Below are 57,671 nucleotides of genomic sequence, written 5' to 3'. Positions count from 1 at the left end.
TTGGTTTATCGTGAAGAATCAAAAGTTAAAGACAGCATAAAAGGGGGTGTCCGAGAAGTATTTCTGGGACACTTCCTTTGCGCCGAGGATGGAGACCAGCACGAAGCTAGTCATGAATGCGTTGTTACAGGATGTGACGGTTTTAGCATTCGTTCTTCCCTTCTGACCACCGCAGAAGCACCGCCTATAGCGGATTATTACTACACGAGGTTGGCACTGTCCAAAAAGTTATGACTTTTTGGACAGCCTGTTTGCTTACTGTAAACCATATTTACGATTTAATGTAACGAGACGAGCATCATCATTTTTACGTTCCATGATTAAATCTGCGAGTATTTCTGCACCAAGCATGCTATACACAGTCCCATTACCCCCATAGCCCAGTAAATAATAGTGGTTTTTTTCTTGGGGATGCTGGCCAATGAATGGAAGATTATCATAGGATTCTCCAAAAGAGGCACAGTAGCTATACGGCGCATGGAATTGTTCGTTTGGGATGAGTTCATGCAATTTTTCGAGCAATTTTCGCGCCATGGCCTCAATTTTTTCTTCGCCCTTTGCAGGCTTTGCTCTATTTTCATCAAGCCCACCAATGATCACACGATGGTCAACCGTTGTACGTAAATATAAATAAGGGCGCGCAGTTTCCCAAATAAGTGCCTGCTCGTACCATCCTTCAAAGTGTGGGTTTTCCTCGGTTACAATTGCATAGGAGCGGTTTATGTCCGCGCCCTTTATTTTGCCATAGGGTAGCCGATCATAGCCGGTTGTATAAACAATGCGAGTTGCTTTAAAATTGCCATGCATCGTTTTAACCGTAATATGTGTCCCCTCTCCCTCAATAATATTGCCAAATGTATGCTCAAAAATATGCACACCACTTGCCTTTAGTTGCTCGGCTAATGAGACAACAAATTTAAACGGGTTAATTTCCGCGTCATTCATTGTATAGAGTGCAGCTGGGGCCTCAAATAATAGGCGGTGTTTTACGATAATTTCATTCCAAAACTCTACAGGGAAACCATTCCGAATGAGTATTTCAAATTCAGCTCTAAGCTTTTTCACATCATCTTTTTTACTTGCAAAGCAAATGCTTGGACGGCGAATGAATTCTGCTTTGTCAGGTAAGGTAGCGGCAATTTCCTCAATCTTTTTTAGTGCTGCATAACATAAATGATAAAAGCGTACAGCATCGTGTTCCCCTAATAGTTTTGCTAATTCGTGTAGCATGATGTCATTGGAATATTGCAGCAGCCCTGTGTTTGCAGAAGTGCTGCCTGAGGCGATTTCGTTACGCTCTAAAATAGCAACCTGTAAGCCTTCATCAAAAAGTGCTTTTGCTGTAAGCAGCCCACTCATACCTGCACCGATAATAATGACGTCATAATGTGCTTTTATATGCGGGTTTGTATGATTTGGCTTTACTAAGGTTGTAGGCCAATAGAGCTTTCCGTTGTGTAAGTACATATAAAAATCCCCCTCTAAGCTATTGTTAAGTTTTGCCCATTTTGAAACAAAGTAATCGAGAGTCTATATTTATTGCACGAATAGTTGTAAATTTTATGTAATTATTTTTTACTTAGTACCTTGCAATGAATAGTACCGTTTGATACACTATTGTTTATAGAATAATAGTGAGGTGAAGAAATGAATCCTCAATTTAAAAAAGGTGTGCTGAATTTATGTGTATTAGCGCTTTTAGAAAAGAAAGATATGTATGGCTATGAACTTGTTCAAGCCATCTCTTCTCAAATCGAAATTTCTGAAGGGGCAGTTTATCCATTATTGCGAAGGCTCACAAATGAAGGCTTATTTACAACGTATTTAATGGAATCAACAGAAGGACCGCCGCGCAAATATTATCAAATTACAGAGCAAGGTATTGCACAGTTAAACAGCTTGAGAAAAGAGTGGGATAGCTTTATTGCAGGAGTAAATACATTAATTCAAGGGAGTAATTAAAAATGAATGAACAACAATTTTTAGATTTACTTGAAGGTCATTTACAAAAAATCAATTCACAAGAGCTTGCAGATATTCGCCGTGATTTTGAGGAATACTTCGAAAACGGGCGAGCAGAGGGAAAAACAATCGAAGAAATCATTGAATCATTTGGCAACATGGATGAGTTAGCAAATGAACTACTTGCTTCATATGACGAAGAAGATTTTGTACAAGCCGTTTCGCTTCATAAAAATGACGCGCATATCCCATATAGTAATGTAAAAATGGATATTAATAACGTTACAATATCGATTGTCGCAACGGACGCAAATGAAGCTAGGATCGAAACGAAGGATAAAGACGATTTAACAACTGCTATAATGACAATAGAAGACGGTACACTTGTCGTAAAGGCAACTCGACAGGATAAAGTACGTCGTTTTTGGTTCATTACAATTGTAGGCTCGGTGGGACCAGCGAATGTTATTGTGTATTTACCAAAGAAGCAATATGAGCAAATTAGCATTACGAATCATAACGGCGCAATTAAAATAGCAGATGTGTTTGCAAAACAATTTGAGCTGCATGCTGATAATGGACGGATAATGACTAATACGATTGAAGGTTCGATATTAGAAGCACGGACAAGTAATGGACGTATCATTTTAGAAAACACAGTTGTACAGCAGGTGAAGGCAATTTCGCAAAATGGTCGAATTGAAATGGAAAATAGTAAAGGTCAGCAGTATGATGTTGAATCGTATAATGGGCGTATTGTCGTGAAAAATGTGGAAGCACAAGTTCAAGCGCGTTCATACAATGGTCGTATTGAGGCGGAGTTTGCTACAGTGAAGTATCCTTTACAATTTAGAACGGATAATGGCCGTATTATGTTAGCGACAGCGGAAAAATTAGAAAATGTTGCGATTGAGGGGAGCACCCATTCCGGTGATGTGACAATCTATAGTGAGAAAATGTCGCGCTATGAGCACGGAACAAAAGAACATACCATTCAATTAAAAACAAGTAACGGAAAAATTAGCGTAGAAGAATTGGTAGCGCAGTAAATAAGTATTGTAGAAATTAGAATTCCATTTGTAAAATCCGTATAATAAAGCTAATGATGTTAGAAATGGAGTAATGACAATGAATATATTCAGCTTTAGATTGTTTGGCGGCTATAAAGTGCAATTTGATAAATCTGAAGTAACAATCGATTATGCGGGTGAGAAATTTTTGTTCATCCAAAAAGCAAAGCCACGCACGAAAACACTTGCATACAGTGATATATTACGTGTGGAATACAAAGAATCAGGTATGACATTCGGTTATGTGCGTTTTATTACAAAAGAAAACGAAGAGTTTTTAAGTAGCTCATACGTCGCACAGCATGACGAAAATGCGTTTATGGTGGAAAAAGATGAATTAACGAAATTAAACGATGTATTAGACATCTTAAAAAAATACTGTAAATCAATTGAATTTCTTCATATGAAAGCTTAGCGAATATGCTAGGCTTTTTTCTATGTAACGAACTTTTTAAAGCATAGGTTGGGTGAAATCGCTCATGAAAGGATTGCTGGGTAAAATTATGAAGAGCATTTCGTCTTTTATTAAGATAGCTTCGTTTATGTTATAGAGAGAGGAGGCGAGGGCTTGTGCGGATGGAGTGCGTATTAACTTTAAAATACTTAAAGGAGTTCCCACAATTTAGGGATCTCTTTTTTTACATCCTTTTTTTATTAGCTTAAAAATCCATTCACTTGAAAAGCGATTCATAGCTCAATATGTCGTAATTTGTTTCACGTGAAAAAATGTTTTTTGACATAAAATAAGATATATATTCAAAAAAATTATTAAATATGAATAAATTAACAATTATGCTATAAATTTATAGTTGAAGGGTATATATTTAATAGGGTTATAGAAAGATTATTAAGAAATGTTGTCGAAAAAGAGATCGGGGTAGAGAGATGATTAAAAAAATAGTTTTGCAAATGCTTGTAATCACTATCGTACTTACAAGTGCCGTTACAATTAGCCAGGCGCAAGTTTTTATAGATGTTCCGGACAATTCGAAATTAAGTGAAGAATTAATGGTATTGAGTGATTATGGTGGAATAACTTTGACACCAAATAAAGCCTTTCGAGCAAATGATCCAATTACACGGTATGAAATGGCTGAAATTTTAATGCATACATTACAGTTAGAACCAGAGTTCAATAATATTCCTACCTATTCAGATATTGCTGCAAATGATGAAAGAATGCCAGTAATTGCTGCAATTTTTAATGCCCGCATTATGGTAGGTTATGATGGAAAGTTTAATCCAGATGTCAAGGTAACACGTGCGCAAGCGGTAAAACTTTTAACACAAGTTTATGGATTAACTGGGGAAGCATCACAAGCTTATGCGGATATCCCAAAAAATCATAATGCTTATAATGCTGTGCAAGCCTTCATTGCCAATCAAATTATCATTCCGGCAAAAAATGAAAAATTTAAACCAAATGCAATGATGACACGTGGACAGTTTGCTTCGTATTTAGCCCGAATTATTGAACCTTCTATACGTATAACCGAACCGGAACAGCCTGTATATGAAAGCTGTGCCATAGATACTGGTAAGAAGCGTTATGTAGTCGATGTGGCCGTAACAAACTTATGGCACCAATCGAATCAAGCGCGTGAAGTCGACTATCCTTCAACGAAAAATCCAGTAGAAATGCAAAAGTGGATTTCTTCATTATCATTGGCACAAAAGAAATGGTTAGTAGGAAAAACCGATACACAAGCTTTATATGGCGATGAAGTGTCGCTATTAGAAACTAAAGGAAAGTGGCAACGTATTGCTGCAAAAGACCAATATGTACCGTATTTAAAGGCGGGTTATCCAGGTTGGGTTCCAGTAACGCATGTTGTTGCAACGACAAAAAATTATGATGACTGCTCAAAGGCGATCATTACTGCAAAGAAAACGATGTTATTAGATGAAGATACGAAAAAGAAGTTTTTAGAAATTAGTTATGCCACAATATTACCTGTAATAGAAGAAGATAATACATATTACTATGTAGAAACGCCAAGTGACGGCATTAAGCTCTTAAAGAAAAGTGATGCCAAGTCATATCAAAAGTATAGTGATATTGCAAAACCAACTGCCGATACGATTATTAAAGAAGCAAAGCGTTTTTTAGATTTACCATACTTGTGGGCAGGTACGTCCTCTTGGGGTTATGATTGCTCGGGTATTTTATATGGTGTGTTCCGAACACATGGTATTATGATTCCGCGTGATTCGTTTTATCAGGCAACGGGAGGAAAAGCTGTAGCAAAGAAAGATTTAAAGCCAGGCGACCTCGTATTTTTCGCTTATAACGGAGGAAAAGGGGAGGTATATCATGTAGGGCTCTATGTTGGGGATGGAAAAATGCTGCATGCCCCACACTATGCTTCTAAAGTGAAAATTGAATCAATGAATCAAGGTGCGTATAAAAAGAATTACTCAGGTGCGCGTCGTTATTTATAAGAGGAGGACACCGCCCGATACGTAATTTTGGGACAATGTCTTCAAAAGAATCCACATATGAAAAACATCAACTCGCGCTATTTTCCTGCGAGTTGATGTTTTTTAGTTATGCATTTTTTTGTTCTAGTGCTTGCTGATGTGCAACCTTTGCTTCATCTATAAGTGAAGGGTTTTGTAAAAATGTATAGCCAGTTTGAGCAAGAGCAATGGCACCTGTAATAAGTGCCTGGTAACCATGCTTTGAATTTGCTGCTTCACGGAATTCATTTGTATGTGCGATTAAATCATTTGGTCCAATTTTAATATAGCCGTGAGAAGTAGGGACTTCATAGCTAATATTTCCAGCATCTGTTGAGCCTGGAGAACGGTGACCGCGTGGGTGAACATCTTCTCCAAGTGCTCCTAGCTTTTCGGCTAAAATACGATCCGTTACTTCGTTGACAACAAGGTCTTTTACTTCGTTTTGGAAGCGTTCGATTTTCACTGTAGCCCCAGTTGCAAGTGCCGCACCTTCAGCAATTTTTCGTGTTTTATTTGAAACTTCTTCTGTTTTCGGCCATGATGATGCACGAATGTAAAAGCGAGCTGATGCATATTCTGGTACGATATTCGGTGCGTCACCACCATGCGTAATAATACCATGAATGCGCACATCAGATGGCACATGCTGGCGTAGTGCGTTAATGCCGTTAAATAATTGAATAACGGCATCTAGTGCATTAATTCCCTCTTCGGGTGAAGCTGATGCATGCGCGGCTTGTCCGTAAAAATGAAAATCAAGAGGATCAACGGCTAGCGATTCATTTGTCACACCTGTTTTTCCAGAAGGGTGTAGCATGAATGCTAAATCAACATCCTTTAAGTAACCGTGACGTACAAAGCTGCCTTTAGCACTCCCATTTGGACCGCCTTCTTCTGCAGGTGTACCAAGTACGATCACCTTACCACCAGTAATAGATAGTGTATCGGCTAATGCGATTGCAGCAGCTACACTTGTCACACCGATAATATTATGACCGCAAGCATGACCTAAACCAGGTAAAGCGTCATATTCCGCTAAATAAGCAATTGTCGGACCAGGCTTGCCGCTATCTTTTTGTGCGTAAAAAGAAGTTTCATGACCAGCAACCGCCGTTGTTACATCAAAGTTGGCTTCTTCTAGAAGTGCTACAAGCTGTGCGCTTGCAAACACTTCTTTGTTTCCGATTTCCGGATTCGCGTGAATGGCCTTACTTGTAGAAATATATTTTTCGCTATTTTTTTGTACTGATTTTGCAATAATTGTTTCGTTATCAACTGTAACTGTCATGGAAATACCCCCTTCTTATTTCGATTGTACCTTTAAGTCTTCGAAAGTTGTTTGTAGATCTTCGTCCGTTAAGATTGTCATTAATTGACCGCCATTTGTATCATCTTTAATGGCTTTTTCAATTTCTTCTGTATGGTAAAGCTCGATAATTTTTTGGTACACTTCATTGTCTTTATCTTCTGCACGAGCAGCAATGATGTTGACATATGGATAGACACTTTCATCCTCAGCTAATTCGCGGTAGATAGGATCCTCACCTGGATTTAAGCCTGCTTGACCAGCAATACCGTTATTAATAACTGCGGCTACCACGTCAGGTAATACTTGAGGTGTTTGCTGTGCTGTCATTGGGATAATGTCTAAATTTAATTTATTTGCTGTAATTTTAGTGGGATCACCGAATAATCCAAAGTCCTCAGCTAATTCAATGAAGCCTGCTGACTCAAGTAAGCGTAATGCACGTGCTTGGTTTGATGGATCATCTGGAATGGCAATTTTGTCGCCTTCTTTGATTTCGTTAATGTCTGTAATTTTTTCAGAATATAAACCAAGCGGCGCAAATACTGTAGAGCCAAGCGGAATTAATTCATTGCCACTTTCGTTAACATAGCTTGCAAGGAATGAAATATGTTGGAATGCATTTAAATCAACTTCACCTTGTGCTAATGCGTTGTTTGGTAATGTGTAATCAGCGAACTCTACAAGCTCGATTTCGATGCCTTCTTTTTCTAATTTCTCTTCTAAAATGGGCCATTGTGCACCATCCGCACCGTTTACCCCGATTTTTACTACCTCGTTGTCGTCACCGCAAGCTGCTAAAGTAAAGGCTGATAAAGCTGTAACAGCTGTTAATAAGATTTTTTTCATAAGTTTTGAACTCCTATCGTCTTAAGATTTTTTTTGCTAAAGTATTGCCAAGCCATTGAGCGAGTTGAACTAAAACAATTAATATCACAACTGTGACTATCATGACGCTACCATCAAATCGTTGATAGCCATAAGTTATGGCGATATGACCTAACCCACCGCCGCCAACTGTACCTGCAATAGCTGAGAAATCGATTAAACTAATTGTGACAAATGTTAACCCTAAAATTAGTGGGCCTAATGCTTCTGGTATTAATACCGTAAAGATAATTTGCAGTGGGCTAGCACCCATTGCTTTTGCTGCTTCAATTACGCCTGGATCAATGCTAATTAAATTCGTTTCTACAATACGTGCAATTCCAAATGCAGCGGCAATGGTCATTGGAAAAACGGCCGCGCTTGTACCAATCGTAGTACCCATTACAATACGTGTAAGTGGGGAAATGGCTACCAAGAAAATTAAAAATGGAATTGGTCGCACTATATTGATTAATAGATTGAGTAAGTTGAACGTTAGCTTACTTTCTAAAATATTATTTTCTCGTGTTACGAATAAAAGTATTCCTATAGATATACCAAGGATTGAGCCGAAACCAAGCGTTAGAATAACCATATAAAGCGTTTCGCCTGTTGCTTCAATAATTCTCGGCCAAAATGTACTCCAATCAACTTTCATGTAATTGTACCTCCTCTATTTCAACTTGCTGTGAAAGTTCGTCGATTACTTTATTAACTTGAACATCATTTCCTTGGAACGAAATGAGTAAGTTACCGAATAATTTATTTTGTAACTCGCGTACCGAACCATAAATAATGTTGAATGGTACTTGATGTTTTTGCGTAATTTCGGATAGTAGAGGATTATGCGTGAGCGAGCCTTTAAACAATACTCGGTATAAATGCTGTCCTCCTGATTTTTGCCACTCTTTTAAAATTTGCTCAGAAGGAATGTCCTGATGCACCGACTGAATAAAGCGCTGCGTTGTTGGATGCTGCGGTTGCGTAAAGACATCGTAAACATCGCCTTGTTCGATAACTTGTCCTTGCTCCATTACGGCTACTCGATTACAAATGGATTGAATGACGTTCATTTCATGCGTAATTAATAAAACCGTAATGCCGAATTCTTCATTTACTCTTTTTAATAGCTTTAAAATATCAGCAGTTGTCTCTGGGTCAAGTGCTGAGGTTGCTTCATCACAGATTAGAATATCTGGATTTGTTGCAAGCGCACGAGCAATGCCAACACGCTGCTTTTGCCCACCGGATAGTTGTTCAGGATAGTCACGTGCTTTTTCAGATAAGCCAACAAACCTTAAAAGCTCGGCTGTGCGACGGTCGATTTCTGCTTTTGGTGTGCCCGCTAACTTCAGCGGATAGCTGATATTACCGGCAACCGTTCTTGACGTCATTAAGTTGAAATTTTGAAAGATCATCCCAATGCGACGACGTAATTGTCGTAAGTCTTTTTGAGATAGTGTTGCTAAATCGGTTCCTTGAATTTTTACGGTGCCAGTTGAAGGCGCTTCAAGTAAATTCACCAGGCGTAACAATGTACTTTTACCAGCTCCACTAAAACCGATAATCCCAAAAATATCACCTTGGTCAATGGTTAAATTGACATCGCGTACAGCATGAACTTCTCGATCTTTCGTTTTAAATACTTTTGATATTTTTGAAAATTCAATCATTTTAAAACCCACCTTTACTATAATGCTTGATACGAAGCCTTTTTGAGACAACAAAAAAACTTTCGCATCTAGAAAATAAGATACGAAAGTTGAATAGTTATCATTACTTTTGCTCTTATCTTCCAAGTGTATACTTGCAGGATTTGGCACAACGCTATGTATAGCTGCTGCCGAGACTTCAAAGGGCCTGTCCCTCCATCTCTCTTGATAAGAAAATATGTAGTTGTCATTTGCTATGAATCTTATAATAAATCCAAGTAAAACACTTGTCAATATATAAAATAAAAATTTCCGTTTTTCTGAAAAATACTAATAGCATACAACTCATGAATATGGATAAAAAATTTACTTATCGCTAGTGGGAAACTGGGTATATATAATAAAATAAAGAAAATGAGTAGGAGGCGTTAAGGTGAATAGTTGGCTATTAGCATCGGTAATCCTATTAATACTAGCTGTTGTAATACTAATCGTGTGCATTATTGCAGTCATAATGCCAATAAAAAAAACAATGTCGATTTTGCATGCACATTCGGAAGGTATTCAAAAGCAAATGAACGGCATTCAAACGCAAACAACGCTTTTGGCGGCAACTGCAGAAAAAATGAAATATGATATTGAATACAAAATAGAGACTGTGCAAGGAGTTATACAATCCTTGAAAAATACAGGCGATGTGTTAAATGAAATTAGTGATTCATCACAGGCGTTAACTTCTAAAGTGATGCAAAAAGCGGTGGATGATCCAGTACGTCAAGCACAAGTTGAACAGTGGACAAATACTGCAATGGGTTATTTAAAACGTAATGGATAGGAAAAAGCATACAGGATGAAGCGGTTAGTACCGAACATCCTGTATGCTGTTGTTGTTTATAGACGCCCACTGCAAACTGACAAGTGTCAGGAGAAAGCTAAGTGGGCAATGAGAACTCCCCACCGAGCAAAGTTTCATTTTATATATACACCTAAAATATGAAGCTTTAAAAAAATCGTTTTGAAACGCTTTTCTTCTGTACTACAACAGTAGTTGCTCGCTTGTGGGAATTTTCTCTAATTTGCGTTTTATTCGTTAAAAATCCATGTGTCACAAAGTGTTCAAAGAAAGCGGTTTATTTTTGAACACATTGTGAAAAGCTAAAAATATTGCTTTCCTTTTCTAAAAATCGGAGTAGAATGAGAGTCAAGTAAGGTGTTATACAACAAGTTGCAAATGTCATTGGAGAATGAACAACTTTATTATATAGCTTTATAAAAAAGGAGAAATGAAACATGTGGGTAGTAACAGTATTTAACAATCAAAATGATATTCGTATGTTCGAATTCACAACAAAAAATGAAGCAGCTTTACAATTAGCAAAATATACAAACGCCGTTTTATCATACACAAACTAATTTTTACTTGCTTTTGCGTGGGGTCAAACCCCGGCGGATGTCATAGGTTTTAAGTTGCATTTTTTAATAGGCTTGAAAAAAATCTCGACGCAATTACGCAAAGGCGTAATTGATAAAAAGGAGCGAAAAAACATGTGGGTAGTAACAATTTTCAATAATTCAAACGATATTCGTATGTTCGAATACACAACAAAAAATGAGGCTGCTAAAATGTTAGCGAAGTACTCAAATGCTGTATTATCATTTACAAACTAATCGGTATACAAAAAGCCAAAGTCGGGGAAATCGACTTTGGCTTTTTTTAGGTTAGATAAAGGATAACTTTTCTGATGAACCCACATAAAAAAATTATTTTAGCTGTTCTCAATTATTGAGCAAAAATACACTTAAGCGAGAATCAAATAAAATAGCGGGAGAGTGCAAGCCTCCATCCTCGGCGAAAAGGGATTGTCCCAGAAATACTTCTAGGACAATCCCTTTTCTCATGTTGGGAAAAATGAACTTTGTCATACAAAAATATTATTTTAGACAAAAATACACTAGGTATACAGAAAAATAAAATTGACTTTTTACAAAATAAATACGTTAAGTAGTTTTTTGTGTTCTTTTGACGGAAATTGGTTAAATCTAAATTTGTAGCAAGAATGGTAATAATTGAAGCAGTGATTTTTTATTTCTAGAGCGAATAGGTTGACTAAATTTGGTTAATATAAGATAATCTAAACGGTAATAATAATTATTTTATAATAATTATAATGTTAATCATTTATATACATTCAAGGAGGAAATACACATGGCTTTAATCGGTAAAGAAATCGCACAATTCGCTGCAAAAGCGTTCCAAAAAGGTGAATTCATCGACGTAACTTCAGAAAACTTCAAAGGACAATGGTCAGTAGTTTGCTTCTACCCTGCAGACTTCACTTTCGTTTGCCCAACGGAATTAGGTGACTTACAAAACGAATACGCTACATTAAAATCTTTAGGCGTTGAAGTATACTCAGTATCAACTGACACTCACTTCACACACAAAGCATGGCATGACACTTCTGATGTAATCGGTACAATTGAGTACATCATGATTGGTGACCCATCACACACAATTTCAAAAGCATTTGATGTGTTAAATGAAGAAGATGGCTTAGCAGAGCGCGGTACATTCATCATCGATCCAGATGGCGTTGTTCAAGCAGTAGAAATTAACGCTGGTGGTATCGGCCGTGATGCTTCAACTTTAGTTAATAAAATTAAAGCAGCTCAATACGTACGTAACAATCCAGGTGAAGTTTGCCCAGCTAAATGGCAAGAAGGCGGCGAAACGTTAACACCAAGCTTAGACTTAGTAGGTAAAATCTAACTGTTACTCGTTAATTAATAAAACTTTTATGGCGGCAAAAATTAACCTTAATGGATTGATTTTTGTCGCTCTGTTTTTAATTAGGGAATTAAAATAGGTTGGCTCTCTGTTTATGAAATAATACAGGAAAGAGGTGAATTGTTTGCTGTGAGAGAGTGTATATGCGCTGTTTTTGGTAAAACAATAGTGCGTTATAGTCACAGCAACAAATGCTATGTTAGATAATCAAATTAAAGCGCAATTACAGCAGTATTTAACGATGCTTGAAGGCGATTTACTTATTAAAGTAAGTGTTGCCGACGATAAAACGTCTCAAGATATGTTAAACCTTGTAGAAGAATTAGAAAAAATGTCCCCACGTATTACGGTGCAGCACGCGTTATTAGAACGTACGCCAAGTTTTAGTATTGACAAAGTAGGAGCTGAAGAGTCGGGGATTGTTTTCGCAGGTTTACCACTTGGGCATGAATTTACATCACTTGTGTTAGCGTTATTACAAGTTTCTGGTCGTGCACCGAAAGTAGATGCGGCAGTTGTAAAACGTATTCAAGCGATTAAACAACCAATGAAATTCGAAACATACGTAAGCTTAACATGTCATAACTGTCCAGATGTTGTACAAGCATTAAACATTATGGCCGTGTTAAATCCTAATGTCTCCAATACAATGGTTGAAGGTGGCGCGTTCCAAGATGAAATTAAAGCACGCGACATTATGGCAGTACCAACCGTATTTTTAAACGGTGAAAACTTCGGTGGCGGTCGTATGGAGTTAGAGGAAATTTTAACGAAGCTTGGTGAAGTATCGGATGGTTCAGAGTTTGCTGATGTAGATCCATTTGACGTATTAGTTGTTGGTGGTGGTCCTGCTGGTGCATCGGCTGCGATTTATTCGGCACGTAAAGGCATTCGTACAGGTATCGTAGCAGACCGATTCGGTGGTCAGGTGAATGATACATTATCGATTGAAAACATTATCGGAACGAAGGCTACAGAAGGTCCAGCATTCGTATCAAGCTTAGAGGCGCACGTATTAGATTATGATATTGATGTACTGAAGTCTCAACGTGCAGCAAAAATCGAGAAAAAGGATTTCGTGGAAGTAACATTAGAAAACGGTGCGGTATTAAAAGGGAAAACAGTTATTCTTTCAACAGGGGCACGCTATCGTCAATTAGATGTACCGGGTGAAGAGCAATTTAAAAACAAAGGAGTTGCGTACTGTCCACACTGTGACGGGCCAATCTTCAAAGGCAAAAACGTTGCAGTAATCGGTGGTGGTAACTCTGGTGTTGAAGCGGCAATCGATTTAGCAGGTATCGTCAATCATGTAACGCTAATTCAACGTGGCGCGGAATTAAAGGCGGATAAAGTACTACAAGAGCGTGTGCGTTCATTAAAAAATGTGACCGTTCTTACAAACGCATTAACAAAAGAAATTACAGGTACCGATAAAGTAAATGGTTTAACTTATATCGATAGCGTATCTGGAGAAGAAAAGCATATTGCTTTAGAAGGTGTGTTCATTCAAATTGGTTTATTACCAAATACAGAATTCCTTCAAGGTGCTGTAAACATGAATGGGCACGGTGAAATCATCGTTGATAAGCACGGTGCAACAAATATTCCAGGTGTGTTCGCAGCGGGAGATTGCACAGATACTGCTTACAAACAAATCGTCATTTCTATGGGTTCTGGTGCAACAGCTGCACTCGGCGCGTTTGATTATATGATTCGTAATGTAACCGACAACCATTTAGTAAAAGCATAAACCAACGTCCGTTGTATGAATTTTTCGTACAGCGGATTTTTTAGTCTTTATGAAAGAACGCCAATACAGGAAAAGGCATCATTTCGCTTTTTCCATTCATGTAATGACAAGTAGTCATCGGTCGACAATATATTGTACAATGCGCTACATTGAAAGAAGTAGTCATTTTAAGGAGGGTAAATTATGGTGAACCGCGAACGAACATTGCGCATTTGTCCAAAGGGGCATCGTTATTATAAATGTACAGACTGTGGCACTTGCCCAAAATGTGAGCAGGCAAACAAGCCAACAGAAGGTTTCTTAGCACGACTATCATCGCCTGCTCGTAATGCATTACAACATGAAGGAATTACATCGCTTAAACAGCTTGCCGATTATAGTGAAAAAGAGATTTTAGCATTACATGGTGTAGGTCCTACTACGATGCCGATCTTAAAAATGGCATTAGAGGAAGAAAATTTACAATTTAAACTTTAAAAAGGAGCTGTAGTGAAAAGGGAATTTCTTTTCGTTACAGCTCTTTTATCTTAATTGTTAAGTTTATTTTTACTAGGACTACAGTTGGAATAAAAAAGCAACTAAATAGTAAATGAAAGCCTTAGCTAAAAAGGGGTATGCTTTTCAACCTTCCGATATTGTTCACAGCTATTTTATTTGTCTTCAATTACAATAAAAGTAAAAAAGATTGGAGTAAGATGAAATGAAGTTGAAATTAGTGGCAGTGAGTCTGTTAGCAGTAGCGGTATTAGCAGCATGTGGTGATGAACAACAAACAGAAAGTAAAGCAAATACCGAGCAACCGCAACAGGGCGAGCAGCAAGCTAAAACGACGGTGACACAAGGGCAAACCGATGATATTAAAGGGTTAATTGAAAACTATAGTTCAAATAAAACAACAGACGAAAAAGCATCGATTACGTCACAACAACTAATCGTGACAGATAAAGACGGGAACGAAACACATTATGCATTACCGACGGATGAGTTTTTCGTCTCAATTGCACCGTATATTACAAATACACATCCTTGTAAAGACCACAGCTTAACAGGTTGCCGAGGAGAGCTTGTCGCAAAAGATATTGACGTTTTCATTGAAAATGAAAAAGGTGAGGTTATTGTTGATGAAACAGTAACAACATTAGAAAATGGTTTCATCGATTTATGGTTACCACGCAACGAAGCGTTTGTTATTGAAATGGTGCACGATGGAAAGAAAGTATCGGGTGAGATAACAACGTTTGATGAAGATGGAACATGTGTGACAACATTACAAATGATTTAAAACAAAAGGAATTGGAAGCGTATAAACCTCCAATTCCTTTTTTATTGCGGTAAAATATCACGAATCGAATAGGAGAGCTTCAATGGTTGTAATTTGAACGATTCGTAATATTTTTCAGAGCCTACCCTATCGTTAAAAAATACAGTGTCTGGATGGGATTGAGCTATATTATCGAGCATAAGAATAGATTGAGTATGTTCACTCAGGAATGTGTTGATTGGAAAAAGTTTTTTAGCAAAATTGTACTTTCTCATGATAAGAGTTGTTTCTATTGAAGCATAAAAGAAATTGCTTGCCATATTTTTTTCTGTTTTTGTACAATATTTGTGTAGTGGTAGAGTATGGAATTTTTATTTTATAGATAGTAAATAATAAAGGAGTTGAAGGTTATGTCCAAGCATCCATTAGAAAAATGGGGAATTTTGATGGGCGGGAAAAATACTCGCTGGGTTGTTGTAGCATTATGGATTGTTTTTGCAGCAGTGTTGGCATTTGTTTTCCCGCAAATTAATAGTGTAGAAAACTATGCCGGTGAAGAAATTCCAGAAACGTATACATCGGTTCAAGCTGGAAAAATAATTGAAGAGCAATTTGCTTCAGATAGCGGGATTCCGTTACTGATTACATGGTATAACGAATCAGGCTTAACAGAACAAGACGTTACAAATATTCAAGCGCTCTATAAAGAATTAGCGGAAAACCCATTGCCGGGGCAAGAAACGATGCCGCCATTCCATGAAATGCCTGTGCAGGCGTTAATGGGTACACTATCAGAAAATGGCGCTGCGCTAGTAACACCGATTTTCTTCTCAGCGGACGAAACGACGGAAGTATTAAAAGAAAATTTACAAGTGTTAACTGAAAAAACAGAAGCGCAATTTGGTGATAATCCATACGAAAATAAGTTAGAAGATGAAGGCTTACATGCACGCTTCTCAGGTCCAGTTGGGATTTCGGTAGATGCAACAGACCTTTTTAAATCGGCTGATGTACAGTTAATGATTGCAACAGTCATAATTATTTTAGTCATCTTACTTGTCATCTATCGTTCGCCAATTTTAGCGATCATTCCATTAGTTGTTGTAGGAATTGCCTTTTTAGTCGTAAGTCCATTACTTGGGGTAATGGCTGAAAATGGCTGGATTGATAAGGATGCACAAGCAGTATCGATTATGATTGTACTATTATTCGGTGCTGGGACAGATTATTGTTTATTTTTAATCACGCGTTATCGTGACAAATTGTTAATAGAGGAAAATAAATTTATAGCACTTGCACAGGCAGTTCGTGAATCAACAGGTGCCATTGTTATGAGTGGTTTAACCGTTGTTATCGGTTTGGCTACATTAGGGTTGGCAGATTATGGTGCATTCCAGCGCTTTGCTGTCCCATTTAGTTTTGGGGTACTTATTACCGGTTTTGCAGTTGTGACACTATTACCAGCCATTCTTGGCATTTTAGGGCGCACGGCTTTTTGGCCATTTGTTCCTCGTACAGAGGTAGCAGAAAAGGCACAAGCGGAAAAGAAAAATAAATCGCTAAAAGCCCGAAAAGAAAATCACCGTTTTATGCGTGCAGTAGGGGAAATTGTAACGGCAAAACCGTGGTTAGTTATCGTAGTTGCGGGTGCAATTTTAATCGGATTAGCATTTACCTCAACGAATATAAAATACAATTACGATTTAATTTCATCATTTCCAGAAGATATGCAATCACGTGAAGGCTTTAAAATTATCGAAGAAAATTTCACAGCAGGCGAATTAGCACCGGTTCAGTTATTAGTTGATACACAAGGTACAGAGCTGAATATTCAACAGCAAATAGCAGATTTACCTTACGTTGGATTAGTAAAGGATGTGCGTACAGGTTCAAAAAATGCCGAGATTCAACTATATGAAATTGAATTAAACAAAGATCCGTATTCTAATGCCGCGATGGATGACGTCGAGCAAATGAAAACGGATGTAAAAACGATTTTAGCGGATCATAATTTAACGGGTAGTGAGTTTTGGATTGGTGGCGAAACAAGCGCACAGTTAGACAAAAAGGTTGTACAGCTTGGTGATGAAAAGCTCATTCAACCAGTCATGATTATAATTATTTTCGTTGTATTATTAGTATATTTACGTGCGGTTATTACATCGATTCAATTGATGATTACAGTCGTGATTTCATTCTTCTCGGCACTTGGCGCGGGGTGGTTAATCATTCATTATGGTTTAGGGCATGAGGCGATGGCAAGCGCGATACCGTTATACAGCTTCGTATTTATTATTGCGCTTGGAAATGACTATAATATTTTCATGATTTCAGATATTTGGAAAAATCGGAAGAACGGTGTTGCACATAAAAAAGCAATTAGTGAGGGGATTGCGTCAACAGGTGCAGTGATTACATCGGCAGGATTAATTTTAGCAGGCACGTTTTTAGTATTGGCATCATTACCGATTCAGTTGTTAGTACAGTTTGGTATCGTAACAGCAGTTGGTATCTTACTTGATACATTTGTTGTTCGTCCACTTTTAGTACCAGCACTTATTACAGTGTTTGGGAAATGGTCGTATTGGCCGAATAAAAAGCTACAAAAATAATAAATAGGCGTATGGAGTCTTCATTTGAAGGTTCCATACGCCTTTTGTTTTATGAAGTGAGTGCACCTGATTGTAATCGGTACATTAGCTCATATTTACCACCTAGGGCAACGAGTTCATCGTGGTTTCCTTGTTCAACAATTTCACCACGGTCTAATACTAAAATTTTGTCGGCATTTTTAATTGTTGATAAGCGGTGCGCGATGATGAACGTTGTACGTCCTTTTTTTAATACGTCCATCGCGTGTTGAATAATTTCCTCTGTTTCGGAGTCAATATTCGAAGTTGCTTCATCTAAAATTAAAATTGCTGGGTCAAACGCTAATGCACGTGCAAATGAAATGAGCTGACGCTGCCCTGAAGAAAGCGTACTGCCTTTTTCAATAACAGGCTCATCTATACCTTTTTCAAATTTTGATAATACACGCTCACCACCAACAGCCTCTAACGCTTTTTCCACCATTTCACGTGAGATACGTTCGTCATTTAAGCTAATGTTCGATGCGATTGTTCCTGTAAATAAATATGGATCTTGTAATACGATTCCCATATGCTCACGAATCGCTTGGCGCGGCAGCTTTGTAATGTCCTGCCCATCAATAACGATACGTCCTTTTTGCGGATCATAGAATCGGAATAATAAGTTCATAATCGAACTTTTTCCTGAACCTGTATGACCAACAAGTGCAATCGTTTCACCTTGCTTTGCTTCAAATTGAATGTTTTTTAATACGTACTCATCGTTTTTGTAAGCAAATGATACGTTATCGAATACAACATTTCCTTTATAGCGCTCAATATGTTGTAAGCTTACTGTTTCGCCTTTTTGGTTGAGTAGCTCAAATACACGAGATCCGGCAACAAGTGAACGTTCTAATTGAGAGAACTGGTTGACCATGTTCGTAATCGGATTGAATAAACGTGTGATGTAATCAACGAATGCGTATAGAGTACCGGCTGATACAGCTTCTGGTAAAGTCATAGATTGTGTACCGAAGTAGTAGACAAATACAGCAAACATAGACAGTCGTAAAATATTGACTAAGTTATGACTTGTCGCAGAATCTAAAATTAATAGTTTACGATTGTATTCATAATGTTCGTCATTCATTTCATCGAATTCAACCTTCATTTGATCTTCACGACGGAATGCTTGGATGATTGTCATACCGTTAATCGATTCGTTAATCATTGCGTTAATATCTGCAATTTTTGTACGAATAACGTGATTGTATTGCGATGCATATTTACGATATAAAATCATCCATATATAGACAATTGGAATTAGCAACAGTGCAAATAATGCCATTTTCCAATTTAAAATGAATAATGCAATATATACCCCTGCAATCGTAATAAGGCTATTGGCAAATTGAGAAAGTACGGTTACGTAAAGATTGCGAATCGCCTCGGTATCGTTCGTTACACGAGCAACAACTTTCCCGGCTGGTAAGTTATCGAAGTATTCAATTGGAAGCTTTTGAATATGTCCGAACACATCTTTACGTAGTTGTTGAATGACGTGGTTCGCACCGCGCTGTAAGAAAATATTCATCGCATAGCGGAACATGGCTGTTAAAACAGAAAGTAAGAAGAAAATCGCTAGTAAAATAACGATTGGCTTCGCTTCGATACTTCCTGGTGTCATGTAATGGTCAATAATATACTTGGCTATAAACGGCCCGGCGATATCCGTTGCAACCGCAAGCGTTAGTAAGAATAATCCGATGGAAATCGGCTTTTTAAATTTTAATGCATAGTTGTAAAGTCTTTTTGAAGTGCTCATTGTCCCACCTCCTCAAGCTGCTGGCGGTCGAATTGTTCTTTATACCAACCACCTAATTGAAGAAGCTCTTCATGTGTACCGCGTTCTACAATCAGTCCATCCTCAAGCACGATAATTTCGTCGGCATGTTGAATTCCGGATAAGCGATGTGTTGAAATAATGGTCGTTTTTCCAGCACGCTCTGTTTGAATGTTTTCGATAATTTTTGATTCGGTTTTCGCATCAACCGCAGATAACGAATCATCTAAAATTAAAATTTCTGGGTCTTTAATTAGTGCACGTGCAATGGATACACGCTGCTTTTGCCCACCTGATAATGAAACGCCTTTTTCACCAACAAGTGTTTCCACGCCAAGTGGTAAATTTGTTAAGTCTTTTTCGAAGTCTGCTAAACGAATTGCTTCATCAATATCAGCCCTCGTTGCATCTTCTTTACCGAATAGAATGTTTTCACGAATCGTACGTGAGAATAACACGTGATCTTGTGGCACATAGCCAATCCAGTCTAAAATTTGCTCTTTGTTCATATTTGACAAATCTGTATCGTTAATCACGATGTGCCCGTCACCAAGCGGATATTCACGCAGTAGCTGGCGGATGAATGTCGTTTTTCCAGCACCTGTTTTTCCGACGATTCCAAGCGTTTGCCCTTTTTGTAAATTAAGAGAAATTTGCTGTAAGTTTTTCGCTTGAGATAAAGGATATTGGAATGTGAATTCTGAGAATCCGATTGAGTTTGGTGTTGCGTAAGCTGTTGCAGCTAATGGGTTTTTTACATCTGCCTCGTAATCTAGTGTATCTTGTACACGGTCTAGAGAAGCACTTCCTTGCTGCATTACGTTAATTAATTCCCCAATCGCAAACATTGGCCAAATTGCTAAGCCTAAATAGACATTAAATGATACAAGCTGTCCTACTGTTAATTGGTCATTTGAAACAAGTACAGCACCGTAACCAAGTGCGATAACGTAACAAATCCCAGTACCAATTTTTGTGATTGGCATGAAAAGACCGTTAATGTAAGCAACGCGCATATTTTTCGCAAAAATATTTTCACTCATATCACTGAAGCGCTGTTCGTCTTTTGTTTCTTGAACATAGGCACGAATAACACGTGTACCAGCAACCGATTCTAATACACTATCATTCATTTCACCGAATGCCTCTTGTGCAGTCATATAGCGCTCATGAACAATTTTCCCTAGATATTGAATGATGATTGCCATGATTGGAATTGGTAGCATTGCAAAAAATGTTAGCTTCCATGAAATGAAGAAGCCCATAGCTAAAATAATTAGTGCCATATAGACAGTTGAATCGATTAACGTCATAATCCCAAAACCAGCTGTTAATGTAACGGAATTTAAATCATTTGTTGCTTTGGCCATTAAATCACCAGTACGGTTTTTTTCATAAAACGTTGGAGTCATTTTTAAAAATTGATGCATTAATTTTTTACGTAAAATTCGGTCCAAGGCAATAGAGCCACCAAATAGCTGATATTGCCATACAAAGTTCAGCGAATAGCTCGCCACTGCAGCAATTAGCGTGAACCCTACGTATTTGAATAGTTGTGTATTATCCATTTCACCATTTGTCATCGTGTCGATTGCTTCACCTAAAATCCAAGGTGGCAAGATTTCGACAACACTCGCTATCATTAGTAATGTAATCGCGAGGGTGTATTGCTTGCGGTATTCTTTAAAAAACCATTTCAGTTTGACAAATACATTAAACATGGTCTGTGTACCTTCTTTCTTTGAAGTTTGTTAAGTAGCTACCCATCATCGTAGAGATCCTGTCTTAATAGTTTTCGTTGCATGAAAATCATCATACAAAGCCCTCCTCAAAATTTTCTTCACTAAATTTTTGTCGTTTTTGTCTGTTATACAAACAAAAAAGACACCTATCCGATTTTTCGAAAAGGTGTCAAAACGAAAAAGGGCACAGTATGACCGTACCTGCGCCTTTTATTTACGTACGAATGAACATTTAAAACAAAGGTTTAAGGTAGGCTTGTATGATATTGTGTTATTTGTATGTGGTTTTACAATTGGGTTCATCATAGCCATAGCCTCCTTTACGTGTTTTAAATTATTTAGTGTTCCTTAATATTAGTGTAGTGAATAATAATTGTCAATATTTTTAGAAAATATTTTATTTTCTATCTTGGAATTTAACTGGTAAATATTGTGACAGAAAATGAACATTTATGCCGTGCTTCATTTACGAAATAGGTGAAATATGGTACATTTTTGAGGATTCGAAAGGAGATGAACTTTCATGGGTAAATTAGTTGTTATTACAGGTTTAGATGGAAGTGGTACAAGCACAGTTGGTGATCAATTACACTTTGAAGATTTAGGTTCTTCATTATTAAAATCACCGCCATATCCGTTTTCATCGAATCGTCATGATATTGATGAAAAGCTATTCCATCAGTCACCAACAGCACATTATTTATACTATTTAGCGTCAAACGTTCAATTAACAGAAGTAATCAATGAAAAAATGGCTGAGCATGACAACAATATTTATTGTATTCGCCATTATATCGATACAGTTGTTTCGCATCGAGCAAAAGGTGTAGATGCCAAATATGAATACGAAACAGAACTGTACTCAATTCGCAAGCCAGATTACATTTTCTATTTAGATGTAGAAGAAGGGGAGCGTCAAATGCGTTTAGATGCGCGCGGACGAGGCTTTTTAGATGACCAATTAAATGATGAAGCATTACGTCAACGTTTTGTTGAAGAGTTCAACGCATTAGAAAGTGAGTTTATTCGCATTCAAACTACAGATCGTGAATTAGCAGATATTATTAAAGAAATTCAGAGCTATATAAAATGATAAATGCCCCCTTTATACGTATAAGCGATGAGGGGGTTTTAATTTGAAAATAGAGACTTTATTCGTTATCGTAAAGTAAATAAATCATAAGGAGTGGGAGCGCATGAAAAAGTTAGTTTTTGTACTATTAATGACGGTTGTGTTAGCTGCTTGTGGAACGGATGAAAAAAATCCTACAAATACTGGCCAAGGAAACTTAGAAGAATCAGAAGTAATTGTACTTTATAAAGCGGATAGTAATGCGGAATATACAATGCCATTTGAAGTAACGTTTGCAGGCAATGATGCGGATTTTGTACCGTTTATTTTTGAAAATGTCAATAAGCATGATGTGGAGCTATTAGATTATACCTTTGAGAATGACAATAAAAGCTTGATTTTAAATTTAGGTGATGATGTTTATACCATTCAAGGTTCGGCTGGAGCAGCAATGTTTGTCGAGACATTGGCGAAATCCTATTTTGAAAATTTCTCGGAACTCGAAGAAATTACGTTTATTTATAAAGGCTCATATGAATCCATTTTAGACCATATGAATATTGGAGAGCCGTATACACGACAAGTTTTTGGTATGTAGAATGGGGATATTATAATGAAGCAACTGTGGACAAATGGCGTTATTTACACAATGGAAAATGAGTGGGAAGTTGTGCAGGCCGTACTTGTTGAGAGTGGAAAAATACTTGCAACAGGAACACTAGATAATTTACAGCCGTTAGCAGATGAAATAATCGATTTACAAGGCATGACAATGTATCCAGGCTTTGTAGATAGTCATTTACACATGATAGGGCATGGTGAAAAACTGAAACGCCTAGATTTAACAAAAGCTAAAAGTGGAGAACAGCTTTTGCAATTGATCGGTGAAGCAGTGAATAAGCTAGAACCGGGGCAGTGGCTTATTGGGGACGGCTGGAATGAAAATCAATTTACAGATGGTGCTATTCCTACAATAGAACAATTAGATACAGTTGCGTCTAACCCAGTGTATCTAAACCGCATTTGTCACCATGTTGCGCTCGTGAATTCAGCAGCACTTGAGCAAGCCAATATTTCCGTTACCACGCAAGATCCTAAAGGTGGGAAGTTTGGACGCAAGGAAGATGGGCAATTAGATGGCCTGTTATATGAACAAGCGATGAATGTTGTGTCCGATACATTCCAACAGCAAGGCGAGGCGTACATTGAAAGTCTAGTACATTCACTAGAGCTTGCGATTGCAGATATGCAGCGTTATGGCTTAACAGGTGGTCATACGGAGGAGATGGGCTATTTTGGAGAATATACAAATCCATTAACGGCATATCAGCGAACAGTTGGAGAGCATAAAAACTTCCGTGTGAATTTACTGCGCCATCACTCCGTATTTGAACAGATGAATGAACAACATGCGGCGTTTAACGAACCATTTATTGAGCCAGGTGCGATGAAGTTCTATGCAGATGGCTCATTTGGAGGTTCAACTGCCGCACTTCTTGAACCATATGCAAATGACGCAACAAATAAAGGAATGCTTATTCATACGAATGAACAAATAGAGACGCTTGTTCAATTAGCACGTAAATATAATGAGGCCGTAGCGATTCATTTAATTGGCGATGCTGGTGTTGAGCAAGTGCTTACATATTTAGAGAATTATCCTGTACCACAAGGAAAGCGTGATCGTTTAATTCATTGCTGCTATATTTCGGATAGCCAATTACAGCGTATAAAGAAGCTTCCTGTTATTTTGGATTTGCAGCCGGCATTTGTGACGTCTGATTTTCCGTGGGTGCTTGAAAAGTTAGGGCATCACCGGAAAGGGCATGTCTATGCGTGGAAAACATTCATAGAGGAAGGGTTAATTTGTGCGGCAGGTACAGATGCACCAATTGAAGCGATTAGTCCGTTTGAAACGATTTATGCTGCAGTGGAACGTAAAAAAAACACGGATACACATGATGGATATGCTCCTAAGCAAAAATTAACGCGCTATGAAGCGGTGAAAATGTATACGTTTGGTAGTGCACAAGCGATTTGTAAGGAGCATGAGCGCGGACTGATAAAAGAGGGCTTTGATGCGGATTTTACGATTTTAGATTGTGATTTGTTAACCTGTACGCCAGAGGAAATATTACAAGCAACGGCATTGAAAACCGTAGTAGCTGGGAAAATTGTTTACGAAAAAAGCTCATTTACTAATTGAAGTAAATTTAGAGAGTGTGTGATGAAATGCAACCTATTCAAAATATCTTGTCACCAATAGTTGATGAAAACACGCGTATATTAGTTGTCGGTTCGATGCCGGGTAAGCAATCGCTCGACAAACAGCAATATTATGGCAATGCGCGTAACCACTTTTGGCCTATTATCGGTGAACTTTTTCAAGTTGAAATTCCAGATAACTATGAAGAAAGAATAGCTCTCTTACGTTCAAATAAAATCGGGTTATGGGATTCGATTGCAAGCTGTGAACGAAAAGGCAGCTTAGATGCGACGATTAAAAATGAAACACCGAATGACTTTGCAAAGTTGTTTGAACAATACCCACAAGTTCAACTCGTCTTGTTTAATGGTAGTAAAAGCTTGGATGTATTTAAAAAGCATGTTGGTTTACAGGTACTTGAAAACCGTGCATACAAAAAAATGCCATCAACAAGCCCCATTCCAGGGAAGAATATTAAATCATTCAATGAAAAAGTAGCAATGTGGCAAGTGATGAAAGCGTATATGTAAGCCACTGAAATAGCATAATGCTAGAGAGTTATGTATGATAGTGATAGTTAAACAAAAGGGGGATTTATACATGTATCGTATAGCAGAAGATTTTGTTCAAGAATGGGCAAATGCATCTAAAGGAGCATTAAAAGTAATGCAGGCAATTCCGAATGACAAGATGGAAGTGGCCATTGTGGAAGGCCATAATTCTTTAGGTTGGCTATCATGGCATTTAGTTAAAGTGGCAGGAGCATTTGGTCACTTTGCTGGCTTACAAATTCCAGCTCCTGGTCCAGATATGGATCAACCTGAAACGATGGCTGAAATCGTAGAAATGTATGAAGAAGTGCGCGAAGCTTATAAAAAAGAAGTAGCATCTTTGACAGAAGAGCAGCTTCTTGAAGAAGTACCGGCATTTGGCGGTACAATGAAACGTGGCGCCTTATTACGCGTAGTAATTACACATCAAACGCATCACGTTGGACAAATGACGGTATTATTGCGTCAAGCTGGGTTAAACGTACCACCTGTAATGGGACCAACAAAAGAAATGCAATAAAGTGAAACTTTGCTCGGTGGAGGGGGAGGTTCCTCTGCCCTCACTGAGCATTAGTCTTCACCAATCGGGCTTTTAGAGACATTGGATCGCCCACTTAGCTGTCTCTTAACACTTGCCAGTTTGAAGTGGGCGTCTTACTGTCCCTTAATGCGAGATAATTTACAAAAGCTCCGAAGTTTTTCGGAGTTTTTTTATACCTAAATTGAGGAGAATGGTTGTATGTTTGGAACAATTGTCAATACAGTATTGATTGTTTTAGGAACAATAATAGGTACAGTATTGAAAAAGGGTATTAAAGAGGAGTATCAAGCAGCGTTATTTAATGCAATGGGCTTTGCAGCGGTCGCCTTAGGTGCAAATGCAGTCGTGCAAAATATGCCGAAAAGTACTTATCCTGTATTATTTATTGTTAGCTTGGCAATTGGAGGCTTTGTCGGTGCGGCACTTAATCTAGATGGAAAGTTTAATACGATTGTTGGCCGCTTTGGTAATTCGAATTTAAGTAAAGGGCTTTCAACAGCCATATTATTATTTTGTATTGGTACATTATCAATTTTAGGACCGATTGAAAGTGCACTACATAGTAACCATACCTATCTATTAACAAATGCCACGCTCGATTTTGTAACGTCTATGGCATTGGCAGCAACATACGGCATCGGAATAATGTTTTCAGCGGTTGTCCTGTTTTTCTGGCAAGGCGGCATTTATTTATTAGCAGGTTATTTAGAGCCGTTTTTAACGGAAGGCTTAATGGCGGAAGTATCCATTGTTGGTGGTGTACTTATTTTCGCGTCAGGGTTATCGATTTTAGGGATAAAGGATAGCAAAACATTGAATATGCTACCCGCCCTTTTGGTACCGGTTGTTTGGTATATCATCGTCAGTTTTCTATAAAAAGAGACCGTACAACAAAAAGCATACTTGGAATGAAAAGCAATTTTTTCGTCCATAAAAAAACAATTTTTCTCTGCTGAGAAAAATTGCTTTTTTGTTTTGTCCTAGTCTAATTTAGTATTAAAAGAAAAAATCATACGCATTTTTAGCGAGTAGTGTGAAAGTGACGATGATAAACAGCACGCGTACATAACCACTTCCCTGCCGAATTGCAAAGCGTGAACCAACAATCGCACCCGCAATTTGTGATACCCCCATAATGAGCCCGTACATATAATTGACTTGCCCTAAATACATAAACATCAGCAAGGCCGCAATATTACTTGTGAAATTTAATAATTTGGCATTACCAGCTGCTTTCAAAAAATCATAGCCGACCATTAAAAATGCAAAGATTAAAAATGAACCCGTCCCTGGACCTAAAAAGCCATCATAAAAGCCAATCAGCCCGATAATAATAAAAAATAAAATGTATTTTGGTTTAGATAATGTCTTAACTGAGGTAATACTTCCCCAATCTTTTTTAAAAATCGTATATACCGCAACGACCGCAAGCATAATGAGCATCAATGGCTTCAACACATTCGGATCAAGCAAATGTACAATCCATGCCCCAATCATAGAGAATAAAAATACAATTGGAATATATTTTTTTACTGATTTAATATCTAGTTTACCAGAACGATAAAATGTAATTGTACTTGTTAATGACCCCATCGTACCTGCAAGCTTATTCGTCGCAACAGCTACTGAGGGACTAAGCCCACTAAACATAAGTGCAGGCAACGAAATAAGACCTCCTCCTCCAACAACTGAATCAATAAAAGCCGCTAAAAATCCGAAGCACATTAAAATAAAGACGAGCTGCGGATCAACATTAAAACCCATGAAGGTTACCTTCTTTCTATATTTACACTATAGGCATGTTACACGATTTAACTAAGTTGTGTAAATAGTTAATATTTTGAGGTAACTATGATAAGGTAGAAGAATCAGACGGTACGAAATGGAGTTTTTGAATAATGAAGGATTACCAATTTTTATTTTTTGATTTAGATGATACATTATTAGATTTTAAAGCGGCAGAAAAAATTGCTTTACCAAAATTATTTGCAGCGCATGATTTCCCGCTAACACCAGAAGTAGAACGTTTTTACCATGAGTTAAATAGTGGACTGTGGAACTCTTTAGAGCAAGGACTGGTAACTCGTCAAGAGCTAATGGCAACACGCTTTGGTAAAACATTTGAACATTTTGGACGCACAGCAGACGGGCTTGCACTGGATGCAGAATTCCGCAGCTACTTAGCAGAGAGCAATGTGTTTGTAGAGGGAGCTTTAGAAACGATTCAACTATTAGCACAAAAAAATGAGTTGTATATTACGTCAAACGGGATTTCTGAAACACAATACAAACGTTTACAAGTAACAGGTTTAGCACCATACTTTAAGCAAGTATTTGTCTCTGAAGATACTGGCTATCAAAAGCCGATGAAACCATTTTTTGATTATGTATTTGACCGTATTCCGCATTTTGATCCAACAAAGGCGATGATTATCGGTGATTCATATAGCGCAGATATAATTGGAGGAGCGGGAGCTGGTATCGATACATGCTGGCTAAATCCATTAAAAAAAGCACCTACATCAACTATTCAGCCAACATATACAATTGAGAAATTAGAGCAGCTTGTCGCATTACTTCAACATGATAGTTAGTCACTAAATACATGATGATTAATAGTACTTTTCTGTTATTTTGTTCAATTCATAAAGGGCAATTGTAATAGTAAAAGTAGTCTATAGGTGTATAGAAAAGGCCCACGAGGTTTGTTAAAATGAGTGATAATGAAGCATAATGCAAGGAGTGGGCTCTGTGACGCTACTACTAATAATATTGGTAATTTTTACAGTGGGTTATTTTATGGTGAATATATACCGTCATGATAATTCAACGTTTTACAAATTGACGAGTTATTCCTATTTAGATATGTTAACTAGTAAAAAAATCCGTACACTGTACAAACTTGTGGGTGTGTTAGATCAAGTAAATGGCACACATAAAATTTTGGTGAATGTACAAGTACCAGTAAATGAGGCACTAAAAACAATTGATGCCATGTTATTACATGAGTCGGGTATCTATGTAATGAACATTAGAGCAAAATCAGGTTGGATTAATGGTCGTGAGCGTGATCACGAATGGAAAGAGTTATTACATAAGGGAAAAAGTCGTACATTTAGTAATCCAATTCTTGAAACGAAGCGTCTTATGTTTGCTTTACGAGATCAGCTAGTTGAAGTTGATGAACATGCGTTCCAATCGGTTGTGTTATTTACGGATGATTGCTCATTCCAGCAAATTGAAATTCAATCAGACAATGTAGAAGTGTTAAAAATGAAAGATCTAAAAAAGTGGACGAGCTCTATAAAGGGGAACGTCATTTCCGAATCAGACATTCAAACACTATTCGTTACATTAGAAGGCTCAATGAGTAAAAAGAATGCTATTTTAAAAGCAGATGAGACAGTGTCTGTTTAATATTTAAGGGCTTGTCCAGAAATTACTTTCCGGACAAGTCCTTTTCTTAAGGCTAGCTACTAGCTACGTGTAAGTTTTAGTCACATTCTTAATGAAAAGTAGAATAAACTTTCAAGGAATTTACTATCTAATTGTCGAAATGCTAATTGTAGTAAAAATTTCTGATAAGGGGGTTTTTTCATGAGATTAAAAGACAAAGTAGCGGTTGTAACAGGGGCAGCTTCAGGTATGGGGAAAGCGATTGCCATATTATTTGCAAAGGAAGGCGCAAAAGTAGTCGTTTCAGATTTGACGCTTGAATCTGCAGGAGCAACTGTTTCAGAAATTACTGCATTAGGTGGTACGGCAACTGCTGTCGTATCAAATGTAGCTGTGGAAGCAGATATCCACAAGTTAATTAAAGCTGCTCAAAATAGTTACGGTACACTTGATATTTTAGTAAATAACGCAGGCATTATGGATGATTTCTCTCCAGTAGGTGACGTGAAAGATGAAATGTGGGATCGCGTATTTGATGTGAACGTTAAAGGTGTTATGCGCGGAATTCGTCAAGCGATGCCAGTCTTTTTAGAAAAAGGGACGGGTACAATTATTAACATAGCTTCTGTTGGTGGTCTGTATGGTTCACGTGCTGGTGCGGCATATACAGCGGCAAAGCATGCGGTAGTTGGGCTTACGAAAAATACGGCTTTCCAATATGCAGAAAAAGGGATTAAATGTAATGCAATTGCCCCAGGTGGTGTGAATACAAATATTAGTGCAAGTTTCCAAAGTCCGAATGAGTACGGTCTTTCTCGTGCAATGGCAGGTGCTGGATTTAATCCACGTACGGGTGAACCAGACGACATTGCACGCGTAGCCTTATTTTTAGCATCAGAAGACTCCGATTTTGTAAATGGTGTTGTCATTACAGCTGATGCTGGATGGACAGCCTACTAATATATAACTATTACCTTGCTTCAGCGGGGTTTCAAAACCTGGTTGTATTAATCAACTTAGGCTAAGAGTGCCGCGTCGTGCGGCAAATCCTAAGTGACCAACATCGTGTTGGCCCAATGCCCCTGGCGGATGTCACAGATTTTTAGAGGAGTTTTTCGAGAAGGCTCGAAAAAAATCTGGACACAATCACGCAAAGGCGTAATTGATAGTGCTCGGGAATTTTCAGAGCACTATTTTTTATTATTTATCAACTTTTAATACCCCTCATACGTCTAAATAGATAGAATAGACTGGTGGGGGACAGCATGATGAACAAAAATATATTAATGATTGGTATTTTATTTGGATTAGTGAGTTTACTTATTTTTTGGTGGTTAAAAAGTCCGCTTGGTACAAAAGCGGAGAATATGCATATTAGTGCAACGTATAACGAGCAGCAAGGTTATGAACAATTTGTAAAGCAATTACCACAGCAAAAATGGGATAAAATGAATTGGAACTCGCCTTTTTATATGAATAATGGTGGACTTCCCCGTTATATCCGTGACTGTGAAGCATACATAACAGTTAATGAAATATTGGTGAAACAAGAAGAGCCAAAAGAGGAACCAAAAGAGGAGCCCCAAAAGGAACCGATAGAAAAACCTCAGCAAGAAATACAGCGCAAACGAATTGCACTAACATTTGATGATGGCCCTAATGATAAAAACACAGTACAAATTTTATCTATATTGCAAAAGTATGATGTAAAAGCGACATTTTTTGTAATTGGATTGAATGTAGTGAAGCATCCGGAAATTGTAAAGTTAGCAGCACAACAAGGTCATGAAATTGCTAGCCATACATGGAGCCATAAAAACTTAACAAAATTAACACCTGCTCAAATGCACGACGAAATTGATCGTGCCAGCAATGCGATATTTGAGGCAACAGGACAATATCCAACAACATACCGTCCGCCATATGGAGCGATTAATGCAAACGTGCGTGATGAAATCAAGATGAAATCGATATTGTGGAACATCGATACAATGGATTGGCAACATAAAACACCTGCTAAAACAATTGAAAATGTAAAATTACATGCTAAAGATGGTGGCGTTATTTTAATGCATGATATTCATAAGGAAACGGCAGAAGCATTAGAAGGTGTTATTCAATATTTAATACAGGAAAACTATGAATTTGTGACGGTAGAAGAATTATATAAATAGTAAAGTGGTTTTTGAAGGACCAGCGAAAATGAACGCCCGCAAATAACTTCTTTGGCGCTTAGGATAGCAAATGTTTTTAGGGTATTAGTTTGGCGCGAATTGTGTTTTTCTAATTTTAAATAATTTGTGGTACGATACTAGCGAACAACAAAAGAAGGAGGATCCAATGATGGGTCTATTATCAAAACGCGCGCAAAGCATTCAACAACTTCAACAATCAATTGAAATTTTTGCATGCCCACTTTGCAAACAACAAATGACAATGAGTGATGAAGGTAAAATGAGCTGCCCATCGAACCATTCTTTTGATGTTGCAAAACAAGGCTATATATATTTATTAAGTCGTCCAATACAGTCCATGTATTCAAAGGAATTATTTGAATCGCGTCATGAAGTGATTCAATCGGGAATATATGACAATGTACAACAAGTTATTGCCGGGGAAATAAACGTCCAACATCCTATTATTTTAGATACGGGCTGTGGTGAAGGCTCTCATCTACATCGAATTTGCCAAAAGCTTGAAGGGGCGATGGGAATTGGTGTCGATATTTCAAAAGAAGGGATTATGGCGGCAGCTAAATTTTATGAGGATCAATTATGGTGTGTAGGTGACTTAGCAAATAGTCCTTATAATGAAGCCTCATTTGATTGTATTTTGAATATTTTGTCACCTGCGAATTATGAGGAATTCAAACGTTTATTAAAACCAGGTGGTAAGGTTATTAAAGTTGTGCCACAAGAAAATTATTTGAAAGAATTGCGTGTACAGGCATTTGCAGATTCTGAAAAAGAAAATTATACAAACGAGCAAACGGTAGCTCGATTTAAGGCAAGCTTTAATAATGTTGATGTAAAGCGTGTAACGTATACGATTCCGCTAAAACCAAATCTTGTACAAAAATTACTAGAAATGACGCCAATGGGATGGCATATTGAACAAAAGGAAAACATTGATCTTCAACATATCACGATTGATTTAGACATATTAATTGGAATGAGGTAGGGAACAATGAATATTTTAGTACTAGGCGGCACACGATTTTTTGGACGAAAATTAGTAGAAAATTTATTAGAGGAACAGCATGATGTAACGATTGTGACGCGTGGCATGTCAGAAAATCCTTTCGGCAAAAACGTGACACATATTAAAGTTGATCGCAAAGATGTGGCAAGCTTTAAGGAAGCATTAGCAAACAAACAGTTTGATGTTGTTTACGATAATATTTGTTATTCTCCAAATGAAGCAAAGCAACTATGTGAAATTTTCAATGGTTCAATAAAAAAACTTGTTTTTACATCGACACTTTCAACATACGAAGCAAACGGTACAGCCCATGCGGAAGAGGATTTTAACCCATATGACTATGAAATTTGCATGGGGGATACGCAAGAATTTACTTACGGGGAAGGCAAACGTTTAGCAGAGGCTGTGTTTTATAAAGAGGCCAAATTCCCAGTTGTAGCAGTACGTTTCCCAATTGTTATGGGGGAAGATGATTACACACGCCGCTTGCATTTCCATGTCGAACGCATTTTAAACGATGAGCCAATCGGATTTGCTAATATGGATGCGGAGATGTCATTTATTCAGGCGACAGAAGCAGCCAAATTTTTAGCATGGGTTGGTATGAATGATGTAGAAGGTCCAATAAATGCAACAGCGAACGGAATTATTTCATTGAGGGATTTAATTTCTTTAATTGAAGACAAAACGAATAAACGTGCAAAAATTGCATTGCTCGGTACAGATGAAATTCGTTCACCATACGCGATTCCAACTTCTTGGTATATGAAAAATGATAAGGCAACAAGCTTAGGCTTTACATTTAGTAATTTACAAGATTGGTTGCCAGGCTTAGTTGAGGCCATTTCAAAAGTAAGTGTGAAATAGTTTCAGTTGAAGCGCGTAATCACTATCGCTTACAATAGAAGCATAACGAAGAATAAGGTAGGATTAAAACGTGTATAAATTTATTGCAGGTGTAGTAAACGTAATTTTAGGCGTAAATGGAGCAAGAGCAAAAGTGTACGGCGAAGAAAATGTTCCGAAAGAGGGCGGCTTCATAGTTGCCTGTACTCACAATGGTTATATTGATATTTTAAATTTAGGTACGTCAATGTTGCCGCGTGAAATTCATTTCATGGCGAAAAAACAGCTTTTCGATATTAAAGGGTTAGGCTGGTTAATTACAAAGCTCAATGCTTTCCCGGTAGACCGTGATAACCCAGGGCCGAGTGTAATTAAAATTCCTCGTCAATTAATTAAAGAAGGAAAGATTGTAGGCATTTTTCCAAGTGGTACGCGTAGCTCAGAAAATTCAGAGCTAAAAGCAGGAGCTATTACAATCGCACAGTTGTCTAAAGCACAAATTGTGCCAGCTGCCTATATCGGACCAAAAGATGCGAAGGGTGTATTTAAACGTCAAAAAGGCTATTTAGTTTACGGTAAGCCCTTTTCAGTGGAATCAGGTAAGGATGGCCGTGATGCATCCGTGCAATTTTTAGAAGAAGAATTACTGCGTTTAACAAGCGAATTAAAAACAAAACACCCAGAAATAAAATAATTGTGTAAGCTGTGCGAATTTTTTCGTGCAGCTTCTTTAAATAAGGAGCGAAATCAATGAAACAGGTGTTATTTATTTGTTTGGGCAATATTTGTCGTTCACCAATGGCTGAGGCGGTCATGCGTGATTTAGTGGAAAAGAACGGATTAACAAGCAAAATTAAAGTCGATTCGGCTGGCACAAGTGATTACCATATTGACGAGCCACCACACAGAGGAACGAAGGCAAAGTTACAGGAATATGGCATTTCAACAAGCGGAATGAAGGCGCGCCAATTACGCAGCTCAGATTTACGAGATTTTGATTATTTAGTATGCATGGACGATAGCAATGTAAGTAATACGATTGAGATGCTACGCGCGGAAGGACATGCAAAAGTGTTTCGTTTCTTAGATTTAACACCGCATAAAAAGGATGTGCCAGATCCATGGTATACAGGTGATTTTCAGGAAACGTATGATTTATGTTTAGAGGGCTGCGAGACGCTACTAGAGAAAATTGAAGCGGATTTATAACGAAAAAACGAAGCATGGGTTGGTATTCGGCTTCGTTTTTTTCATATCAGTCAAATTCTGCTAGGAAAGTTGTAGTTGGTTGGTCGTTTGATTTACTCCATTCAACAAATAGTCCACATAAAATTTTTTCAATGCTCTTTTTTGTAATTGAAAATCAAATTCCAAGCCATATTAAGAACGATTCAAAATGAAAGGAGAGATGATGATGGGAAGAGATAATAAGCAAGGTCAAAGCAGCAACAAAGGTTCGTTACCTCAAACACCGAAAAACCAAAAAATTGCACCAAACAAAGCGAAAGAAGAGTTTTCAAAGGAATTTTCAGATCTGATTAATTCAGTAGCTGAAAAGAAATCTAAGAAATAGGGGCATTTAAATAAAACTTGTGTAAATAAGCTCCTCAGTACAATAGTAAAGGCACTTTTTGTTCAATTTTGAACAAAAAGTGCCTTATTTTTATATGAAAAATGGATAGTAATCTACCTATACTTTTAGCTGCTTCATAGAGATTACTTCCCGTTTTCTTCGATTGCTTCAGTTTTCTGGATTTAGGGTACCTCTACCGTGGGAGGCTGCTTATTACTTGTTAGATTATCATTCTAATCTATTTATTTTATTTTTGCCGAGCTATAATCTCATTCAATATGTTGGTGGGAAAATGGCTCAAAAAAGTGCCAGGCGCATGTATATTCTGCACCTGGCACTCTAGATCCTACATATTTAAATAAACATCCCTGCTATTGCCGCACTTAATAAGGAAGCTAACATCCCCGCAGCAACAGCTCTAACTCCTAAACGAGCAATATCTGAACGGCGATTTGGTGCTAATGACCCTAAGCCACCTAATAAAATGGCCATTGAACTTAAGTTTGCAAAACCACATAAAGCGAAACTAACTACAATAACCGTTTTGTCAGAAAGCTCTGCAATCGCTGGCCCAAATGATGCATAAGCAACAAACTCATTCAACACAAGTTTTTGCCCAATGTATGAACCAGCTTGAACGGCTTCAGCCCATGGAACACCAATGGCAAACGCTAATGGTGAAAACAGGTAACCTAAAATGCCTTGAAGTGTTAAGTCTTCAAAACCAAAGATACTGCCTAAACCACCAAGTATACCGTTAAGTAATGCGATGATACCAATAAATGCCAGCAACATAGCTCCAACATTCACTGCAAGCTTCATCCCATCACTTGCACCACGCGCAGCTGCATCAATTACATTCGCAGAAGAATCATCTTTTTCTAACTTAAAGTTTCCTTCATCAATAACTTCTGTTTCTGGAATCATTATTTTAGCTAAAACTAACCCAGCTGGGGCAGCCATAAAGCTTGCTGCAAGTAAATATTCTAGAGGCACACCTAACAATGCATATCCGACTAAAACCGAACCAGAGACTGATGCAAGTCCTCCTGTCATAACGGCAAATAACTCAGACTTTGTCATTTTGTTAATGAACGGCCGAATGACAAGTGGTGCTTCTGTATACCCAACAAAGATGTTTGCAGCTGCTGAAATGGACTCCGCCTTGCTTGTCCCAAGAAGCTTCGAAAGTCCTCCACCGATAATGCGTATTAAAAATTGCATTATGCCTAAATAATATAAAACTGAGATTAAAGCAGAAAAGAAAATGATAACAGTTAGCACTTGAAAGGCAAAAACAAACCCAAAATTTTCTGTATCTGCTGCAGGTCCAAATAAGAAAGAAATTCCTTCATTCGCATAAGAAATTAAATGTTGCACGCCGTTGGAGAAACTTTCAAGTACCTCTCGACCGGCCTCCCATTTTAAAACAATAAAAGCAAATAAAATTTGAAATGCTAATCCCACTAAAATTGTCCGCCACTTAATTGAACCTTTAGCACTTGATAAAAGAAAAGCAATTATTAAGACGATAAAAATACCGCCAATTCCCCATAGTACGTTCATAATAGACACCTTTTTAATATTTTTAGGAAGAAAACATTCGCTTTCATTATTCCATTTTATTACATCAGACGACTGACGTGACTCAGCAATTTTAACAAAAAGCAAATGAGATGTAAAATGACGAATGATTCCGATTTATCAATATAAATCCACACACCAAGTTCATTATGACTATTACAATACTGACAGTTAATTGAATAATTTAGGTTCAATTTAGGTTGAACTAAAAACTTCTTTTTCATTCAAATAATTATTAGTGTAAAATTCCCATGAAAAGTTAAATCCGCGTTGAACGACTACCTTTTATTAAAGAAATGTAACTGGTTACTATTATGAGTGGCAAGTTTTTTTTATCAATGTTAATGCTTCTAAATTAGATATAATTATTATAGCTAGTTTCCTTACAACTACAGCTTTATAAAATTACTCGATTAAAAAAAGCCAAAACGTTTTTAAATCATCGTTTGGCACTCTTTATTTTAGGCTGATAATTTCTTTTGGCACACTGGTTCACTTGCTCTACGATTTTATTGCTGTGATTTAATTGGTATTATTATTTCTAATTCAGGGATGTATTGAATTATTGGGTCACCGTTTTTATCCAATTGATATGTTCCGTTTGGGTAGTCATTATAAAGATAGATATACGGTTTGATTGTAATAGCTTTTGGTAAGGTTTCAAATGGATGTAACCGTAAATCACTGATGAAATCACTAGTTCCCTCATTTGTCTCACGGCGGCCATTGCCATGACTTATTTTTAATTTATGACCTTGTTCATCAAAAACGTCTATACTTATTCCTTGCCGGGAATCCACAGAAGTTGATTTATCAAGCAAGGCTATTCTTGTCGTAATACTAGTTGTAATGGGAGTTAGTATAATTTGTTCAATAGTAAACTGATTATTTTTGTATTTTCTACTTATATTAGGTTGTAGGTTTACATAGTTACCGATATCACTCACTGGAATATCCATTTTAAAAGGTTCAGAAATCCCAGTTATTGTAGTGGATAATGTCAAATTAAACTGCTTTGGGAAGGGAGTTCCACCTTGACTTCTCAAATCCGAAAATTCAATAACCTCCGAATCCTTATCCTTACTTGGCTGTCTAAAAACACCGCTAAAATTAGTGTGATCCAATGGTTCACCATTTAGTAAAAGTTCAATCTTACTTATTTGATCTGATAAACTTTCTTTTGAATTTCCACCTTCTTTATGATGACGTTCAATCCCAATTGCAACGCGTGTACCATCATACACTACTTCTGTTACAATTAATGTAACGCCTTCATGCGTAACACTTGTATTCAATTTCGTTGAGAGTTCCTTTTCATCTGCGGCGTGTAGACCAAGATCCCTTGTAAATTTAAAAACAGATGATAATAAAGGTACTTCTTTCATCGTCGCCGCCATCGGTGGTGATATTAAACCCGTAACAATGATCAAACTAAAAATCATTGTTGCCGAAGCTGAAATCACCATGACTCTTTGACGCAATTTCTTACGGGTCCTATTTTTTTCAGACGGCTTTGTATCACGACTACTTTCATATTTGTTCATTGTACGATTTACCAAATCAACTTCCACAGGTGTTTCTCGAATGAATCTTTCTAACTGGTCTAGCTCTTTATCCCCCTGTTTTGAGCGAGTGTTCATAAATTTCCCCTCCTAACTTTTTCTCTTTCAGTAATTTTTTACGTAATCGTTCATATTTTTTTCGAACGGTCGTTGGTTTAAGTTCCATAATCGAAGCAATTTCATCAAAGCTATATTCCTCGATCGATCTAAGTAGCAGAATTCTTCTTTCGTCCACACTTAACTTTTCTAATAACTCGTGAATGAAATCATTATATTCATCCACTTGCCTATGACTCTGATCGTGCGCTTGTTCCTTCTTAAAACTTGTCCAAAATTTGTAGCTTTTGTTTTTCTTTTTAAGTAAATCCATGCAATGATGATGTGCAATTTTGTAAAGCCACGCTGAAAAAGAGACTGTATATGAAAAATTACGAATGTTTTCTAACCCTTTTATAAAAATATCTTGTGCAGCATCTTCCGCTTCTTCTTTGTTTCCTAATAAATAATAGCAGTAAATAAATATTTGTTTTTGAAAGCTACGAATGATTTCGGTGTAGGCATGAACATCGCCCAATTGAACTTGTTCTACAATTACTTTTATCGCTAAATCAGCATTTTCTTTAGGTGTATTTGATGCAGTCAATACGTTCCCCCTCCTCTCTGGCATATATAACTGAAATGGTTATCGATTTGTGACAACAATAGAAAAAATATTTTAGAAAAACCAAAAAAGAAAAGGTACCTGTTTGAAGTCAGGCGCCTTTTCATGTTAATTATTATTCTCTTCTTTATAGAAACGCTCGCCGGTTTCCGGGTTGAAGTAAACAATTAATCGCTTATTTGTACTCGGATCAATTGATATTTCGTTTGTACGTTGGAAGCCTTTAGGAACGTCCTTTCCATGTTTTGTTTTGAAGCGACGATCCCAAAAAAACCATGAACCGATTATTAATACAATGAGGATTAACAACTGGATACCATAAAACCCTATAATCCATCCCATTTGCTATCTTTTCTCCACAATAACAGCTGTCCCATAAGCAACAATTTCACTCATATTTTGCCCAATTTCACCGGAGTCAAAACGCATCATAATAATTGCATTTGCACCCATTGCCGTAGCGTTTTGAACCATTCGATCCATCGCTTGCTTTCGAGCATCTTCAAGCATTTCTGTATACTGACTGATTTCTCCGCCTACAAGTCCCTTTAGTGAAGCTACGATATCTTTGCCAATCCCTCTAGCTCTTACTGTTAATCCAAATACCGGGCCTATTACTTCTGTAATTTGATGATGCGCAATATTTTCAGTTGTTACGATAATCATTTAAATCCGCCCCTTAATATGAAATATTACTTACACATTTAGTATACTATAAAACATTTACCTATTACTGGTATTATATAATTGTATGTTTTATCCCCTTAATGATTCTGCATATGGCTAAATTAAAATGCCGGATACATATATCTTAGATCACCCATGTGCCAAGCACTACTTTATTTTTCCATTCAATTTCTACTTTATAAGGACCGTGTAAGGAAAGCTCAAGTAATTTTAACGCACATATAGAATATAAATTTGCAAGTATCAGTATTGAAAGAGACTTTACCACACGCATAATAGTTATTTCTTCAGCTAAAGTCCATTTTATGTTAAGTAATTTCACTTTTTTTTAGAGTTCAAGTATAATAATTAAGTTAAAAAATATTTTTTCGTTTTATATAACGTTATCAATAGAATATCGAAAGAGAGTGAACAAAATGGGTCGTAAGTGGAATAACATTAAAGACAAAAAGGCTGGTAAAGACGCAGCTAACAGTCGTATTTATGCAAAATTTGGTCGTGAAATATATGTAGCAGCAAAATCTGGTGAACCAAATCCAGAATCAAACCGTGCATTAAAAACCGTTTTAGAGCGTGCGAAAACGTATTCGGTACCAAAACATATCATCGAAAAAGCAATTGACAAAGCAAAAGGTGGCGGCGACGAGCAATTTGACGAGCTTCGCTACGAAGGTTTCGGTGTAGCAGGTACAATGGTTATCGTTGATGCTTTAACAAACAACGTAAACCGTACAGCTTCAGAAGTTCGTGCAGCATTCGGTAAAAACGGCGGTAACATGGGTGTATCTGGTTCAGCAGCGCACATGTTCCAAAATACTGCAGTATTTGGGATTGAAGGCAAATCAGAAGATGAAATCCTTGAAATCTTAATGGAAGCAGACTTAGATATGCGTGATATTATGGATGAAGAAGGCACAATCATCGTTTATGTAGAGCCAGAGCAGTTCCATGCAACACAAGAAGCATTCAAGGGTGCTGGTATTGAAGATTTTACAGTAGCAGAGTTAGCGATGTTACCAATGACAGAAGTAGCATTAGCTGGCGACGATTTAGTAAAGTTTGAAAAAATGATCGATGCGTTAGAAGATCTAGAAGATGTTCAGCGCGTTTACCATAACGCGGATTTAGGCGAGTAAAAAGCTCAAAAGGGAGCTGTCTAAAAGTGTTTACTTTTTAGACAATGTCCACTCATGTGTTATTTATCCGCTGTTGGCTGCTTTCAGGGTGGTCGCAAGTAAAGAACGAATGCTAAAAACGTCACGATCAGTGATAGAGTATTCATGATTTGCTTCATGCTAGCCTCTATCCTCGGCGCAAAGGTTTTGTCCGGAAATCAATTTCCAGACAAGACCTTTTTTATTTGGAAATGGTTAAGTATGTATGCATTATGCTAGAGTTATTGCATTTAAAGATTGAATAACCCAAAATATATGTACGAAAAATAATATAATTAGGAGAATAATAGATGAAAAAGACACAACGATTAGGAAGTCGTATTATTCAAAGATTTGAAATCACATTATCACTAATGGTAATGTGATTTCTTTCATTTAAATCGATAATTAGCGAGACTATTAATATGAATCTATTGTTATTTCAGTTATAATATTGAAAAATGCTTTAAATTTTCTGATTATATTTGCAATTTGTTAGAATATGATAAATAATAAACTATACGAATTTCGGTTATCGAAATAATTATGAGGTGATAATAATGGCTACATTTAAAGAATTTGATTACAAACGTCCAAATTTAGATGACATGAAAGAACAATATGTGGTTCTTTTAGAAGAATTTAAAGCGGCGGATTCCGTTGAAGCGCAAAGTGAAGTAATTGATAAGCTAAACAAAATCCGCAACACGTATTCAACAATGGCAAATATCGTCTATATTCGTGCTTCGATTGATACGAATGATGAGTTTTATCAAAAAGAGCGTGATCACTTTGATGAAATCGGTCCTGTAGTAGAAGAACTAGTATTTAACTATTATACAGAGCTTGTAAAATCACCATTCCGTTCGCAATTAGAGGAGAAATGGGGCACGCAACTATTTGCATTAGCAGAAAATCAGTTAAAAGGCTTCTCACCAGAAGTCATTGAGTTAATGCAACAAGAAAACAAATTAACGTCTGAATATAGCAAGCTAGTTGCATCGGCACAAATTGAGTTTGATGGCAAAACATTAACATTAGCACAATTAGCACCATATGCAGAATCAACAGACCGTGCTGTACGTAAAGCAGCACGTGAAGCGAACTTTAATTTCTTTGCAGAGAACAAAGAAAAGTTTGATTCCATTTATGATCAATTAGTAAAGCTACGTCATAAAATCGCAACTACTTTAGGTTTTAAAAACTATGTAGAGCTAGGCTATGTCAACATGAATCGTGTAGACTATAATGCCGAAATGGTTGCAAAATTCCGTGAGCAAGTACGTGAATATATCGTGCCACTTGCATCGAAATTATACGCGCGCCAAGCAGAGCGCATTGGTGTAGACGAGTTCAAGTTTTATGATGAAGGCTTATCGTTCTTAACGGGGAATGCTGAACCGCAAGGCGATGCACAGTGGATTGTTGAAAACGGGAAGAAAATGTACGACGAGCTTTCTAAAGAAACTGGCGAATTCTTTAACTACATGATTGAGCATGATTTAATGGATTTAGTTGCGAAAAAAGGGAAGGAAAGTGGCGGTTATTGTACGTTTATTGAAGACTATGATTCGCCGTTTATTTTCTCAAACTTTAATGGAACATCAGGTGACATCGATGTTTTAACACACGAAGCAGGTCACGCATTCCAAGTATACTCTAGCCGTAACATCGGAATTCCAGAGTACTTATGGCCAACATATGAGTCTTGTGAAATTCACTCAATGAGTATGGAATTTTTCACATGGCCTTGGATGGAGCTATTCTTTAAGCATCAAACAGAGAAATACAAATTCTCACATTTAAGCAGTGGCTTATTATTCTTACCATATGGAGTGTCAGTTGATGAGTTCCAGCACGTTGTGTACGAAAACCCTGAAATGACTCCAGCTGAGCGTAATACGGCATGGAAAGAAATCGAGGCGAAGTATTTACCACACCGCGATTACGATGGGCACGATTATTTAGAATCTGGTGCAGTATGGCAACGTCAAGGTCATATTTATGCAAGCCCATTTTATTACATCGATTACACATTAGCGCAAATTTGTGCATTCCAATTCTGGAAACGCTCAGGTGAAGACTTCGAAGGCGCATGGAAAGATTATTTACACCTTTGCCAATTAGGTGGATCATTTGCCTTTACGAAGCTAGTAGAAGAGGCTGGATTAATTTCACCATTTGAAGAAGGTTGTGTAGAATCTGTTATTGGTACTATTGAAGATTATTTAAACGCTGTTGATGATAAAAATTTATAAGAAATAACTTGGGGACATTTTGCTTATTTTTAACAGCAAAATGTCCTTTTTCTTTTGTAATTACTGACACTTTATGGCATGCTAAAATGTACAAAGTATTATAGTAGGTTTTAACTTGAAGAAAGCAAAAAGAAGGAAGTGAGTTAATGACGAGGAAACTGTGGTTTCAATTTGGAATAGGATTATTAATTTCCTTATTAATCATAAAATATTTCATGGAAATTTATCATTTATTTAATCCAATTATCATTATTTTTAAAACGATTATGATGCCATTATTATTAGGCGGCGTGCTGTATTATATTACCGAGCCATTGCAGCGTTTACTCGAAAAACGAGGTATGCCAAGATGGGGGAGCTTATTAACCATTGTGCTCCTATTAGCAGGGGTTTTAACAAGTATTTTCTTATTAATTGGCAATCCAATTGCCAATCAGGTGAATCGCCTAGTAGAAAATGCACCAACAATTGCAACTCAAATTGAGCAGGCGGTTAACTATATATTAGAAAACCCCGGTATATTACCACCTCAAGTGGATGAATTTGTCGCGTCTATTACAAGCTCCATTCAAGACATTGCCATTACGAGTAGTCGTTATTTCGTGAACTTTGTAAGTGGTGCGGTATCGGTGACGTTTACATTGATTTTAGTACCGTTTTTCTTTATCTTTATGTTAAAAGATCATGAAAAGTTTGCACCTAATATTTATGATATCTTTTCAGGGGACACGCGTTCTTGGATTAAGAAAACATTAGAAGATATTGATAATGTGTTGCGTAGCTATGTACAAGGACAAGTGTTAGTAAGTTTTTTACTGGCCACTATGATGCTTATCGGTTATTTAATCATTAAATTGGAATACTCGTTATTATTGGCGCTGTTTGCATTTTTCATGAACATGATTCCGTTCATCGGTCCATGGATATCGCTTGTACCAGCAGTGATTGTCGCGCTTATCCAAGACCCAGTATTAGTTATTTGGGTGTGTGTCATTACATTAGTGGCACAGCAACTGGAAAGTAACGTAATCACGCCAAATGTAATGGGGAAATCATTAGATATTCACCCACTAACTGTTATTTCGCTTGTTTTAGCGGCAGGAAATATCGCCGGCTTTATCGGTATTATTATTGCAATTCCAACTTATTGTGTTATTAAAGTAGTGGTACAAAACATATACCATGAACGCCAAAAAATTAAAAAAGAGATGACAAAGTCTGTGTAAATTGTGGAGCATATGTGACAAGCATGTGCTTCTCTTTTTTATTTAACGCGAAAACGGTATACTTAATACTTGAGAAGAATTATTAAAGGAGCAAACAATGCTAACATTTGAACAAAAACAAGCAATTATCGAATCGTTTCCGCAACTAACGAAAAAAGAAATTTCGTTAAAGCGTTTAAACTATCATTTCGAAGACAGCCTTTACGAAAAAACAATCGTCGTTGAAAAGCTACATCCAAACGGCAACGGCTTTATATTTGTAGGGGATTTACTAAAATACGAAAAAGAAGCAAGCGATAAGGGCTTAGTCAATATTCGCGATTATAGCGAACAGCAACTACGCGAAATTATCGAATCGGCCATCGATTACTTATCAGAGGAAATTGATGATACACCAATTATTGAATACTGGACATCACGCCAAGGAACAAAGCTAGAGCTAGAATTTAACAATCGTTCATGGAACATTTATCACCAAGGAAATTTAGAGGAATCATTCGGGACACGTGATGATGCAATCGCATATTTACATGAAGAAGGTTTCCGACTTTCAAAATAGATAAGTGAGGGAAATGGAGTATGGAGCAACAGCATCAATCAAAAGAAATGTCTGGTAATAAAATGGTCAAAATTATTATAGGCACAATTTTAGTCGCTTCCATTATTATCGTCGCTGTTATTCAGGCGTTCTATGTATTATGGGAGCCAAATGAGCCAAAGCATAATGATCGCCAAGACGAAAGTGAACAGCCAAGCTATTCAAAATCAGCAATGAGTAATTATGAAACATTGCTGCACTTAAGCTAGTGAACAATAGTCAATATTTGAATGAACAAGGTATACTTTATTTCAAAAACAGGGCTTGTCCAGAAATCAATTTCCGGACAAGCTCATTTTTTTCGTTATTTTCTTCCTTTTCTAAACGGTAGCCACCAGTTCCAATCGCCAAACAGCTTCATGAAACTTGGTACGAGCATGAGGCGGATAATTGTTGCATCAATCGCAATGGCAATCGCTATGCCGACCCCAATTTGTTTAACGGGCATTACATCGGTAAACGCAAATGCTCCGGTAATGACAATCATAATAAGTGCGGCAGACGTAATAATTTTACTTGTTGTAACCAGTCCATCAATCGTAGCCTTTGTGTTCGTAGCCCCTTTTAAATACTCTTCTTGAATCCGCGAAATTAAAAACACCTCATAGTCCATACTTAAGCCAAAGACTAAACAGAATACCAATACCGGAATAATTAATACAATTGTGCCTGCTTCAATACCAAAATGCCCGTATTGGAAAATATAAACCAAAATACCGAATGTCGCGCCAAGCCCTAAAATATTCATTAAAATCGCCTTTAAAGGGATTAAAATGGAACGAAATGCGATCATTAAAATAATAAATGTTGAAACAATAATGATTGCAATGGCAATGAGCACTTTATTCGCAATTTCATCAAAAATTTCCTGATTGAACTTTGCTTGTCCAGATAATGCGAAATCCACACCTAAGTCTTTATTCATCCAGTTACGGACAAAATCCTGCGCTTCGGATGTCGCACCGGTTGTGTTTAAATAAGCGACCATATACATTTTATCTTTTTGAATAAAGTTTTCTGCAACCTCGTCAAGTGCTCCTGGTGCTTGTGGGTTGCTATTGACCATTTCCCACATTTCAACCGATTCGATATTTGCCACTGTAAACATAGAAGTGACACGATCTACCATTGGATCATCTAGTAGTTGCTGCTGAATATCAAAGATCTTTTCACGTCCTTCCGTCGTATCCCAAGTGTCATCATTTTCAGCGAGTAAAAAGACAGGCGTATTTTCACCAATACCGAATGTTTCATCGAGGGTATCGAAAGTCTGACGGGATTCGTAGGAAGCTGGTAATGATTCAGTCGAAGGAATCGTTAACGCTATATCTTTAATAGGAACCATCGCCACACATAGTAAAAGGACAGCGACAAAAATAATGACAACCGGGCGTTTCATCACGAAAGCGGCAAACTTTTGCCAACGTGAAGCGGTTGCTTTTACGCGGAAAATACGCCCTTTATTTAAACGATCGCCCAATAGCGTAATCGTTGCTGGTAAAAAGGTTAGCGCTGTTAACACTGCAAGGAAAACAACGATTGTGCCACCAAGAGCAATATTCATAAAAATCTCTACATTAATAACGACCATTGCACCTAAGCCAATCATGACACATAGTGCAGAGAAAATGATCGAGCGTCCAGCTGTTTGAATTGCGGTTTGAACGGATTCACGCACCGCATGTTTTTCGCGTTCTTCACGGTAACGGTTAATAAATAAAAGCGCAAAATCAATGTTTAATGCTAAGCCAAGCATCGGTACAATATTCATGACGAATATCGATAAATTAAAATAATCGCTTAATAGCGTTAAAATCCCAAGTGCGATAACAACCGTTGCGCCACCAATAATTAACGGTAATAATGACGCTACAATTGAACCAAATGCTAATAATAAAACGATTAAAGCGATTGGTAAGCCAATTGCCTCGGCTTTAATTAAATCTTTTTGGCTCGCTACGTTAATATCTTTTGAAATAACGGGCTCCCCTGTAATCGAAATGCCTTGTTCATCCTCAGTAATTTCCCGAATGTCATCGATAATAGGGAAGTAATCGGCAATTGTATTATCAAATTCAAGCAGTCCATAAGCGTAGCCGTTTTTATTTAATGCGGCATTGCCCACTGGAGAAGTCACTGCATGAACGGCATCCAAATTTTCGAGTTCTTCCATAATGGACGTAATTTCATCGTCGGACTTATCTTTAAATAAAACAAAAATCGTTTTCGCTGGTAAATCAAATGTCTCAGAAAGCTCGTTTGTTACGTATGAATGATCACCATCTACGAAAAACCCATCCCCTTGCAATTTAGAAGGAAGCTGAAGAGCAAAAAATGCAAATATAGCAAGGATAAGAAACCAAATGGCGACAACCGGCTTTGAAAATTTCGTAACAAATACTGCAAAGTGCTTCATAAAATACCGCCTTTCTATTTCAGTACTTCTAGTGTAATTGATTTGGCGAAAAAAGGAAAAGCCTCCAGAAAAGTTGTTGAATTCTGGAGACCTTTTATTGGTTAAAAGAAGATATTTAATACTGAATAAATTATTGCAGCCATTACAGCTGAAATTGGCATTGTAATAATCCAAGTTGTGACGATTTTACGCGCCATTCCCCAGTTAACGCCTTTCACGTTTTGTGCAGCACCTACACCCATAATGGCAGATGAAATAACGTGTGTTGTTGAAACGGGTAAGTGAATTAAAGTTGCCCCGAAAATGATTGATGCAGAAGAAAGGTCAGCTGCAGCCCCGTTTACTGGACGAATTTTCATGATTTTACCGCCGACTGTTTTGATGATTTTATAACCACCAATCGAAGTCCCTAGACCCATTGCAAGGGCACAGGCAAAACGAACCCATCCTTGTACATCATCCGTTGTTTGCCAATTCGCCGCAATTAAAGCCATCGTAATGATCCCCATTGCCTTTTGAGCATCGTTCGTCCCGTGTGTGAACGATTGAATAGCTGCGGTGAAAATTTGCATAATGCGGAACCCTTTATTTGTTTTATAAAGGTTCATGTTTTTAAATAAGAACTTCATTAATGACATCATTAAGTAACCAACGCAAATGGCGATAATTGGTGACAATAATAACGCAATAATAATTTTTGAAAAGCCACTGTAGTTTAAAACGCCAAAACCAGAAGAAGCAATCGCTGCACCAGCAATCGAACCAATTAACGTGTGAGATGAACTAGACGGAATACCGAAATACCAAGTTACTAAGTTCCACGTTATGGCAGAAAGTAGTGCAGCTAAAATAACAACAGAACCGATTAATGGTGCTTCAGGTGTTGATAGTGAAAACGGATCAACGATATCAGAAGCAATCGCTTTTGCTACACCAACGAATGTAATGGCACCGATAAAGTTCATGATGGCTGCCATTAATACCGCTACACGTGGTGGTAATGCACGCGTTGAAACAGATGTGGCAATTGCATTAGCCGTATCATGGAAACCATTAATGAAGTCAAATAGTAATGCGCATGCGACAACTAATACGGTAATGATTAATAGTGTGTTCATTTATTAAGACTCCCTATGATTATGCGTTACGCATAATAATTGTTTCGATTGTGTTTGCTACTGTTTGGCAGTAGTCTGCAATTTCTTCAAGTTGTTCGTAGATGTCTTTAAATTTGATTAAACGAATTGGATCTTTTTCGTTTAAGAATAATTGCTTGATGGAAGAACGTAATACTTCATCGCACTCACGTTCATAGTCTTTAATTAAAATTGCATGCTGTCGCATACCAACAAGATCTTTTTTGTTCAAAAGTTCCATCGCTTTCACGATTTCATCAGATGATTTCGCAATGTATTCTAAGAAGTTGCGCATTGAATCGTCAACTTCAGTTAAAGAAAACATTTCGAAGTGTCCGATTGTTCCTTCTGTACCATCTAATACGTCATCCATACGAATCGCTAAAGATAAAATATCTTCACGCTCAATTGGTGTCATAAATGATTTATTTAACATTACGATTAACTCATGTATTAATTTATCGCCAGCTGTTTCGTATTGTTTCATACGAACGCTAATTTCCTTTAAATCAGCAACCGTTTCGATGCGAAAATCATTTGCGTAATGAACAGCTTCACGCATATTTTCAGCAATTTTTAACAAAGCTGCGAAAAATGGATCTTGTTTTTTTGGACTAAACATGGAATTGCCTCCTGGAATTATATAATCAAACCAACCTAACAATCATAACAAAATCTAAAAAAAATCTACATAAAATTTACTCATTACGTCTTAAACTTTACAATTCTGTAACAAAAGGATTATGTGACTTTCGCGTTATTTTCAGTCAATTTTTAGCGAAAATAAGCTTAATCGAGATAGTTTGTCACTATTATAAGAAATCCTGTAATTCTTGTTGCAGAAATGGTTGCGCATTTAAAAATCTCACAAATTCGACATATTTCGCGCGTTGTTCGTCAGTTGGCTGCTTTCCTGTAAAGTAGGCGCGAATTAATATATTTTTCGGCGTATTTTCCATATCGATAAACTCTAATAGCTGTGTTTCATACCCAACAAGTGATAACAGCTCGGCACGGATTGAATCGGTCGCAAGTGCGGCAAAGCGTTCTTTTACTAAGCCGTGCTGTGTCATAATCGATAATTCTGGGACTTGAAGTTGTCGGTTCAATTCATGCTGACAGCAAGGGACACTTAAAATCACTTTCGCGCCCCATTTAACAGCGCGTGCTAAAGCCATATCGGTTGCAACGTCACACGCATGAAGGGTTACAACCATATCAACCGCTGTTTCGTCATTGTAATCATTAATATCCCCAATTAAAAACTCTAAATCATCATATTGTAAATCCTGTGCTATGCGATTACATTCTTCAATAACTTCCTTCTTTAAATCTAACCCAGTAACACGTATTTTTAACCCTTTTTCTACTTTTAAATAATGATATAACGCAAATGTTAAATATGATTTCCCTGAGCCAAAGTCTAAAATACGGATTTGCTTATCCTTTGGTAAATGTGCTAGAGAATCGTCAATGAATTCAACGAAGCGATTAATTTGTTTAAATTTATCGTACTTTTGCTTTTTAATTTTGCCGTCTTCTGCTTGCACGCCTAAACGTACTAAAAACGGATGCACACGTGAGTCATCTAACAAATATTGTTTTTTACGATTATGTGATAAGCTCACTTGCTTTGTTGAGGCGCTCGCATTTGATTTCCATAGCACTTTGTTTTTCTTTGATAATTGGATTTGCACCGTTTGCCCCGTGAATTCTGAATGTACTTGGCGAAATTGTTCAAATAATTCGTCTAGCTTTATTGCCACATCGGTAAGTGGTAAATTTTCGTGTTTTAAAATGCGCTCATATTGATATTCGAGCTGAATCACATAATCACCGCGTAATTCAACTGGCTTTAATTTTACACGTTTTATTTCGTTTGATTTTTGGCGAGGTTGACTGATCGTTGCTTGAATTAGTGTTTTATCTTGTAAAAGAGCGACTAACTGCTCTTTCATTTGTTGAAATTCCATAAAAACCGCCTTTTCTATAATGAAAAATATTATTACTTCTATTTTATCACAATGCGCTATATGGTGTGATTGTACAGGCTTTTGTAATGTATGTTACGATTAAACGATAGAATGAACCTTTGAGGAGGCTATCTGTTTGAAAGAGGTAGAAGTATTAATTGAACGCGGCATTTTAGTGGGCGTGAACTTACAAAAAGACGAGCACTTCGATTATTCAATGGAAGAGTTAGCGAATTTAGCAGAAGCTTTAAATGTAGAAGTAGTCGGCAAGGTGACACAGAATTTAGAGCGTGTCACACCGTCTCACTATGTAGGAACAGGAAAAATCGATGAAATTAAGGCGTTTTATGAAGAAGCAGATGCGAATATCGTCATTTTTAATGATGAATTATCCCCATCACAAATTCGTAATTTAGAGCGCGATTTAGATTGTAAAGTAATCGACCGTACGATGCTAATTTTAGATATTTTCAGTCGCCGCGCCAAAACACGCGAGGCACAACTACAAGTAGAACTTGCGCAGCTTCAATATATGCTACCGCGCCTAGTAGGTTTACATGCTTCACTTTCACGTCAAGGTGGTGGTACAGGTGGTGGCTTTAAAAACCGTGGTGCCGGGGAAACGAAGCTGGAGCTAGATCGTCGTAAAATCGAGGACCAAATTACCAAAATTAAAAAGGAATTAGAGGCAGTAAAAGAACAGCGCGAAACACAGCGAAAGCAACGCCGTAAAAATGCGGTGCCAGTCGTTTCAATTGTTGGCTATACAAACGCAGGTAAATCAACAATCATGAACCAACTGTTAGCGAAAATTGGTCAGGACGATGGAAAGCAAGTATTCGAAAAAGACATGCTGTTCGCCACGCTTGAAACATCGGTGCGCAATATTGAATTAGAGGATAACAAATCATTTTTACTAACAGATACAGTTGGTTTTGTTAGTAAGCTACCGCACCATTTAGTAAAGGCCTTCCGTTCGACGTTAGAAGAAGCACGCGAGGCAGATTTACTTCTACATGTCGTTGATGTATCAAATGAAGAATTCCGTTTCATGATGGACGTGACAAACGATACATTAAAAGCTATTGATGTTGAAAATATCCCAACAATCTATGTGTATAACAAATCGGACTTGGCCAATTTAGAATACCCGTTAATTAGCGGTGATAATATTTGGATTGCAGCTAAAGAGGGAGTGGGCTTAGATGAATTACTTCAAATGATTCGTAAGCAAATCTTCTCGGATTACGTAACATGCCAAATGCTCATTCCTTACGAACAAGGGGCTATTGTTTCCTATTTAAATGAACAGGCAACAATTTTAGAGACAGTGTACGAAGAACAAGGCACGCTACTAACATTAGAACTAAAACAAGCGGATTATAATAAATATGAAAAATATGTAGTGAAATAAGCTATGAAGCAAAGGGAATGTCCGAGAAGTAATTCTGGGACATTCCCTTTGCGCTGAGGATGGAGGCTGGTACAAAGCTAGTCATGAATGCGTTGTCACAGGGCGTGACGTTTGTAGCATTCATTCTTTACTTGCGCCTACCGCGAAAATCAACCTACAGAGGATAATTAATACATGAGACAGACATTGCTAAAAAAAGTAAATGCTTTGGACGAATCCTTTATGTTTTCGTTTAAATAAGTCAAACCATTTTGTAACTGATAGAGAATAAACTATAATAGTCGGGTATTGATGATGAATTCTTGATTAATTTATCAGAAAATACAGAAAAAAAGTAATATTATAACATTTTAGTGTTTTCTTGATTTTGTTTAATTGTTACGTTAGAGTATTAAAAAACTATTACTAAAGGTATGACAATGAATTTAATTGTCAGAATATTTATTAAATCGGAGGAAATTTCAAATGTATTCTAAAGAAGAAATCGTGAAATCAGTTCCTCAAACTGGCTTTGTAGGACAACCTAAAGGGCTATTTACTTTATTCTTTACAGAGTTTTGGGAGCGATTTTCTTATTACGGCATGCGTGCTATTTTATTATTCTACATGTACTACTCACTTAAAGATGGCGGTTTAGGATTGGATCGTACGCAAGCAAACATCATCATGTCGATTTACGGTTCCTTAATCTACATGTCAGGTATTATTGGTGGTTGGATTGCCGACCGAATTACAGGTACGCGAAAAGCGATATTCTATGGCGGTATATTAATTATGATCGGTCATATTTTACTTGCGTTACCACTTGGTGCATCAGCACTTTACTTATCAATGTTCTTCATTATCATTGGTACAGGCTTACTGAAGCCAAACGTATCATCAGTTGTCGGTGATTTATATGCGCCTACTGATGCTCGTCGTGATTCAGGCTTCTCTATTTTTTATATGGGTATTAACTTAGGTGGTTTCACAGCGCCATTACTTGTTGGTTTATTTCAAAAAAACTGGGGCTTCCACGCTGGATTTGGTGTTGCTGCAGTAGGTATGTTCGTTGGGCTAGTTGTTTATTTAATGTCACAGAAAAACCTTGGTTTAGCAGGCTCTGTAGCGCCAAACCCATTATCTGATGCAGAGAAGAAAACAACAGCACGTAACTTTATAATTGGTAGTTTCGTAATTCTCGCTTTAGGAGCACTGGCATACATGACCGGTAATGCAAGCGTTGAAAATTTCTCGCTATTAATTACATTCTTAGGTGTCATGATTCCTATAGTATTTATTACTTATATGTACCGTAGTCCAAAAACAAACGCAGACGAAAAATCGCGTCTATTAGCTTATATTCCCTTATTCATTTGTGCAGTAATGTTCTGGGCAATCGCTGAACAATCTTCAACGATTTTAGCGACATTCATTGATACACGTACAGATTTAAATTTATGGGGCTTTGAAATTCCAGCCGCATGGTTCCAATCGTTTAATCCATTATTCATTATTACAATGGCGCCAATATTTGCGTTACTATGGACGAAATTAGGTGATACGGGACCATCAACACCTCGTAAATTTGCCTATTCATTATTCTTTGCAGGTGCTTCATTCTTAATCATGATTGCGTCAATTGTATTAACACCAGAAGGCGATTTAGTAAATCCATTATGGGTTGTACTGTCAATCTTCTTATTAGTTATAGGGGAGTTATTATTATCACCAGTTGGTTTATCTGCTACAACAAAATTAGCGCCGGCTGCATTTGCAGGTCAAACAATGGCATTATGGTTCTTAGCATCAGCGGCGGCACAAGCAATTAACGCACAGCTAGTTCGTGTCTATGAGCTAGTTTCAGAAACAACGTACTTTGGTGTATTAGGTGGATTATCAATTGTTATTGGTCTGATTATTTTATTCATCTCGCCAATCATTACAAAAGCAATGCGCGGTATTAAATAGTTCGGAAAACCCCTGTTTTAATAAATAAAACAGGGGTTTTACTTTTAGGCGAAAAGGAATAATAGAAACAAGGCTACTTACTAATACTGTAGTAGGTTATAATTGGAATTATAAGAATATTTGAAAAGATTAATGTGATACTGCTGGAAGGGGGCGTTGTACTTAGATATAGGTAAAGGTATTCCACGCGTAATATTTCGTTCTGATATTGATGCGTTATGGCATGATACTTGCCAATTATTTTTGTGGGCATGGTGGGTATCCTAATGCCGAGCAACTATTAGCACAAGCCATTATTGAAGAAGTTGGTATGCACTATTTTAAAGAAGCATTTTATACACCAGGTGGCGAAGATTTCATTAATATGCGGTAAAACGCCCATATATTAAAGCTTCCATGATAGAGATAGGGAGCGGATTATTCTCGGGGTTACATCATCCAGAAATGGAGTTTAACGTAAAATGACTTTTAACTGGATTGCAAATATTAGCAATAGCTGTTAATTTAGCTTTACAAAAGGTAACTACAGGGGAGGAAAAAAAGTATGTTAAAATCAGTAACGATTAAGGAATTGACTACAATTGAGCAAATTGAAGAGGCACGCAAGTTAGAGCATGAAATTTGGGCAGTTGGTAGTATACCAGTTCATCAAACGATTGCTACGATTCGTACTGGGGGCATTGTATTAGGTGCGTATTTAAATGATGATCTTATTGGTTTTAATTATAGCTGTCCAGGCTATATGGAAGAATCGATTTATTTATATTCACATATGCTTGGGATCAAGCGCAATTATCGTGAGCAAGGTGTCGGCGAGCTATTGAAGATTTACTTAAAAGATCTTGCGATTGATCGAGGTTATCGCAATTGCCGATGGACGTTTGATCCGCTTGAAGCGCGTAATGGTTTTTTAAACTTCACAAAATTACGAAGCCACAGTGATACGTATATTGAAAATTGCTATGGTGAAATGGAAGACCCGTTCAACCGCTCATTACCGACAGATCGCCTTTGGGTGGAGTGGCAACTTGTCGATAACGATTATTTACGATGGGATGCTAAAGTGGATGAATTAATCGAAGAGGCGATACCAGTTGTAGAGTGCGTTCCTAATATGGTTGGTTTACCTACATTAGATCCTAAGCAGACGTTTCGTATGGGGGAAGCATTGATTTATGACGCATACCTATTACCGATTCCGACAAACTTCCAAAAAATTAAAGTAGAAAGTCCAGCATTAGCGGAGGATTGGCGCTATAAAACACGTCATATTATGCAGGAAATGTTTAAGCAAGGCTATAAAATCATTCATCTCATCAAAAAAGATGAGCATATTAGCCATTACGTACTTGTAAAGCGCACGCTATTTGCTCTGTAATAGGAGCCCATTATGAAATTATTAGAAGTAATATTATATGAAGTCGAAATGAACATGAAAACGCCTTTTACAACGAGCCTAGGCACGATGCAAAATAAAAAATTCATCGTACTTGAAGCAAAGGATGAAGCCGGCACGATCGGTTGGGGGGAAGGCGTTGCGTTTGAAGAACCTTCGTATACGGAGGAAACTTTTAAAACATCGCTACATATGCTAGAGGATTTTTTAATTCCAACGTTATTAGGTACCGAAATGGCACATCCTGATGAAGTATATGAAATTTTCCGCCCAATTCGCCGGAATCAAATGGCAAAAGCATCAATTGAAGGCGCAGTATGGGATATTTATGCACAGCAACAAAACAAATCTTTAGCTGAAGTAATTGGTGGTACGCAACAAAAAATTGAAGTGGGTATTAGCATTGGTCTGCAACCAACTGAGGAACAACTCATTGCCACAATAGGGCGCTTCCTAGATGAAGGCTATAAACGTATAAAGGTAAAAATCAAACCAGGCAAGGACATTGAACTTATACGTACGATTCGCAATGCGTTTCCAAATGTGCCACTTATGGCAGACGCCAACTCATCGTATACGTTAAACGAAATAGAGCTATTAAAGCAACTAGATGAATTTAATTTAATGATGATTGAGCAGCCACTTGCCAATGATGATTTTGTTGACCATGCTACATTACAAAAGCATATTAAAACACCGATTTGCCTAGATGAAAGTATTACGTCTTTAAACGATGCTCGAAAGGCTATTGAAGCTGGTGGATGTCGTGTTGTGAACATAAAAATTGCCCGAGTAGGTGGCATTAGTGAAGCAAAACGCATTCATGATTACTGCGCGGAGAAAAATATTCCCGTATGGTGTGGAGGAATGCTAGAAGCGGGCATTGGTCGTGCGCAAAATGTAGCACTTACAAGTCTCGGAAATTTCACAATGCCTGGTGATACGGCAGCATCAAGTCGTTATTGGGATGAGGATATTATTACGCCAGAAGTAACGGTGGATAACGGCTATATTACAGTTCCGCAAGCAATTGGTTTGGGTTATCAAGTAAATCGTAACGCACTTGAAAAATACACCATTAAAAAACGAATTTTTTCTATCTAATGGAAAAGGGAATGTCCTAGAAATGATTCTGGGACATTCCCTTTAAGTCGAGAGTGGAGGCTAGCACGAAGCTAGTCATGAATGCGTTGTCACAGGACGTGAGGTTTTTAGCATTCATTCTTTACTTGCGACAACCGTAGAAGCAACGCCTACAGTAGATTATTAATATATGAGACGGACAATGCCCAAAAAGTAAATACTTTTTGGGCATTTCTATGTTTGTTTTTGGGAAATTAAAAATAAAATACATAATTTGTCCAAATACATAGCATTATTGCTCAAATGGCCTGGATTTCTGTCTTTTTCATTTCAATGCAGTTTTAGTTAGAAATAGGGTGTTTGATTTTCATTATCAGCAATTATATAATAATGAAGGGAATGAATGATTCTCATTTTCAGTGAGAACATAAAAATATATAGAGAATAGTGGGAAAATGATATGAGACTTTGGATGCTTGTAGTCGCAACTATCATCTTGTCCTTCGTATCACTATTTATCGGAGCAATCGACATTAAACCATCTGATTTATTGGACCTAGATTCAGATAAAACGCAGATTTTCTTAATGAGTCGAGTGCCGCGATTAATGGCGATCATACTTGCTGGGGCAGGGATGGGGATTTCAGGTTTAATTATGCAAAGCTTAAGTCGTAACAAGTTTGTATCACCGACTACTTCGGGTACACTTGACGCTGCAAAGCTTGGTATTGTTGTATCGATGGTATTCTTTACAAGTGTAGGTTATATGGAGAAAATAATCTTCAGTTTTACATTTGCATTAATCGGTATGATGATTTTCATGCGTCTTCTTGAAAGTATAAAGTTCAAGGACGTTATTTTCGTTCCACTAATCGGGATTATGTATGGGAATATTATCGGCGCAATTTCTACATTTATTGCGTACGAAGCAGAAGTAATGCAAAGTGTTGACACATTCTTCTTAGGGAGTTTTACGCTTGTTGTGTCAGGGCGATATGAGTTACTTTATGTAGCGGTTCCAGCAATACTTCTAGCGTATTTATATGCCAACAAATTTACGGTTGCCGGAATGGGTGAAGATTTCGCAAAAAACTTAGGATTAAGTTATCGTACTGTGCTAAATCTTGGTTTAGTACTCGTAGCACTTATTTCCACTACGGTAGTATTAACAGTCGGGATTATTCCATTCTTAGGATTAATCGTACCGAACTTAGTTTCGTTATATTTAGGAGACAATTTACGTAAAACGATTCCACATACGATTTTCTTAGGGGCTGCGTTTCTATTATTCTGTGATATTATTAGCCGTATTATTGTCTATCCGTTCGAAATTCCAGTTAATACGACAGTTGCTGTCATCGGCAGTGCAATCTTCTTAGTCATGTTATTTAGGGGGAAAGCATATGCGAAAAAATAGTACGAAGTTAATAGTGTTAGCAGTTATTGCGATTATTTGTGTATTGCTATTCTGTTTTTATAATATTCAGGGCGGCTTTAGCTATGCCTTTCCAAAACGTGTAGAGCGCGTACTGGCGATGATTATTACAGGTACAGCGATTGCCTATGCAACGGTAACATTCCAAACGGTAACACATAACCGTTTATTAACACCGTCTATGATGGGTGTTGACTCGATGTATGAAGTTGTTCAAACAATAATTTTCTTCTTTGCTGGTTCAGCATCGATTTTCGTTGTGAGCCGTTACTTAAACTTCGGGTTATCGATAGTTGCGATGGTGCTATTCGCACTAATATTATATCGTTTCTTATTCCGTGCCGATAAATATCCGATTTTCTTACTATTACTTGCGGGGATGATTATTGGGACATTACTCGGAAGCTTTGTAACATTCCTTCAAGTAATTATTGACCCTGTCGAATATGAAGGCTTACAGGCGCGTTTATTC

At 37.4% G+C, this 57,671-nt stretch carries 57 protein-coding genes and 1 riboswitch (2 of these 58 cut by a window edge); of the genes, 40 read left to right on the top strand and 17 right to left on the bottom strand.

The window, feature by feature from the left end; translation table 11 throughout:
• Positions 1 to 40, top strand: partial view of a DUF1648 domain-containing protein gene (locus LZ480_RS17835; protein WP_241370895.1) — the 3' portion only. 419 nt of this gene lie to the left of the window's left edge; 40 of the gene's 459 nt are visible here — the last part of the coding sequence; its start codon lies off the left edge, out of view; it ends in the stop codon at positions 38 to 40.
• A 215-nt stretch (positions 41 to 255) separates the two neighbouring features.
• On the opposite strand, the gene LZ480_RS17830 is transcribed toward LZ480_RS17835, so the two are convergent.
• Positions 256 to 1,467 carry an NAD(P)/FAD-dependent oxidoreductase gene (locus LZ480_RS17830; RefSeq protein ID WP_241370894.1) on the bottom strand — a complete coding sequence of 404 codons (1,212 nt, stop codon included), beginning with the start codon at positions 1,465 to 1,467 and terminating at the stop codon, positions 256 to 258.
• 180 nt (positions 1,468 to 1,647) lie between these two features.
• On the opposite strand from LZ480_RS17830, the gene LZ480_RS17825 reads away from it, so the two are divergent.
• The 4 genes from LZ480_RS17825 (at position 1,648) to LZ480_RS17810 (ending at position 5,474) form a co-directional block, all read left to right on the top strand.
• On the top strand, positions 1,648 to 1,962 hold the full coding sequence (locus tag LZ480_RS17825) for a PadR family transcriptional regulator (protein ID WP_241370893.1): 315 nt from the start codon (positions 1,648 to 1,650) through the stop codon (positions 1,960 to 1,962).
• A 2-nt stretch (positions 1,963 to 1,964) separates the two neighbouring features.
• Positions 1,965 to 3,011: a DUF4097 family beta strand repeat-containing protein gene (locus LZ480_RS17820; RefSeq protein ID WP_241370892.1), complete on the top strand. Its 1,047-nt coding sequence runs from the start codon at positions 1,965 to 1,967 to the stop codon at positions 3,009 to 3,011.
• A gap of 79 nt (positions 3,012 to 3,090) precedes the next feature.
• Positions 3,091 to 3,447: a DUF4429 domain-containing protein gene (locus tag LZ480_RS17815; protein ID WP_241370891.1), complete on the top strand. Its 357-nt coding sequence runs from the start codon at positions 3,091 to 3,093 to the stop codon at positions 3,445 to 3,447.
• A 470-nt stretch (positions 3,448 to 3,917) separates the two neighbouring features.
• On the top strand, positions 3,918 to 5,474 hold the full coding sequence (locus tag LZ480_RS17810) for an NlpC/P60 family protein (protein WP_241370890.1): 1,557 nt from the start codon (positions 3,918 to 3,920) through the stop codon (positions 5,472 to 5,474).
• Between the two features lie 106 nt (positions 5,475 to 5,580).
• On the opposite strand, the gene LZ480_RS17805 is transcribed toward LZ480_RS17810, so the two are convergent.
• From LZ480_RS17805 to LZ480_RS17790, 4 genes are read right to left on the bottom strand one after another with little or no spacing between them, the layout of a single operon-like run.
• Complete coding sequence (locus LZ480_RS17805) at positions 5,581 to 6,783, bottom strand: M20 family metallopeptidase (protein WP_241370889.1); 1,203 nt, start codon at positions 6,781 to 6,783, stop codon at positions 5,581 to 5,583.
• 15 nt (positions 6,784 to 6,798) lie between these two features.
• Positions 6,799 to 7,650 carry a MetQ/NlpA family ABC transporter substrate-binding protein gene (locus LZ480_RS17800; RefSeq protein WP_241370888.1) on the bottom strand — a complete coding sequence of 284 codons (852 nt, stop codon included), beginning with the start codon at positions 7,648 to 7,650 and terminating at the stop codon, positions 6,799 to 6,801.
• A 13-nt stretch (positions 7,651 to 7,663) separates the two neighbouring features.
• Positions 7,664 to 8,326: a methionine ABC transporter permease gene (locus tag LZ480_RS17795; RefSeq protein WP_241370887.1), complete on the bottom strand. Its 663-nt coding sequence runs from the start codon at positions 8,324 to 8,326 to the stop codon at positions 7,664 to 7,666.
• Positions 8,316 to 9,341: a methionine ABC transporter ATP-binding protein gene (locus LZ480_RS17790; protein WP_241370886.1), complete on the bottom strand. Its 1,026-nt coding sequence runs from the start codon at positions 9,339 to 9,341 to the stop codon at positions 8,316 to 8,318. Before LZ480_RS17790 ends, LZ480_RS17795 begins: the two co-directional genes overlap by 11 nt.
• A 112-nt stretch (positions 9,342 to 9,453) precedes the next feature.
• Positions 9,454 to 9,555, bottom strand: a riboswitch (SAM riboswitch).
• Positions 9,556 to 9,753: 198 nt separating this feature from the next.
• On the opposite strand from LZ480_RS17790, the gene LZ480_RS17785 reads away from it, so the two are divergent.
• The 8 genes from LZ480_RS17785 to LZ480_RS17760 all read left to right on the top strand — a co-directional run bounded on the left by LZ480_RS17785 (position 9,754) and on the right by LZ480_RS17760 (position 17,734).
• A complete protein-coding gene (locus tag LZ480_RS17785) occupies positions 9,754 to 10,155 on the top strand; it encodes a DUF948 domain-containing protein (RefSeq protein ID WP_241370885.1) in 402 nt (133 codons plus the stop codon).
• A 455-nt stretch (positions 10,156 to 10,610) separates the two neighbouring features.
• Entirely contained in the window at positions 10,611 to 10,733 is a 123-nt protein-coding gene (locus LZ480_RS19955; protein WP_255731538.1) for a hypothetical protein, read from the top strand.
• A 132-nt stretch (positions 10,734 to 10,865) separates the two neighbouring features.
• Positions 10,866 to 10,988, top strand: coding sequence for a hypothetical protein (locus LZ480_RS19950; protein WP_255731537.1), 123 nt, complete (start codon positions 10,866 to 10,868; stop codon positions 10,986 to 10,988).
• A gap of 538 nt (positions 10,989 to 11,526) precedes the next feature.
• Positions 11,527 to 12,090: an alkyl hydroperoxide reductase subunit C gene (gene ahpC, locus LZ480_RS17780; RefSeq protein ID WP_241370884.1), complete on the top strand. Its 564-nt coding sequence runs from the start codon at positions 11,527 to 11,529 to the stop codon at positions 12,088 to 12,090.
• A 214-nt stretch (positions 12,091 to 12,304) separates the two neighbouring features.
• Entirely contained in the window at positions 12,305 to 13,861 is a 1,557-nt protein-coding gene (ahpF, locus tag LZ480_RS17775; protein ID WP_241370883.1) for an alkyl hydroperoxide reductase subunit F, read from the top strand.
• Positions 13,862 to 14,047: 186 nt separating this feature from the next.
• The gene (locus tag LZ480_RS17770) at positions 14,048 to 14,338 is read left to right on the top strand and encodes an RNA polymerase alpha subunit C-terminal domain-containing protein (RefSeq protein WP_408641639.1); all 291 of its coding nucleotides are present in this window, start codon (positions 14,048 to 14,050) and stop codon (positions 14,336 to 14,338) included.
• A 223-nt stretch (positions 14,339 to 14,561) separates the two neighbouring features.
• Positions 14,562 to 15,143 carry a CueP family metal-binding protein gene (locus tag LZ480_RS17765; RefSeq protein WP_241370881.1) on the top strand — a complete coding sequence of 194 codons (582 nt, stop codon included), beginning with the start codon at positions 14,562 to 14,564 and terminating at the stop codon, positions 15,141 to 15,143.
• Between the two features lie 389 nt (positions 15,144 to 15,532).
• Positions 15,533 to 17,734, top strand: a complete 2,202-nt coding sequence (locus LZ480_RS17760; RefSeq protein WP_241370880.1) for an MMPL family transporter — start codon at positions 15,533 to 15,535, stop codon at positions 17,732 to 17,734.
• Positions 17,735 to 17,783: 49 nt separating this feature from the next.
• Here LZ480_RS17760 and LZ480_RS17755 read toward each other — a convergent pair whose 3' ends face one another.
• Together LZ480_RS17755 and LZ480_RS17750 are read right to left on the bottom strand one after the other, a co-directional pair.
• The gene (locus LZ480_RS17755) at positions 17,784 to 19,520 is read right to left on the bottom strand and encodes an ABC transporter ATP-binding protein (RefSeq protein ID WP_241370879.1); all 1,737 of its coding nucleotides are present in this window, start codon (positions 19,518 to 19,520) and stop codon (positions 17,784 to 17,786) included.
• Positions 19,517 to 21,259, bottom strand: coding sequence for an ABC transporter ATP-binding protein (locus LZ480_RS17750; RefSeq protein ID WP_241370878.1), 1,743 nt, complete (start codon positions 21,257 to 21,259; stop codon positions 19,517 to 19,519). The genes LZ480_RS17755 and LZ480_RS17750 overlap by 4 nt, the downstream gene beginning before the upstream one ends.
• A gap of 544 nt (positions 21,260 to 21,803) precedes the next feature.
• Here LZ480_RS17750 and LZ480_RS17745 point away from each other — a divergent pair.
• The 6 genes from LZ480_RS17745 (at position 21,804) to LZ480_RS17720 (ending at position 26,526) form a co-directional block, all read left to right on the top strand.
• Positions 21,804 to 22,373: a nucleoside/nucleotide kinase family protein gene (locus tag LZ480_RS17745; protein WP_241370877.1), complete on the top strand. Its 570-nt coding sequence runs from the start codon at positions 21,804 to 21,806 to the stop codon at positions 22,371 to 22,373.
• A gap of 103 nt (positions 22,374 to 22,476) precedes the next feature.
• Entirely contained in the window at positions 22,477 to 22,950 is a 474-nt protein-coding gene (locus LZ480_RS17740) for a fructose-2,6-bisphosphatase (RefSeq protein ID WP_241370876.1), read from the top strand.
• A 15-nt stretch (positions 22,951 to 22,965) separates the two neighbouring features.
• Positions 22,966 to 24,558, top strand: coding sequence for an amidohydrolase (locus tag LZ480_RS17735; protein ID WP_241370875.1), 1,593 nt, complete (start codon positions 22,966 to 22,968; stop codon positions 24,556 to 24,558).
• Between the two features lie 26 nt (positions 24,559 to 24,584).
• Positions 24,585 to 25,088, top strand: a complete 504-nt coding sequence (locus tag LZ480_RS17730; RefSeq protein WP_241370874.1) for a DNA-deoxyinosine glycosylase — start codon at positions 24,585 to 24,587, stop codon at positions 25,086 to 25,088.
• A 70-nt stretch (positions 25,089 to 25,158) separates the two neighbouring features.
• Positions 25,159 to 25,629 carry a DinB family protein gene (locus LZ480_RS17725; protein WP_241370873.1) on the top strand — a complete coding sequence of 157 codons (471 nt, stop codon included), beginning with the start codon at positions 25,159 to 25,161 and terminating at the stop codon, positions 25,627 to 25,629.
• Between the two features lie 219 nt (positions 25,630 to 25,848).
• Positions 25,849 to 26,526 carry a DUF554 domain-containing protein gene (locus LZ480_RS17720; protein ID WP_241370872.1) on the top strand — a complete coding sequence of 226 codons (678 nt, stop codon included), beginning with the start codon at positions 25,849 to 25,851 and terminating at the stop codon, positions 26,524 to 26,526.
• Positions 26,527 to 26,646: 120 nt separating this feature from the next.
• Here LZ480_RS17720 and LZ480_RS17715 read toward each other — a convergent pair whose 3' ends face one another.
• Positions 26,647 to 27,414 (bottom strand): TSUP family transporter, encoded by a 768-nt coding sequence (locus tag LZ480_RS17715; RefSeq protein WP_241370871.1) that lies wholly within the window; start codon positions 27,412 to 27,414, stop codon positions 26,647 to 26,649.
• Positions 27,415 to 27,548: 134 nt separating this feature from the next.
• Between LZ480_RS17715 and LZ480_RS17710 the strand changes: the two genes are divergently transcribed.
• From LZ480_RS17710 to LZ480_RS17670, 9 genes are all read left to right on the top strand, one after another.
• Positions 27,549 to 28,244, top strand: a complete 696-nt coding sequence (locus LZ480_RS17710; protein ID WP_241370870.1) for a YjjG family noncanonical pyrimidine nucleotidase — start codon at positions 27,549 to 27,551, stop codon at positions 28,242 to 28,244.
• Positions 28,245 to 28,449: 205 nt separating this feature from the next.
• Positions 28,450 to 29,067, top strand: a complete 618-nt coding sequence (locus tag LZ480_RS17705) for a nuclease-related domain-containing protein (protein WP_241370869.1) — start codon at positions 28,450 to 28,452, stop codon at positions 29,065 to 29,067.
• Positions 29,068 to 29,247: 180 nt separating this feature from the next.
• The gene (locus LZ480_RS17700; protein ID WP_241370868.1) at positions 29,248 to 30,006 is read left to right on the top strand and encodes an SDR family oxidoreductase; all 759 of its coding nucleotides are present in this window, start codon (positions 29,248 to 29,250) and stop codon (positions 30,004 to 30,006) included.
• A gap of 305 nt (positions 30,007 to 30,311) precedes the next feature.
• The gene (locus LZ480_RS17695) at positions 30,312 to 31,220 is read left to right on the top strand and encodes a polysaccharide deacetylase family protein (protein WP_241370867.1); all 909 of its coding nucleotides are present in this window, start codon (positions 30,312 to 30,314) and stop codon (positions 31,218 to 31,220) included.
• A 169-nt stretch (positions 31,221 to 31,389) separates the two neighbouring features.
• Positions 31,390 to 32,226 carry a putative RNA methyltransferase gene (locus LZ480_RS17690; protein ID WP_241370925.1) on the top strand — a complete coding sequence of 279 codons (837 nt, stop codon included), beginning with the start codon at positions 31,390 to 31,392 and terminating at the stop codon, positions 32,224 to 32,226.
• A 6-nt stretch (positions 32,227 to 32,232) separates the two neighbouring features.
• Entirely contained in the window at positions 32,233 to 33,114 is an 882-nt protein-coding gene (locus LZ480_RS17685) for an NAD-dependent epimerase/dehydratase family protein (RefSeq protein ID WP_241370866.1), read from the top strand.
• Between the two features lie 70 nt (positions 33,115 to 33,184).
• Positions 33,185 to 33,787, top strand: a complete 603-nt coding sequence (locus tag LZ480_RS17680) for a lysophospholipid acyltransferase family protein (RefSeq protein WP_241370865.1) — start codon at positions 33,185 to 33,187, stop codon at positions 33,785 to 33,787.
• A gap of 56 nt (positions 33,788 to 33,843) precedes the next feature.
• Positions 33,844 to 34,302, top strand: coding sequence for a low molecular weight protein-tyrosine-phosphatase (locus LZ480_RS17675; RefSeq protein ID WP_241370864.1), 459 nt, complete (start codon positions 33,844 to 33,846; stop codon positions 34,300 to 34,302).
• Positions 34,303 to 34,507: 205 nt separating this feature from the next.
• Complete coding sequence (locus LZ480_RS17670) at positions 34,508 to 34,666, top strand: YfhD family protein (RefSeq protein ID WP_241370863.1); 159 nt, start codon at positions 34,508 to 34,510, stop codon at positions 34,664 to 34,666.
• A gap of 354 nt (positions 34,667 to 35,020) precedes the next feature.
• On the opposite strand, the gene LZ480_RS17665 is transcribed toward LZ480_RS17670, so the two are convergent.
• The 5 genes from LZ480_RS17665 to LZ480_RS17645 form a co-directional block, all read right to left on the bottom strand.
• Positions 35,021 to 36,232 (bottom strand): NupC/NupG family nucleoside CNT transporter, encoded by a 1,212-nt coding sequence (locus LZ480_RS17665; protein WP_241370862.1) that lies wholly within the window; start codon positions 36,230 to 36,232, stop codon positions 35,021 to 35,023.
• Positions 36,233 to 36,759: 527 nt separating this feature from the next.
• Positions 36,760 to 37,890 carry a DUF4179 domain-containing protein gene (locus LZ480_RS17660; RefSeq protein WP_241370861.1) on the bottom strand — a complete coding sequence of 377 codons (1,131 nt, stop codon included), beginning with the start codon at positions 37,888 to 37,890 and terminating at the stop codon, positions 36,760 to 36,762.
• Positions 37,862 to 38,455 (bottom strand): RNA polymerase sigma factor, encoded by a 594-nt coding sequence (locus LZ480_RS17655; protein ID WP_241370860.1) that lies wholly within the window; start codon positions 38,453 to 38,455, stop codon positions 37,862 to 37,864. Before LZ480_RS17655 ends, LZ480_RS17660 begins: the two co-directional genes overlap by 29 nt.
• 126 nt (positions 38,456 to 38,581) lie before the next feature.
• Positions 38,582 to 38,815, bottom strand: coding sequence for a hypothetical protein (locus LZ480_RS17650; RefSeq protein WP_241370859.1), 234 nt, complete (start codon positions 38,813 to 38,815; stop codon positions 38,582 to 38,584).
• A 3-nt stretch (positions 38,816 to 38,818) separates the two neighbouring features.
• Complete coding sequence (locus LZ480_RS17645) at positions 38,819 to 39,139, bottom strand: YbjQ family protein (protein WP_241370858.1); 321 nt, start codon at positions 39,137 to 39,139, stop codon at positions 38,819 to 38,821.
• A gap of 437 nt (positions 39,140 to 39,576) precedes the next feature.
• Here LZ480_RS17645 and LZ480_RS17640 point away from each other — a divergent pair, with 437 nt between their 5' ends.
• From LZ480_RS17640 to LZ480_RS17620, 5 genes are all read left to right on the top strand, one after another.
• Positions 39,577 to 40,296 (top strand): YebC/PmpR family DNA-binding transcriptional regulator, encoded by a 720-nt coding sequence (locus LZ480_RS17640; RefSeq protein ID WP_241370857.1) that lies wholly within the window; start codon positions 39,577 to 39,579, stop codon positions 40,294 to 40,296.
• Between the two features lie 578 nt (positions 40,297 to 40,874).
• On the top strand, positions 40,875 to 42,572 hold the full coding sequence (locus LZ480_RS17635) for a M3 family oligoendopeptidase (protein ID WP_241370856.1): 1,698 nt from the start codon (positions 40,875 to 40,877) through the stop codon (positions 42,570 to 42,572).
• Positions 42,573 to 42,718: 146 nt separating this feature from the next.
• On the top strand, positions 42,719 to 43,798 hold the full coding sequence (locus LZ480_RS17630; protein WP_241370855.1) for an AI-2E family transporter: 1,080 nt from the start codon (positions 42,719 to 42,721) through the stop codon (positions 43,796 to 43,798).
• 97 nt (positions 43,799 to 43,895) lie between these two features.
• A complete protein-coding gene (locus LZ480_RS17625; RefSeq protein WP_241370854.1) occupies positions 43,896 to 44,357 on the top strand; it encodes a hypothetical protein in 462 nt (153 codons plus the stop codon).
• A 20-nt stretch (positions 44,358 to 44,377) separates the two neighbouring features.
• Positions 44,378 to 44,605: a hypothetical protein gene (locus LZ480_RS17620; RefSeq protein ID WP_241370853.1), complete on the top strand. Its 228-nt coding sequence runs from the start codon at positions 44,378 to 44,380 to the stop codon at positions 44,603 to 44,605.
• Between the two features lie 95 nt (positions 44,606 to 44,700).
• Here the strand turns inward: LZ480_RS17620 and LZ480_RS17615 are convergent, their stop codons facing one another.
• The 4 genes from LZ480_RS17615 to LZ480_RS17600 all read right to left on the bottom strand — a co-directional run bounded on the left by LZ480_RS17615 (position 44,701) and on the right by LZ480_RS17600 (position 49,921).
• Positions 44,701 to 46,812 (bottom strand): MMPL family transporter, encoded by a 2,112-nt coding sequence (locus LZ480_RS17615; protein ID WP_241370852.1) that lies wholly within the window; start codon positions 46,810 to 46,812, stop codon positions 44,701 to 44,703.
• A gap of 101 nt (positions 46,813 to 46,913) precedes the next feature.
• The gene (locus tag LZ480_RS17610; RefSeq protein WP_241370851.1) at positions 46,914 to 47,930 is read right to left on the bottom strand and encodes an inorganic phosphate transporter; all 1,017 of its coding nucleotides are present in this window, start codon (positions 47,928 to 47,930) and stop codon (positions 46,914 to 46,916) included.
• Positions 47,931 to 47,949: 19 nt separating this feature from the next.
• Positions 47,950 to 48,570, bottom strand: a complete 621-nt coding sequence (locus LZ480_RS17605; protein ID WP_241370850.1) for a DUF47 domain-containing protein — start codon at positions 48,568 to 48,570, stop codon at positions 47,950 to 47,952.
• A gap of 190 nt (positions 48,571 to 48,760) precedes the next feature.
• The gene (locus tag LZ480_RS17600) at positions 48,761 to 49,921 is read right to left on the bottom strand and encodes a class I SAM-dependent methyltransferase (protein WP_241370849.1); all 1,161 of its coding nucleotides are present in this window, start codon (positions 49,919 to 49,921) and stop codon (positions 48,761 to 48,763) included.
• Positions 49,922 to 50,057: 136 nt separating this feature from the next.
• On the opposite strand from LZ480_RS17600, the gene hflX reads away from it, so the two are divergent.
• The 7 genes from hflX to LZ480_RS17565 form a co-directional block, all read left to right on the top strand.
• A complete protein-coding gene (gene hflX, locus LZ480_RS17595) occupies positions 50,058 to 51,335 on the top strand; it encodes a GTPase HflX (protein ID WP_241370848.1) in 1,278 nt (425 codons plus the stop codon).
• A 465-nt stretch (positions 51,336 to 51,800) separates the two neighbouring features.
• A complete protein-coding gene (locus LZ480_RS17590; protein WP_241370847.1) occupies positions 51,801 to 53,285 on the top strand; it encodes a peptide MFS transporter in 1,485 nt (494 codons plus the stop codon).
• A 223-nt stretch (positions 53,286 to 53,508) separates the two neighbouring features.
• A complete protein-coding gene (locus tag LZ480_RS17585; protein ID WP_241370846.1) occupies positions 53,509 to 53,658 on the top strand; it encodes a hypothetical protein in 150 nt (49 codons plus the stop codon).
• Positions 53,659 to 53,829: 171 nt separating this feature from the next.
• Positions 53,830 to 54,663 (top strand): GNAT family N-acetyltransferase, encoded by an 834-nt coding sequence (locus LZ480_RS17580; protein WP_241370845.1) that lies wholly within the window; start codon positions 53,830 to 53,832, stop codon positions 54,661 to 54,663.
• Positions 54,664 to 54,675: 12 nt separating this feature from the next.
• On the top strand, positions 54,676 to 55,785 hold the full coding sequence (menC, locus tag LZ480_RS17575) for an o-succinylbenzoate synthase (protein ID WP_241370844.1): 1,110 nt from the start codon (positions 54,676 to 54,678) through the stop codon (positions 55,783 to 55,785).
• A 439-nt stretch (positions 55,786 to 56,224) separates the two neighbouring features.
• The gene (locus LZ480_RS17570) at positions 56,225 to 57,181 is read left to right on the top strand and encodes an ABC transporter permease (RefSeq protein ID WP_241370843.1); all 957 of its coding nucleotides are present in this window, start codon (positions 56,225 to 56,227) and stop codon (positions 57,179 to 57,181) included.
• Positions 57,168 to 57,671, top strand: the 5' portion of a protein-coding gene (locus tag LZ480_RS17565; RefSeq protein ID WP_241370842.1) for an iron chelate uptake ABC transporter family permease subunit. Its footprint extends 453 nt past the window's final position; the window shows 504 of its 957 coding nt (coding positions 1-504); its start codon is at positions 57,168 to 57,170; its stop codon lies off the right edge, out of view. Before LZ480_RS17570 ends, LZ480_RS17565 begins: the two co-directional genes overlap by 14 nt.

The sequence above is a fragment of the Solibacillus palustris genome (genome assembly GCF_022549215.1).
Lineage (GTDB): Bacteria > Bacillota > Bacilli > Bacillales_A > Planococcaceae > Solibacillus > Solibacillus daqui.
Note: the sequence above shows the minus strand (reverse complement) of the source record. Positions and strands in the feature narration are given on the sequence as shown.

What these genes read in the sequence shown, in the direction of transcription:
- LZ480_RS17830 (WP_241370894.1), bottom strand. Translation starts at nt 1,467, where the DNA reads ATGTACTTACACAACGGAAAGCTCTATTGGCCTACAACCTTAGTAAAG.
- LZ480_RS17825 (WP_241370893.1), top strand. Translation starts at nt 1,648, where the DNA reads ATGAATCCTCAATTTAAAAAAGGTGTGCTGAATTTATGTGTATTAGCG.
- LZ480_RS17820 (WP_241370892.1), top strand. Translation starts at nt 1,965, where the DNA reads ATGAATGAACAACAATTTTTAGATTTACTTGAAGGTCATTTACAAAAA.
- LZ480_RS17815 (WP_241370891.1), top strand. Translation starts at nt 3,091, where the DNA reads ATGAATATATTCAGCTTTAGATTGTTTGGCGGCTATAAAGTGCAATTT.
- LZ480_RS17810 (WP_241370890.1), top strand. Translation starts at nt 3,918, where the DNA reads ATGATTAAAAAAATAGTTTTGCAAATGCTTGTAATCACTATCGTACTT.
- LZ480_RS17805 (WP_241370889.1), bottom strand. Translation starts at nt 6,783, where the DNA reads ATGACAGTTACAGTTGATAACGAAACAATTATTGCAAAATCAGTACAA.
- LZ480_RS17800 (WP_241370888.1), bottom strand. Translation starts at nt 7,650, where the DNA reads ATGAAAAAAATCTTATTAACAGCTGTTACAGCTTTATCAGCCTTTACT.
- LZ480_RS17795 (WP_241370887.1), bottom strand. Translation starts at nt 8,326, where the DNA reads ATGAAAGTTGATTGGAGTACATTTTGGCCGAGAATTATTGAAGCAACA.
- LZ480_RS17790 (WP_241370886.1), bottom strand. Translation starts at nt 9,341, where the DNA reads ATGATTGAATTTTCAAAAATATCAAAAGTATTTAAAACGAAAGATCGA.
- LZ480_RS19955 (WP_255731538.1), top strand. Translation starts at nt 10,611, where the DNA reads ATGTGGGTAGTAACAGTATTTAACAATCAAAATGATATTCGTATGTTC.
- LZ480_RS19950 (WP_255731537.1), top strand. Translation starts at nt 10,866, where the DNA reads ATGTGGGTAGTAACAATTTTCAATAATTCAAACGATATTCGTATGTTC.
- ahpC (WP_241370884.1), top strand. Translation starts at nt 11,527, where the DNA reads ATGGCTTTAATCGGTAAAGAAATCGCACAATTCGCTGCAAAAGCGTTC.
- ahpF (WP_241370883.1), top strand. Translation starts at nt 12,305, where the DNA reads ATGTTAGATAATCAAATTAAAGCGCAATTACAGCAGTATTTAACGATG.
- LZ480_RS17765 (WP_241370881.1), top strand. Translation starts at nt 14,562, where the DNA reads ATGAAGTTGAAATTAGTGGCAGTGAGTCTGTTAGCAGTAGCGGTATTA.
- LZ480_RS17760 (WP_241370880.1), top strand. Translation starts at nt 15,533, where the DNA reads ATGTCCAAGCATCCATTAGAAAAATGGGGAATTTTGATGGGCGGGAAA.
- LZ480_RS17755 (WP_241370879.1), bottom strand. Translation starts at nt 19,520, where the DNA reads ATGAGCACTTCAAAAAGACTTTACAACTATGCATTAAAATTTAAAAAG.
- LZ480_RS17750 (WP_241370878.1), bottom strand. Translation starts at nt 21,259, where the DNA reads ATGTTTAATGTATTTGTCAAACTGAAATGGTTTTTTAAAGAATACCGC.
- LZ480_RS17745 (WP_241370877.1), top strand. Translation starts at nt 21,804, where the DNA reads ATGGGTAAATTAGTTGTTATTACAGGTTTAGATGGAAGTGGTACAAGC.
- LZ480_RS17740 (WP_241370876.1), top strand. Translation starts at nt 22,477, where the DNA reads ATGAAAAAGTTAGTTTTTGTACTATTAATGACGGTTGTGTTAGCTGCT.
- LZ480_RS17735 (WP_241370875.1), top strand. Translation starts at nt 22,966, where the DNA reads ATGAAGCAACTGTGGACAAATGGCGTTATTTACACAATGGAAAATGAG.
- LZ480_RS17730 (WP_241370874.1), top strand. Translation starts at nt 24,585, where the DNA reads ATGCAACCTATTCAAAATATCTTGTCACCAATAGTTGATGAAAACACG.
- LZ480_RS17725 (WP_241370873.1), top strand. Translation starts at nt 25,159, where the DNA reads ATGTATCGTATAGCAGAAGATTTTGTTCAAGAATGGGCAAATGCATCT.
- LZ480_RS17720 (WP_241370872.1), top strand. Translation starts at nt 25,849, where the DNA reads ATGTTTGGAACAATTGTCAATACAGTATTGATTGTTTTAGGAACAATA.
- LZ480_RS17715 (WP_241370871.1), bottom strand. Translation starts at nt 27,414, where the DNA reads ATGGGTTTTAATGTTGATCCGCAGCTCGTCTTTATTTTAATGTGCTTC.
- LZ480_RS17710 (WP_241370870.1), top strand. Translation starts at nt 27,549, where the DNA reads ATGAAGGATTACCAATTTTTATTTTTTGATTTAGATGATACATTATTA.
- LZ480_RS17705 (WP_241370869.1), top strand. Translation starts at nt 28,450, where the DNA reads ATGGTGAATATATACCGTCATGATAATTCAACGTTTTACAAATTGACG.
- LZ480_RS17700 (WP_241370868.1), top strand. Translation starts at nt 29,248, where the DNA reads ATGAGATTAAAAGACAAAGTAGCGGTTGTAACAGGGGCAGCTTCAGGT.
- LZ480_RS17695 (WP_241370867.1), top strand. Translation starts at nt 30,312, where the DNA reads ATGATGAACAAAAATATATTAATGATTGGTATTTTATTTGGATTAGTG.
- LZ480_RS17690 (WP_241370925.1), top strand. Translation starts at nt 31,390, where the DNA reads ATGGGTCTATTATCAAAACGCGCGCAAAGCATTCAACAACTTCAACAA.
- LZ480_RS17685 (WP_241370866.1), top strand. Translation starts at nt 32,233, where the DNA reads ATGAATATTTTAGTACTAGGCGGCACACGATTTTTTGGACGAAAATTA.
- LZ480_RS17675 (WP_241370864.1), top strand. Translation starts at nt 33,844, where the DNA reads ATGAAACAGGTGTTATTTATTTGTTTGGGCAATATTTGTCGTTCACCA.
- LZ480_RS17670 (WP_241370863.1), top strand. Translation starts at nt 34,508, where the DNA reads ATGGGAAGAGATAATAAGCAAGGTCAAAGCAGCAACAAAGGTTCGTTA.
- LZ480_RS17665 (WP_241370862.1), bottom strand. Translation starts at nt 36,232, where the DNA reads ATGAACGTACTATGGGGAATTGGCGGTATTTTTATCGTCTTAATAATT.
- LZ480_RS17660 (WP_241370861.1), bottom strand. Translation starts at nt 37,890, where the DNA reads ATGAACACTCGCTCAAAACAGGGGGATAAAGAGCTAGACCAGTTAGAA.
- LZ480_RS17650 (WP_241370859.1), bottom strand. Translation starts at nt 38,815, where the DNA reads ATGGGATGGATTATAGGGTTTTATGGTATCCAGTTGTTAATCCTCATT.
- LZ480_RS17645 (WP_241370858.1), bottom strand. Translation starts at nt 39,139, where the DNA reads ATGATTATCGTAACAACTGAAAATATTGCGCATCATCAAATTACAGAA.
- LZ480_RS17640 (WP_241370857.1), top strand. Translation starts at nt 39,577, where the DNA reads ATGGGTCGTAAGTGGAATAACATTAAAGACAAAAAGGCTGGTAAAGAC.
- LZ480_RS17635 (WP_241370856.1), top strand. Translation starts at nt 40,875, where the DNA reads ATGGCTACATTTAAAGAATTTGATTACAAACGTCCAAATTTAGATGAC.
- LZ480_RS17630 (WP_241370855.1), top strand. Translation starts at nt 42,719, where the DNA reads ATGACGAGGAAACTGTGGTTTCAATTTGGAATAGGATTATTAATTTCC.
- LZ480_RS17625 (WP_241370854.1), top strand. Translation starts at nt 43,896, where the DNA reads ATGCTAACATTTGAACAAAAACAAGCAATTATCGAATCGTTTCCGCAA.
- LZ480_RS17620 (WP_241370853.1), top strand. Translation starts at nt 44,378, where the DNA reads ATGGAGCAACAGCATCAATCAAAAGAAATGTCTGGTAATAAAATGGTC.
- LZ480_RS17615 (WP_241370852.1), bottom strand. Translation starts at nt 46,812, where the DNA reads ATGAAGCACTTTGCAGTATTTGTTACGAAATTTTCAAAGCCGGTTGTC.
- LZ480_RS17610 (WP_241370851.1), bottom strand. Translation starts at nt 47,930, where the DNA reads ATGAACACACTATTAATCATTACCGTATTAGTTGTCGCATGCGCATTA.
- LZ480_RS17605 (WP_241370850.1), bottom strand. Translation starts at nt 48,570, where the DNA reads ATGTTTAGTCCAAAAAAACAAGATCCATTTTTCGCAGCTTTGTTAAAA.
- LZ480_RS17600 (WP_241370849.1), bottom strand. Translation starts at nt 49,921, where the DNA reads ATGGAATTTCAACAAATGAAAGAGCAGTTAGTCGCTCTTTTACAAGAT.
- LZ480_RS17590 (WP_241370847.1), top strand. Translation starts at nt 51,801, where the DNA reads ATGTATTCTAAAGAAGAAATCGTGAAATCAGTTCCTCAAACTGGCTTT.
- LZ480_RS17585 (WP_241370846.1), top strand. Translation starts at nt 53,509, where the DNA reads ATGATACTTGCCAATTATTTTTGTGGGCATGGTGGGTATCCTAATGCC.
- LZ480_RS17580 (WP_241370845.1), top strand. Translation starts at nt 53,830, where the DNA reads ATGTTAAAATCAGTAACGATTAAGGAATTGACTACAATTGAGCAAATT.
- menC (WP_241370844.1), top strand. Translation starts at nt 54,676, where the DNA reads ATGAAATTATTAGAAGTAATATTATATGAAGTCGAAATGAACATGAAA.
- LZ480_RS17570 (WP_241370843.1), top strand. Translation starts at nt 56,225, where the DNA reads ATGAGACTTTGGATGCTTGTAGTCGCAACTATCATCTTGTCCTTCGTA.